The organism is Clostridium saccharoperbutylacetonicum N1-4(HMT), from assembly GCF_000340885.1.
GTDB classification, from domain to species: domain Bacteria; phylum Bacillota; class Clostridia; order Clostridiales; family Clostridiaceae; genus Clostridium; species Clostridium saccharoperbutylacetonicum.
In genome coordinates, this window is sequence record NC_020291.1 from 920,344 (window position 1) to 978,014 (window position 57,671).

General features: G+C 29.3%; 47 protein-coding genes and 1 riboswitch (2 of these 48 only partly in view). Of the genes, 36 read left to right on the forward strand and 11 right to left on the reverse strand.

The genetic code is table 11. The features are described from left to right. The 4 genes from thiD to thiE all read left to right on the forward strand — a co-directional run. Positions 1–805 carry the 3' portion of a bifunctional hydroxymethylpyrimidine kinase/phosphomethylpyrimidine kinase gene (thiD, locus tag CSPA_RS04110; RefSeq protein ID WP_015390943.1) on the forward strand. Its footprint begins 20 nt before the window's first position, so 805 of the gene's 825 nt are visible here — the last part of the coding sequence; its start codon lies beyond the left edge, outside the window; its stop codon occupies positions 803–805. A gap of 81 nt (positions 806–886) precedes the next feature. Further along, the gene (gene thiC, locus CSPA_RS04115; protein WP_015390944.1) at positions 887–2,197 is read left to right on the forward strand and encodes a phosphomethylpyrimidine synthase ThiC; all 1,311 of its coding nucleotides are present in this window, start codon (positions 887–889) and stop codon (positions 2,195–2,197) included. A 214-nt stretch (positions 2,198–2,411) separates the two neighbouring features. Then, positions 2,412–3,242 carry a hydroxyethylthiazole kinase gene (gene thiM / locus CSPA_RS04120; RefSeq protein ID WP_015390945.1) on the forward strand — a complete coding sequence of 277 codons (831 nt, stop codon included), beginning with the start codon at positions 2,412–2,414 and terminating at the stop codon, positions 3,240–3,242. A 33-nt stretch (positions 3,243–3,275) separates the two neighbouring features. Then, positions 3,276–3,914: a thiamine phosphate synthase gene (thiE, locus tag CSPA_RS04125; RefSeq protein WP_015390946.1), complete on the forward strand. Its 639-nt coding sequence runs from the start codon at positions 3,276–3,278 to the stop codon at positions 3,912–3,914. 189 nt (positions 3,915–4,103) lie between these two features. Here thiE and CSPA_RS04130 read toward each other — a convergent pair whose 3' ends face one another. After that, complete coding sequence (locus CSPA_RS04130) at positions 4,104–4,727, reverse strand: hypothetical protein (RefSeq protein ID WP_015390947.1); 624 nt, start codon at positions 4,725–4,727, stop codon at positions 4,104–4,106. Positions 4,728–4,927: 200 nt separating this feature from the next. On the opposite strand from CSPA_RS04130, the gene CSPA_RS04135 reads away from it, so the two are divergent. The 10 genes from CSPA_RS04135 to CSPA_RS04180 all read left to right on the forward strand — a co-directional run bounded on the left by CSPA_RS04135 (position 4,928) and on the right by CSPA_RS04180 (position 21,426). Beyond that, on the forward strand, positions 4,928–6,154 hold the full coding sequence (locus CSPA_RS04135; RefSeq protein WP_015390948.1) for an FprA family A-type flavoprotein: 1,227 nt from the start codon (positions 4,928–4,930) through the stop codon (positions 6,152–6,154). A 123-nt stretch (positions 6,155–6,277) separates the two neighbouring features. Continuing rightward, positions 6,278–7,162: a 50S ribosomal protein L11 methyltransferase gene (locus CSPA_RS04140; RefSeq protein ID WP_015390949.1), complete on the forward strand. Its 885-nt coding sequence runs from the start codon at positions 6,278–6,280 to the stop codon at positions 7,160–7,162. A gap of 268 nt (positions 7,163–7,430) precedes the next feature. Further along, positions 7,431–9,959, forward strand: coding sequence for an FAD-dependent oxidoreductase (locus CSPA_RS04145; RefSeq protein ID WP_015390950.1), 2,529 nt, complete (start codon positions 7,431–7,433; stop codon positions 9,957–9,959). 508 nt (positions 9,960–10,467) lie between these two features. After that, positions 10,468–11,307, forward strand: a complete 840-nt coding sequence (locus tag CSPA_RS04150; RefSeq protein ID WP_015390952.1) for a sugar phosphate isomerase/epimerase family protein — start codon at positions 10,468–10,470, stop codon at positions 11,305–11,307. A 457-nt stretch (positions 11,308–11,764) separates the two neighbouring features. Next, complete coding sequence (locus CSPA_RS04155) at positions 11,765–13,063, forward strand: GntP family permease (RefSeq protein WP_015390953.1); 1,299 nt, start codon at positions 11,765–11,767, stop codon at positions 13,061–13,063. A 52-nt stretch (positions 13,064–13,115) separates the two neighbouring features. Then, positions 13,116–14,258, forward strand: a complete 1,143-nt coding sequence (locus CSPA_RS04160; protein WP_015390954.1) for a glycerate kinase family protein — start codon at positions 13,116–13,118, stop codon at positions 14,256–14,258. Positions 14,259–14,757: 499 nt separating this feature from the next. Then, positions 14,758–15,786: a CdaR family transcriptional regulator gene (locus CSPA_RS04165; RefSeq protein WP_015390955.1), complete on the forward strand. Its 1,029-nt coding sequence runs from the start codon at positions 14,758–14,760 to the stop codon at positions 15,784–15,786. Positions 15,787–16,006: 220 nt separating this feature from the next. After that, on the forward strand, positions 16,007–17,788 hold the full coding sequence (gene recQ, locus CSPA_RS04170; protein ID WP_015390956.1) for a DNA helicase RecQ: 1,782 nt from the start codon (positions 16,007–16,009) through the stop codon (positions 17,786–17,788). Positions 17,789–17,903: 115 nt separating this feature from the next. Further along, positions 17,904–20,654, forward strand: coding sequence for a calcium-translocating P-type ATPase, PMCA-type (locus CSPA_RS04175; RefSeq protein WP_015390957.1), 2,751 nt, complete (start codon positions 17,904–17,906; stop codon positions 20,652–20,654). A gap of 175 nt (positions 20,655–20,829) precedes the next feature. Then, entirely contained in the window at positions 20,830–21,426 is a 597-nt protein-coding gene (locus CSPA_RS04180; RefSeq protein WP_015390958.1) for an HD-GYP domain-containing protein, read from the forward strand. 61 nt (positions 21,427–21,487) lie between these two features. Here CSPA_RS04180 and CSPA_RS29675 read toward each other — a convergent pair whose 3' ends face one another. After that, positions 21,488–21,640: a hypothetical protein gene (locus tag CSPA_RS29675; protein WP_157228425.1), complete on the reverse strand. Its 153-nt coding sequence runs from the start codon at positions 21,638–21,640 to the stop codon at positions 21,488–21,490. 109 nt (positions 21,641–21,749) lie between these two features. Further along, on the reverse strand, positions 21,750–22,439 hold the full coding sequence (locus tag CSPA_RS04185; RefSeq protein ID WP_015390959.1) for a PHP domain-containing protein: 690 nt from the start codon (positions 22,437–22,439) through the stop codon (positions 21,750–21,752). Positions 22,440–22,730: 291 nt separating this feature from the next. Between CSPA_RS04185 and CSPA_RS04190 the strand changes: the two genes are divergently transcribed. The 7 genes from CSPA_RS04190 (at position 22,731) to CSPA_RS04220 (ending at position 33,432) form a co-directional block, all read left to right on the forward strand. Then, on the forward strand, positions 22,731–23,747 hold the full coding sequence (locus CSPA_RS04190) for a CAP domain-containing protein (RefSeq protein WP_015390960.1): 1,017 nt from the start codon (positions 22,731–22,733) through the stop codon (positions 23,745–23,747). A 209-nt stretch (positions 23,748–23,956) separates the two neighbouring features. Further along, positions 23,957–25,102 carry a pyridoxal-phosphate-dependent aminotransferase family protein gene (locus tag CSPA_RS04195; protein ID WP_015390961.1) on the forward strand — a complete coding sequence of 382 codons (1,146 nt, stop codon included), beginning with the start codon at positions 23,957–23,959 and terminating at the stop codon, positions 25,100–25,102. A gap of 30 nt (positions 25,103–25,132) precedes the next feature. Further along, positions 25,133–25,666 (forward strand): ECF transporter S component, encoded by a 534-nt coding sequence (locus CSPA_RS04200; RefSeq protein ID WP_015390962.1) that lies wholly within the window; start codon positions 25,133–25,135, stop codon positions 25,664–25,666. A gap of 318 nt (positions 25,667–25,984) precedes the next feature. Next, positions 25,985–28,522, forward strand: a complete 2,538-nt coding sequence (locus tag CSPA_RS04205) for a right-handed parallel beta-helix repeat-containing protein (protein ID WP_241427130.1) — start codon at positions 25,985–25,987, stop codon at positions 28,520–28,522. 168 nt (positions 28,523–28,690) lie between these two features. Next, on the forward strand, positions 28,691–29,371 hold the full coding sequence (locus CSPA_RS04210; RefSeq protein WP_015390964.1) for a Crp/Fnr family transcriptional regulator: 681 nt from the start codon (positions 28,691–28,693) through the stop codon (positions 29,369–29,371). Positions 29,372–29,624: 253 nt separating this feature from the next. Beyond that, positions 29,625–31,262 carry a hydroxylamine reductase gene (gene hcp / locus CSPA_RS04215; protein WP_015390965.1) on the forward strand — a complete coding sequence of 546 codons (1,638 nt, stop codon included), beginning with the start codon at positions 29,625–29,627 and terminating at the stop codon, positions 31,260–31,262. A gap of 331 nt (positions 31,263–31,593) precedes the next feature. After that, positions 31,594–33,432, forward strand: coding sequence for an APC family permease (locus tag CSPA_RS04220; protein ID WP_015390966.1), 1,839 nt, complete (start codon positions 31,594–31,596; stop codon positions 33,430–33,432). A 536-nt stretch (positions 33,433–33,968) separates the two neighbouring features. Here CSPA_RS04220 and CSPA_RS04225 read toward each other — a convergent pair. After that, positions 33,969–35,468 carry an amino acid permease gene (locus CSPA_RS04225; protein ID WP_015390967.1) on the reverse strand — a complete coding sequence of 500 codons (1,500 nt, stop codon included), beginning with the start codon at positions 35,466–35,468 and terminating at the stop codon, positions 33,969–33,971. 156 nt (positions 35,469–35,624) lie between these two features. Beyond that, positions 35,625–35,801: riboswitch (Lysine riboswitch) on the reverse strand. Between the two features lie 315 nt (positions 35,802–36,116). Here CSPA_RS04225 and CSPA_RS04230 point away from each other — a divergent pair. From CSPA_RS04230 to CSPA_RS04240, 3 genes are all read left to right on the forward strand, one after another. Next, positions 36,117–36,950, forward strand: a complete 834-nt coding sequence (locus tag CSPA_RS04230) for a transporter substrate-binding domain-containing protein (RefSeq protein WP_015390968.1) — start codon at positions 36,117–36,119, stop codon at positions 36,948–36,950. Between the two features lie 85 nt (positions 36,951–37,035). Beyond that, entirely contained in the window at positions 37,036–37,842 is an 807-nt protein-coding gene (locus CSPA_RS04235) for an amino acid ABC transporter permease (protein ID WP_015390969.1), read from the forward strand. Next, positions 37,842–38,606, forward strand: coding sequence for an amino acid ABC transporter ATP-binding protein (locus CSPA_RS04240; protein WP_015390970.1), 765 nt, complete (start codon positions 37,842–37,844; stop codon positions 38,604–38,606). The genes CSPA_RS04235 and CSPA_RS04240 overlap by 1 nt, the downstream gene beginning before the upstream one ends. Before the next feature lie 134 nt (positions 38,607–38,740). On the opposite strand, the gene CSPA_RS04245 is transcribed toward CSPA_RS04240, so the two are convergent. From CSPA_RS04245 to CSPA_RS04260, 4 genes are all read right to left on the reverse strand, one after another. After that, positions 38,741–39,916 carry a metallophosphoesterase gene (locus CSPA_RS04245; protein WP_015390971.1) on the reverse strand — a complete coding sequence of 392 codons (1,176 nt, stop codon included), beginning with the start codon at positions 39,914–39,916 and terminating at the stop codon, positions 38,741–38,743. 228 nt (positions 39,917–40,144) lie between these two features. After that, the gene (locus tag CSPA_RS04250; RefSeq protein WP_015390972.1) at positions 40,145–40,948 is read right to left on the reverse strand and encodes a hypothetical protein; all 804 of its coding nucleotides are present in this window, start codon (positions 40,946–40,948) and stop codon (positions 40,145–40,147) included. Next, the gene (locus tag CSPA_RS04255; protein ID WP_026106449.1) at positions 40,942–41,646 is read right to left on the reverse strand and encodes an ABC transporter ATP-binding protein; all 705 of its coding nucleotides are present in this window, start codon (positions 41,644–41,646) and stop codon (positions 40,942–40,944) included. Before CSPA_RS04255 ends, CSPA_RS04250 begins: the two co-directional genes overlap by 7 nt. A gap of 74 nt (positions 41,647–41,720) precedes the next feature. Next, positions 41,721–42,089: a GntR family transcriptional regulator gene (locus CSPA_RS04260; RefSeq protein WP_015390974.1), complete on the reverse strand. Its 369-nt coding sequence runs from the start codon at positions 42,087–42,089 to the stop codon at positions 41,721–41,723. Positions 42,090–42,335: 246 nt separating this feature from the next. Between CSPA_RS04260 and CSPA_RS04265 the strand changes: the two genes are divergently transcribed. From CSPA_RS04265 to CSPA_RS04320, 12 genes are all read left to right on the forward strand, one after another. Continuing rightward, the gene (locus tag CSPA_RS04265; RefSeq protein ID WP_015390975.1) at positions 42,336–43,382 is read left to right on the forward strand and encodes a PocR ligand-binding domain-containing protein; all 1,047 of its coding nucleotides are present in this window, start codon (positions 42,336–42,338) and stop codon (positions 43,380–43,382) included. Positions 43,383–43,544: 162 nt separating this feature from the next. Then, complete coding sequence (gene nadA / locus CSPA_RS04270) at positions 43,545–44,465, forward strand: quinolinate synthase NadA (RefSeq protein WP_015390976.1); 921 nt, start codon at positions 43,545–43,547, stop codon at positions 44,463–44,465. A 19-nt stretch (positions 44,466–44,484) separates the two neighbouring features. Then, positions 44,485–45,792: an L-aspartate oxidase gene (locus CSPA_RS04275; RefSeq protein ID WP_015390977.1), complete on the forward strand. Its 1,308-nt coding sequence runs from the start codon at positions 44,485–44,487 to the stop codon at positions 45,790–45,792. Beyond that, complete coding sequence (nadC, locus tag CSPA_RS04280; protein WP_026106448.1) at positions 45,770–46,606, forward strand: carboxylating nicotinate-nucleotide diphosphorylase; 837 nt, start codon at positions 45,770–45,772, stop codon at positions 46,604–46,606. Before CSPA_RS04275 ends, nadC begins: the two co-directional genes overlap by 23 nt. 155 nt (positions 46,607–46,761) lie before the next feature. Next, on the forward strand, positions 46,762–47,499 hold the full coding sequence (locus tag CSPA_RS04285; protein WP_015390979.1) for an ATP-binding protein: 738 nt from the start codon (positions 46,762–46,764) through the stop codon (positions 47,497–47,499). A gap of 198 nt (positions 47,500–47,697) precedes the next feature. After that, the gene (locus CSPA_RS04290; RefSeq protein WP_015390980.1) at positions 47,698–48,132 is read left to right on the forward strand and encodes a universal stress protein; all 435 of its coding nucleotides are present in this window, start codon (positions 47,698–47,700) and stop codon (positions 48,130–48,132) included. Between the two features lie 325 nt (positions 48,133–48,457). Next, on the forward strand, positions 48,458–48,697 hold the full coding sequence (locus CSPA_RS04295; RefSeq protein ID WP_015390981.1) for a TIGR04540 family protein: 240 nt from the start codon (positions 48,458–48,460) through the stop codon (positions 48,695–48,697). A gap of 36 nt (positions 48,698–48,733) precedes the next feature. Continuing rightward, positions 48,734–49,753, forward strand: coding sequence for a tryptophan--tRNA ligase (gene trpS / locus CSPA_RS04300; RefSeq protein WP_015390982.1), 1,020 nt, complete (start codon positions 48,734–48,736; stop codon positions 49,751–49,753). A 35-nt stretch (positions 49,754–49,788) separates the two neighbouring features. Beyond that, a complete protein-coding gene (locus CSPA_RS04305) occupies positions 49,789–50,241 on the forward strand; it encodes a DUF3284 domain-containing protein (RefSeq protein WP_015390983.1) in 453 nt (150 codons plus the stop codon). Between the two features lie 289 nt (positions 50,242–50,530). Beyond that, positions 50,531–53,134, forward strand: a complete 2,604-nt coding sequence (polA, locus tag CSPA_RS04310; protein ID WP_015390984.1) for a DNA polymerase I — start codon at positions 50,531–50,533, stop codon at positions 53,132–53,134. Positions 53,135–53,169: 35 nt separating this feature from the next. Then, positions 53,170–53,769, forward strand: a complete 600-nt coding sequence (gene coaE, locus CSPA_RS04315) for a dephospho-CoA kinase (protein WP_015390985.1) — start codon at positions 53,170–53,172, stop codon at positions 53,767–53,769. 45 nt (positions 53,770–53,814) lie between these two features. Beyond that, complete coding sequence (locus CSPA_RS04320) at positions 53,815–54,450, forward strand: lytic transglycosylase domain-containing protein (RefSeq protein WP_015390986.1); 636 nt, start codon at positions 53,815–53,817, stop codon at positions 54,448–54,450. Between the two features lie 200 nt (positions 54,451–54,650). On the opposite strand, the gene CSPA_RS04325 is transcribed toward CSPA_RS04320, so the two are convergent. The 3 genes from CSPA_RS04325 to CSPA_RS04335 form a co-directional block, all read right to left on the reverse strand. Next, positions 54,651–54,878 carry an acyl carrier protein gene (locus CSPA_RS04325; RefSeq protein ID WP_015390987.1) on the reverse strand — a complete coding sequence of 76 codons (228 nt, stop codon included), beginning with the start codon at positions 54,876–54,878 and terminating at the stop codon, positions 54,651–54,653. 117 nt (positions 54,879–54,995) lie between these two features. Then, complete coding sequence (locus tag CSPA_RS04330; RefSeq protein WP_015390988.1) at positions 54,996–56,507, reverse strand: amino acid adenylation domain-containing protein; 1,512 nt, start codon at positions 56,505–56,507, stop codon at positions 54,996–54,998. A 27-nt stretch (positions 56,508–56,534) separates the two neighbouring features. After that, positions 56,535–57,671 carry the 3' portion of a hypothetical protein gene (locus CSPA_RS04335; RefSeq protein WP_015390989.1) on the reverse strand. It continues 213 nt past the right edge of the window, so 1,137 of the gene's 1,350 nt are visible here — the last part of the coding sequence; its start codon lies beyond the right edge, outside the window; it ends in the stop codon at positions 56,535–56,537.

The window sequence follows — 57,671 nt, forward strand, 5'->3', positions numbered from 1 at the left end:
AGCAGGTTCAGATACTTGTGGAGGAGCAGGAATTCAAGCTGATTTAAAATCTTTTTCAGCTAATGGAGTTTATGGAATGAGTGTTATTACAGCTGTAACGGCTCAAAATACAATGGGGGTTTTTGGAATTCAAGACATAAATCCAGAAATGATAGAATCCCAAATAGATGTTATTTTTGAGGACATAAGAGTTGATGCTGTAAAGATAGGCATGGTTTCAAAGATTGAATCAATTAAAGCTATTTCAAAAGCCTTGAGGAAAATTGAAAAATTACCGCCAATAGTATTAGATCCTGTTATGATTTCTAAAAGTGGATTCAATTTGCTATCAAAGGATGCTAAAGACACTTTGGTTAAAGAATTATTTCCTTTGGCTGTTTTAATAACTCCAAATTTACCAGAAGCAGAAGAAATTTTAGGGCTAAAAATAAATAATATAGAAGAAATGAAGGAAGCAGCTTTAAAGCTAAAGGAACTTGGACCACAAGCAGTCTTAGTTAAAGGTGGACATTTAGAAAATGAAGCTACTGATTTATTATTTGATGGAGAAAGTTTTGTATTTTTACCACAAGAAAGAATAAATACAATTCACACTCATGGAACTGGCTGCACATTATCCTCAGCTATAGCAGCAAATTTAGCAAAGGGTATGACTATGGAGGAGGCTGTCAAAGAAGGTAAAAGATATATAACAGTAGCTATAGAGCATGGTTTTGAACTTGGGAAAGGTGTTGGGCCTACTAATCATTTTTATGAACTTTATACACTTTTAGAAAAAGCACAAAGCGAAAACAAGAATTCATAAAAAATTTATTGCTTTGTTAAAGTAAGAGTTGGTTTAGGTAATAGTTTAAATATTAAAATGAGATTTAAGGAGAGTTGAAAAATGAATTATAAAACACAAATGGAAGCTGCTAAAAAAGGTATGCTAACTAAAGAAATGAAGGTAGTTGCTGATAAAGAAAATATTTCAGAAGAAAAATTAATGAAGCTTATAGCAGAAGGCAGAATTGTAATTCCAGCTAATATTAATCATAAATCACTTAGCCCAGAAGGAATTGGGGATGGTCTTAGAACAAAAATAAATGTTAACCTTGGTATTTCAGGAGACTCAGTTGATTATTGCAGAGAAATGGAAAAAGTAAAAATGGCAATAGAATTTGGAGCAGAAGCAATAATGGATTTGAGTAATTATGGGAAGACTCAAGAATTTAGAGAAAAGCTCATTGAATATTCTCCAGCAATGATAGGAACAGTACCAATGTACGATGCAATTGGATACCTTGAAAAAGATTTAATGGATATAAAGGCTAAGGATTTTCTTGATGTAGTTTTAGCACATGCAAAGGCAGGAGTTGATTTTGTTACCATTCATGCTGGGATAAATAAGAGAACTGTCTCACTATTTAAGGAAGATAAGAGAAGATTAAATATTGTTTCTCGTGGGGGGTCCTTGTTATTTGCATGGATGGAGATGACAGGTAATGAAAATCCATTTTATGAATATTATGATGAGTTATTAGAAATCCTAAGAGAATATGATGTGACAATAAGTTTAGGAGATGCAATGAGACCAGGGTGTCTTGATGATTCAACAGATGCTGGGCAAATCACAGAACTTATAGAATTAGGCTTGTTAACAAAGAGGGCTTGGGAAAAGGATGTCCAAGTTATGATTGAAGGACCTGGACATATGGCTATGAATGAAATTGCAGCAAATATGCAAATTGAAAAGAGATTATGTCATGGAGCACCATTTTATGTATTAGGGCCTCTTGTTACAGATATTGCTCCAGGTTATGATCATATTACATCAGCAATTGGAGGTGCTATTGCAGCAACTCATGGTGCAAATTTCCTTTGCTATGTAACACCTGCGGAACATTTGAGACTACCAGATTTATCAGATGTTAGAGAAGGTATTATTGCATCAAAGATTGCAGCTCATGCAGCAGATATTGCTAATGGTATTCCAGGCTCAAGAGATAGAGATAATGATATGGCAGATGCACGTCAAAAGCTTGATTGGGAAGGTATGTTTAAGATTGCCATTGATGGAAAGAAAGCAAGGGAATACTTTGAAAGTATACCACCAGAAGATCAGCATAGTTGTTCTATGTGTGGAAAAATGTGTGCAGTACGAACTACTAATAAGATATTAAATGGAGAGGTAGTTCAGTTAAAAGTTGAGAGTTAAGAGGTATGAGTTAGGTAATTTAGTTAGGAGTTATGAGTTGAGCCTTGACGATAGAGTATTGCGGCAGTGATAATTTAACATTGAATTTTTTTATTATCATTGATAATTAATCATCAAATTTTTCGCATTGATCACTGATCATTGACAATTAATAAAATGGAGGTGAGTTTAGTAGGCAGGTGAAATTATAAGCTATTGTCCTACTAAAGTATTTATGGAAAATAAAATAGTTGAAGAAATAGGAAAGTTATTAGAAGAGGTTAAGAATAAGAAGCCGCTTGTACATAATATAACTAATTATGTTACAGTAAATGATTGTGCCAATATCTTACTTGCTTTAGGGGCATCGCCAATCATGGCGGATGATATAAGAGAAGCAGCAGATATTACAAGTATTTCTTCTGCACTTGTAATTAATATTGGTACTTTAAATGAAAGAACAATTGAAGCTATGATTGCTTCAGGTAAGAAAGCTAATGAATTAAATATTCCAGTTGTATTTGATCCAGTTGGAGCAGGTGCATCTGAATTTAGAAATGCAACTACCAAGAGAATATTAGAAGAAGTAAAAGTAAGTGTTTTACGTGGAAATATGTCTGAAGTTAAGTTTATAGCAGGCTTACAAGCAACTACTAAGGGCGTAGATGCGTCAGAAGCAGATATTAATGCTGCAAATGAAGAAGGGGTAATTATTGCTAAAAAATTAGCTCTTATGCTTAATTGTACAGTTGCAATAACAGGAGTAACTGATATTATTGCTGATGGAAAAAGGGGTGTAATTCTTGAGAATGGACATAAAATGCTTGCAAATGTAACAGGAACAGGATGCATGACAACTGCATTAGTAGGTGCATATTGTGGCGCAGGAACAGATTGTTTTTTAGCTGCAGTTTCTGGAATAATATCTATGGGGATAGCTGGAGAAATTGCATTTGAAAAGGCTGGCCAAGTAGGAACAGGAAGTTTCCATATTGCAATTATAGATGCTATAAGTAATTTAAACTCTGAAATAATTGGAAAGATGGCTAAAGCTAAAGAACTATAAAATAATAAGGACATATATGAGGAGGAAAAATTTATGAAGCCCCAAATAGATTATAGTATTTATCTTGTAACAGATAGAGATTTAATGAGTACAGAAACTTTGGAAGAAGCTGTAGAAAAAGCAATTATGGGAGGTTGTACCTTAGTTCAATTAAGGGAAAAAGATTGTTCCTCACTTGATTTTTATAATACAGCAGTTAAAGTTAAGGAAATCACTGATAAATATAAGGTGCCACTATTAATAAATGATAGATTAGACATTGCTCAAGCAGTTGATGCAGCAGGGGTACATGTAGGACAAAGTGATTTACCCTTGACAATTGTTAGAAAAATTCTAGGAGAAGACAAAATTATTGGTGTTTCAACAGGTAATTTAGAAGAAGCAATAAAAGCCCAAAATGAAGGTGCAGATTATTTAGGAGTTGGTGCAATGTATTCAACTGGAACTAAAAAAGATGCAAAGCATACAAGTATAGAGGAACTAAAGAAAATAAGAAATAAGGTATCTATACCTATAGTAGTGATTGGTGGAATAAATAAAGAAAGAGTTAAAGATTTTGAAGGAATAAGGATTGATGGACTTGCAATAGTATCTGCTATAATTGCTCAAAAAGATATTACGCAAGCAACAAAAGACATAAAAAATATGTTCACTAATAATAAAGTTTTATAGTGGTAATTTATTTATAAATACAAATATTAATAATTTTAGAGTGTAAATAAAATAAGAGCTAGAGAAAAGCAATTTAACATTGTATTTTTCTAACTCTTTATTTGCTTTGAAAAAGTGCAATAAATTTAAATTTTCGGGGTTTACCAAAAATATTTTAAGTAACTTGCATATCGAGTAATTATCTATGAATTATTTTATATTATTTCCAAGTGCTTTTAAATCGTCAAGCTTAAAAGTCTGTTCTTGTCCATTAACATTTACATAGCAAACAATATCTTGAATTTTAGCTAGTTTTGGATTACTAGAACCTGTTTTTTTATTATCATAATATTTCTTGCAAATATAATTTTTTACTACAGTCTTCTTTGGAGGAATTACTGAATCAAGAAGAAATAAATGTTCATCATGAGCAAGACCTGCTTGCGTAAATTTATCAGTAAAAGCTATATGATATGAAATTTTTGATATTTCAAGTGATGTATTATTTTTAATTTCAAATTCACTATAGTAGTAAGAATCATCTTCAGTAAAAGATTTTTCTGTTATAACAATAGGATCAGTTATAGCGCCACTTGTTACTTTGGGAATTTCCTCAACTTTATCAGATGCTTTTACATTTTTCTTTGTTTTTTCATAATTATTATATCCTAAAGCGATACCGCCAGAAAATGTCATAACAAAAATGCATATTAAAATGCCAGATAGAATTCTTAACCCTTTAATCCCTTTTACCATACTAATAAGCAAAATACAAAAAGAAATTATAGTGCCTAAAGTTCCAACAATAAATAATAGTTCATAGTTTTGAAACATAATGACTGCCTCCAACAAGTGAATAATTTAAATAAATTTCATATAATAGTATAACATAATACTATTATTAGTGGTATTAGTAATAAGAAACAAAGAACAATAAATCTAAAGGAAAATTTATATACAACCAAATTAATCAGAATACCAATTAATAAAAGAAAGTTGTATAATATAGATGAATTTACTAAGGAGGGTATACAATGAAGACACTAGAATTAAAAAAGAATTTATACTGGACAGGACTTTTAGATCCAGATTTAAGAAAATTTGATATTGTTATGGAGACAGAGTTTGGTACTTCGTATAATTCTTACTTATTTAAAACCAGTGAAAAGACTGTATTATTTGAAACTGGGAAAGTTACATTTTTTGAAGACTATTTGAAAGAATTAAAGGCACTTGTTGATATTAAGGATATTGATTATATTGTAGTAAGCCATACAGAACCAGATCATGCAGGTAGTATAGGATTACTTTTAGATATTAATCCAAATATTAAAATTGTTGCAACTCAGGTTGCTATAGGTTTTTTAAAGAATATTGTTAATAGAGAGTTTGAAAGTATTGAAGTAAAGGAAAATGATACCTTAGATTTAGGTGATAAAACTTTACGTTTCATGCCTCTTCCTAATCTTCATTGGCCTGATACTATGTATACATATATTGAAGAAGATAAAACATTAGTTACTTGTGATTCTTTTGGTTCTCACTATAGTTTCGATGGTGTATTATTAAGTAAATTAACTGATAATGAAGGATATTTAAGAGCTCTTAAATATTATTTTGATTGCATCATTGGTCCATTTAAAAACCCATTTATGGTAAAGGCTTTAGAGAGAATTAAAGATTTAGAAGTTGATATGATATGTACAGGACATGGTCCAGTATTAGATTGCAGAATAGATGAAGTGAAGGAATATTATTATAAATGGTCAACTGTAACTAATCCAAATCCTAGAAAAACAGTTATTATACCATATGTAAGTGCTTATGGATATACTAAAGAATTAGCTAATGAAATTTCTAAAGGGATCCAAGAAAGTGGAGAAATAGATGTAAGAACTTATGATATGGAAGAAGCAGATCAAGGAAAAGTGCTTGAAGAGCTTGAATTTGCAGATGGAATTCTTTTCGGTACTCCTACAATAGTAGGTGATGCATTAAAACCTATTTGGGATTTAACAACATCAATTTTTTCAAGAACTCATGGAGGAAAACTTGCAAGTGCATTTGGAAGTTATGGATGGAGTGGAGAAGCAGTTCCTAACATTATTCAAAGATTAAAACAGTTAAGAATGAAGGTTGTTGATGAAGGATTTCGTATTAAATTTAAACCAAGTGATGCTCAGTTAAAAGAAGCATATGGTTATGGATATAATTTTGGATGCCTTTTACAAAATAAAGAAAATCCAAATAAAGTTCAATAAAATATAAATACATTAGGGCTTAATTCATAAGCCTTAATTTTATGTTATAAATTATTTGAAGATATAAATAAAATAAAGCAGTGTACAAGCAAGTACACGAGATATTGAAATGAGGTGAAGGATATGTTCCAAATATCATTTTCTGTAAACTATTCTGAAATCGAAGTAATACTTGATAAACTTATAAGTATAGGGTTCTATTCTACTTATTATGATGCTCCCTATCAAGTAACTGTTGATTCTAATGGATATGGCTTTTATGAAAAAGAAAATGAAGTTATAGAATTAAAGGTTTATCCAGAATGTGAAAACTATGAGGAATGTGAAAAATGTATTGCTAAAATAAAAGAAGTATTAAATTTAGATAAAAAAATAAATTTAATAGAAATAAAAGATGACAACTGGCAGAAGCCATTTGAACCAGTAGATTTAAATAATGGATGGATAATTGCAGAACCAAATGAAATGATTGATGGAAAGAAAAATAAAATAAACTTTGAATCACAAGGGTCTTTTGGTACCGGGCTTCATGAAACTACGCAAGATTTTCTTAGGTATATATTAGAAGAAGATTTTTCAGGTTTGAGCATATTTGATTTAGGAACTGGTTCTGGAATATTAAGTATAGCAGCTGCATTAAAAAATGCAAAAAAAATAGTGGCATTAGATATACGAGATGTAACTAGTGAAGTATTATATAATGCCACCTTAAATAATATTAGTAATATAGAAGTTGTCGTTGCAGATGTTACATCTAAAGATTTAGGAAGTAAAGAGAAATTTGATGTAGTATTCATTAATATTGGTGGAGAAGAAACTTTAGCTTCAATGGAACTTATAAATAATGTTATAAAGGATAATGGAAGATTGTATGTATCTGGTTTAGTAGAATGGAGCAGTAATGTTGTTTATGAAGAATTAAAAGCTCAAGGATATGAATTAATAAAGAGCACAAAAACTAATGAATGGGTAACGATGATTTTAGAGAAAAAGTATAGGAATAAATAAGAAAAAGAAAAGCAGTTTAAAATGGTACCTATAAACAGGACACTTTAAAAAAAGTCTCCTGTTTTTTATATCTAAACCAGTATAAAATTTATTAAGTATAAGCTATTGATAGGCTTTTTATAGATAAATTATTTCTTAATTTCGAAGTGATTTTTTTGTAAAGAAATGTTTTAATAAATAACAATTATTAGTTGATATACTGTTAATAATTAATAAAATAGGATATAATATATTATATGGTTAAGTGCATCAAGGGAGGAATTAGTTTATGGAAATATTGGAATTGAAAAAGGATTTTTATTGGACAGGTGTATTAGACAAAGACTTAAAAGTATTTGATATTATTATGGAAACAGAATTTGGTAGTTCATATAATTCTTATTTACTTAAAACAAGTGATAAGACAGTTTTATTTGAAACAGCTAAAGCAAAGTTTTTTGATGGTTATTTAAATGCATTAGAGAAGTTGGTGGATATTAAAGATATTGATTATATTGTTGTGAATCATACTGAACCAGATCATGCTGGAAGTATAGAAAAGCTTATTGAGATAAATCCTAATATTAAAATTGTTGGAACACAAGTTGCAATTGGATTTTTAAAAAATATTGTAAATCGTGATTTTTATAGCATAACTGTAAAAGAAAATGATACTTTAAATGTAGGGGATAAAACTTTACGCTTTATGATGCTTCCAAATCTTCATTGGCCAGATACAATGTACACATACATAGAAGAAGATAAGACTTTATTGACTTGTGATTCTTTTGGATCTCATTATTGTTTTGATGAAATTTTATTAAGTAAAGTTACAGATAATGAAGGATATTTAAGAGCAACTAAATATTATTTTGATTGCATTATAGGACCTTTTAAAAATCCATTTATGGTAAAAGCTTTGAATAGAATTAAAGATTTAGAGATAGATATGATTTGTACAGGACATGGACCAGTTATAGATTGCAGAATTGATGAGATTATTGAGCTTTATAAAAAATGGTGTACTGTAGTGAATCCAAATACTAAGAAAACAGTTATTATTCCTTATGTAAGTGCTTATGGATACACTAAGGAATTAGCAGGTAAGATAACTGAAGGAATTAAAGCTAGTGGAGATATAGATGTAAGATCTTATGATTTAGTAGAAGATGATAAAGAAAAAGTTTTAGAAGAATTAACTTTTGCTGATGGTATTTTATTTGGAACACCTACTATTGTTGGTGAAGCTCTAGAACCAATTTGGGAATTAACTATAAAAATGTTTGCACGAACTCATGGAGGGAAACTTGCTAGTGCATTTGGAAGTTATGGTTGGAGTGGAGAAGGAGTTCCACATATCATGCAAAGATTAAAGCAGCTTAATATGAAGATCGTTGAAGGCTTACGTATTAAGTTTAAGCCAAGTGATAATGATTTAAGTGAAGCTTATGATTTTGGATATAATTTTGGATGTGTTTTACAAAATAAAGAAAACCCAGCTAAGAAGTCTGCAAAGAGAACTTTAGTAAAATGTTTAGTTTGTGGTGAAATATTTGATTCTAGTCTTGAAATTTGCCCAGTTTGTGGAGTTGGAAAAGAAAACTTCATAGAGGTTGATGATGATGAAAGTGATTATAAGAAAAACACTGATGAAATCTATTTAATTTTAGGAAATGGTGCGGCAGGTGTAAGTGCAGCTACCGCCATAAGGCAGAGAAATGAAACTTGTTCTATAGTTATGGTTTCAAATGAAAGTATATTAGGCTATAATCGCCCTATGTTAACTAAATCAATTATAGCTAAATTTAGACCAAAACAAATCTTAATGCATGATAAATATTGGTACAAAGAAAAAAATATAACTAATGTTCTTGATAAAGAAATAATTAAGCTTGATACAAAAGAAAAAGAAGTAATATTTAATGATGGAATTAAACTTAAATATGATAAATGTATATATGCATTAGGTTCTGAATGCTTTGTTCCACCAATAACAGGAATTGATAAAAAAGCTGTTATTGCAATACGTCGTGTTTCTGATGTTGATAAAATTATAGAAGTATTACCAAAGGTAAAAAATGTAGTTATAATTGGTGGAGGAGTTCTTGGGCTTGAAGCAGCTTGGGAATTAAGCAAAACAAAGTGTAAAGTTACTGTATTAGAAATTGCTGATACCTTAATGGGTACACAATTAGATCATGAAGGTGGAAAGTTCTTAGAAGAAGTAATAAAAGGAACTGGAATTGATATTAGATTAAATGTTAAGATTGATGAAATATTAGGGAAAAAATTAGCAACAGGAGTTAAAATTAATGGAAATGAAACTCTTGAGGCAGACCTTATTATTGTATCTTGTGGAATAGTGCCTAATTCGAAGATTGCTAAAGAAGCAGGAATCAATTCTCATAAATCCGTGCTTGTAAATGAAAAAATGGAAACTAATGTGGCAGATATCTATGCCTGTGGAGATTGTGCAGAATATGATGGAATAAATTATGGAACTTGGCCACAAGCTTTGGAAATGGGGAAAGTAGCTGGAGCAAATGCTGCAGGAGATTCTTTGAAATATGAAACAGTAGATGCAGCTTTAACTTTTAGTGGAATGAACACTTCAATATATGCAATTGGAGATAATGGAAAAAATCCATATCTAAAATATAAAACAGTAGAATTCAAAGATCCAATTAAGAAAATATATGAAAAATACTATTTCGCTAATAATCGTTTATGTGGAGCAATTTTAATTGGAGATACAAAAAAGATTGTTAAAGTAACACAAGATGTAAAAGAAAATAAATTATTTACTGACGTTTTTTAAAGTAATACCTGAAAAAATTAGAGCTTATTATGAGCTCTAATTTTTTTATTCTTTGAAATTTATAATTCAGTAAGATCTGTGGATAATATATAAAAAAGACTATCTAACTGAGTTGTGTATAAGAAAAGAATAAAAAACAAATCATATTCGCCTGCATAAAATGTTCTCATATGCAGCATAGCTGCCATTTCTAATGTGCAGATTTTTCTCACATGCGTTCGAAAAGGCAGATGCGCACCTATAAAAAGAGTGCGAAGCACAATACGGAACTTAATATTAAAAATCTCCGGATCCATAGTCGCCTACGATTTTTTTATATACATCATAGTTGAATGTTGAAAAGAATACTAAATTATGATACTTTTATTATGTAGAAATGTATTACAAAATTATAGTCTATTGCAGGGCGCAATTTTTTGTAAAGTTTGATTTAAAAATTGTTTATATTAAAAGTGAAACAGAAAAATGAACACGTGTGCAAAAAATGTGATTATAAAGGAGAATTGTTATGAGACTTGGAATGAGATGTCATGATGTAGTTCATACTAATCTTGAAGATTTAAGTGAAAGTATACAAAATAAGAATTTTAAAACTGTTCAGTTAGCACTAAGGAAAATTAATACGGGCTTCAATGCTAATAAAGCTCATATAACACCAGGAATGGCAAAGCATATAAGAGATATATTTGCTAAACATGATATAAGTATAGGTATATTAGGTTGCTATGTGAATATAGCTCATCCTGATAATGATGAACTTAAGGTATTATTAGATAGATTCAAAGAACATATAAGATTTGCGAGAGATTTTGGATGTAGTCTTGTGGGAACAGAAACTGGCGCTTTGAACAAAGAATATGTTTATGGACCAGAAAATAATACAGAAGAAGCTTTTTTAAGAACTTTAAATTCTGTAAGAATATTAGTAGAAGAAGCTGAGAAGTTTGGAGTAATTGTTGCTATTGAAGGAGTTGCAAATCATATAATCAATACTCCAGAAAGAATGAAGATGGTACTTAATAATATTCCATCTAATAATCTACAAGTAATTTTTGATCCAACAAATTATATGACTGTAGAAAATTATAAAGATCAAGATGAGATGATGAAAAAAAACTTTGAATTATTTGGAGATAGAATAGTTGCTATTCATGCAAAAGATTTTATATGTGAAGATAATGAAATTAAATTAGTTCCAATTGGAAAAGGTTTGTTAAATTATGAATTGTTACTATCACTAATAAAAGAAAATAATCCTTATATTGAGGTGTTTCTTGAAAGTACAAAACCAGAACATGTAGATGAAAGTGTTGATTACATTACTAAAATATATAATAGTGTGAAGTAAGAAAGAGTAAGTTTAAGAGAAAAATTAAATTACTAAGAATTGAATGACCACAAGAAGTTAAGTGACTGTTACATTAAGATAAAAAATAATATATTAAGTTGTTTTTATAACAAAATAATATATTATCTGATTTACTTGATATAACAGTTTCTGTTTTATTTGTATTCATAAATACATTTTAATTAAGACTTCCTTCAATGAACAATTATATTAATGCATATTAAGGATAAATTTGGTTAATAAATTAGAAAAAACATTAATTTTATGGGAAATAATTGATTCAATGTATAAAAAAATAAAATTATTTGTGCAAATGAACAAAAAAAAACGTTAAGTAAACAATATCAGATGAATAATAAATATATTATTATTTTATATGTTAGTAAACGTTAACGTTATTTAGCTATTGTAGCAAGTTATATAATTTTTTAATTTATTAAATTTAGGAGGAAGTAAAATGGCAATTATTCATTGGAGTGGAGCGGTTATTGGTTTAGCAATTGCAATAATATTAATTTTAAGAAAGGTAAATCCAGTATATGCACTTTTTGGCGGAGCTATAATAGGTGGACTAATTGGAGGAGCGAGCTTAGCTCAAACAACACAGGCGCTTATTGATGGTACTAGTAGCGTAATGGGGGCAGTAGTTAGAGTACTTGCAGCAGGAGTACTTGCAGGGATTTTGATTGAATCTGGTGCAGCAGAAAAAATTGCAGAAACTATAGTAGAAAAACTTGGTGAGAAAAAAGCATTGCTTGCAATAGCTTTAGCAACTATGGTTATTACAGCAGTAGGTGTATTTGTTACAGTTGCAGTTATTATAGTTGCACCAATAGCATTATCTGTAGCTAAAAAAGCAGGACTTACTAAATCTGCAATACTTTTAGCTATGATAGGTGGAGGTAAGTCTGGAAATATAATGTCACCTAATCCAAATACTATTGCAGTAGCAAAAGGGTTTGATGTAGACTTGGCACAAGTAATGATAAGAGGATTTATTCCAGCAATAGTAGGATTAGTAGTTACATATTTTGTTGCTACATTGCTAAATAAAAGAGGAGAAGCAATTAAAGAAATAACTATAAAAGAATCAGAAGCAGCAATAACAACTAATAAGGAAAAAACAAGTTTTGGCAAAGCAATGGTAGCACCAATAGTAGCTATAATATTGTTAGCAATTAGTCCTGTTGGAAGTATGCTTAATATACCAGCACTTGCGGCGATTAAAATTGATTCATTGATTATACTACCATTTGCAGGTATTATAGGGTTAATTGCAATGGGTAAATTTAATAAATTTATTCCTTACACAACTTCAGGTTTAAATAAAATGACAGGTACAGCAGTTATTTTAATTGGAGCAGGAGCAATAGCAGGTATAATTTCTAAATCTAATTTAAGTGATGCAGTAGTATACTGTATTCAAACAACAGGTATTTCAGGAGTATTTTTAGCACCAATATCAGGTATATTAATGGCAGGAGCTACAGCATCAACATCAACAGGAGCACTTGTAGCAGCTGGTAGTTTTGGGAAAGCAATATTAGCTATGGGAGTAGCTCCGTTAAATGCAGCTGTTATGGTTCATACAGGAGCAATAGTAATTGATCACTTACCACACGGAACATTCTTCCATACTACAGCAGATTGTGTAAAAATGGATATTAAGGAACGTATGAAGTTAATGCCACTTGAATCTCTAATTGGTGGAGCTACGTGTATTGTAGCAACAATTGTATATGGATTTTTAATGTAATTTCAATTATTAATTAGTTTTTAATATAAGCGAGAAATAAGGAGAGTTTAATATGGAAAAAGAATTAACTATTGTATTAGCACCAGACTCATTCAAGGAAAGTATGACAGCAAAAGAAGTATGTGAAGCAATAGAAAATGGTATAAAGAAAGTAAATGATAAGATTAATTGTATACATGTACCTATGGCTGATGGTGGAGAAGGAACTATGCAGTCATTAGTAGATGCGACTGATGGAAAGATATATTCTTTAAAAGTAGTTGGTCCTTTAGGAAATGAAGTGGAAGCAGAATATGGAATTTTAGGTGATGGTGAAATAGGAATATTAGAAATGGCTAGTGCAAGCGGAATACATTTAGTTTCTCCTGAAAAAAGGAATCCATTATTAACTACTACTTATGGTACAGGACAACTTATAAAAGCTTGCTTAGATCATGGCGTTAAAAAATTATTAATAGGTATTGGTGGAAGTGCAACGAATGACGGAGGAGCAGGCGTTATACAAGCACTTGGCGGAAAATTATTAGATAAACAAGGAACTGAATTAGGTTTTGGCGGAGGAGAACTTGGGAAATTAAATACTATTGATTTAAGTGAATTCGATGCTAGATTAAAAGATGTTACTATAGAAGTAGCTTGCGATGTTAATAATCCACTTTGTGGTGAAAAGGGAGCTTCAAATGTATTTGGTCCACAAAAAGGTGCTAATAAAGCAATGATAGATGTATTAGATGATAATTTAAGACATTATGCAGATGTAATAAAAAAGCAATTAGGAAAAGATGTAATTAATGAACCTGGTGCTGGAGCAGCAGGAGGACTTGGTGCAGGACTTATGGCTTTCTTAAATGGTACTTTAAAAAAAGGAATTGAAATGGTGATAGAGTACGCTAAACTTGAAGAAAAAGTTAAAGAAGCAGATATGGTTTGGACAGGCGAAGGAAGTATAGATTTCCAAACTCAATATGGTAAAACACCATTAGGGGTTGCAACAATTGCTAAGAAATACAATAAACCAGTAATTGCATTGGCAGGAAGAGTTGGAGAAGATATAGAAGTCTTATATGAAAAAGGTATAGATTCAATATTTGGTATAACTAAAGGGGCAACTTCTTTAGAAGAGGCATTAGTAAAAGGAAAAGAAAATATTGAAAAGACAGCTGAAAATATAATAAGACTAATTAATTTACTATAATTATATGTTAGGAAAAGAGTTGTTCAAATATTAAAGATATCCAAAGTGAGAATTAGAATTATGCAACAATTACCGAAATCAGATACATTTATCTTCCACAGGACTAGTGAAATTTTCGCTGGAAGGTTCTAAATGGCGGCATGTCATCATTTGAGCGTGTTCCAGATGTAAAATCTTGACAAGCTCAAATGAAACAAGCCACCATTAATAACCATCATCAGCTTAATTTCACATGCCTGCTTCCAGAAAAATGTATCTAATTTCTAGTGTAGTGTTACGATTATAATTTCTCAATGATGCATGTATATTCCATTTATAAGTTTGATTATTAATTTGGATATCTGTGAAGCTGTTCAAAGGAAATCAACAGTTATTGATTATTGACAATTAAGAGACCGGAAACTTATTAAGATTATTTAAGAGTGCGTTTGATTTTTAAACGCACTTTTAATTTATATTTGTTATAATATCAATAATATTAATGAGGATGTGAAGAATTATGAAATTATCAAAAACTATAGCACAAAAGATTGTTTTAGAAATGATGGATGTGATTCCTTACAATATAAATGTTATGGATGAAAATGGAGTAATTATAGGAAGTGGTGATATAAACCGCATTGGAAATATTCATGAAGGAGCCAAAAATGCTATAAATAATCAGCATATAAATGAAGTTTATGCTGAAGATGAGAAAATGAAACCAGGAGTAAATGAACCAATTATATTTAATGAAGAAGTAATAGGAGTCATAGGGATTACAGGACATCCAGATGAGGTAAGAAGATTTAGTAAATTAGTACGTGTAACAGCTGTTTTGTTGATTGAGCAAGCAAAAATTGACGAAGAGGTTCAAAATGAAAGATTAAATATGCAGAAGTTTTATCATGAATTAGCACATAGAAAAACTATATATGATGATAAATTTCACGAAAGAGCTAAAAGTTATGGACTTGATCTAACAAAAAAGTGCCAAGTTATTCTTGTAGAAGGAAATATAAATGAACATAAATTTAAAACTTTATGTCAGAAGTATTCACATTATAATGAGATTAATAATAGAATGGCTTTCTTTACAACATCTAATCGTATATATAAATCACTATTAGAGGATTTAAAAGGAAATAATGAAGTAAATAAGATTAGTATTGGTGGAATGGAGGTTATTGCAGCAATTTCATTGGAAAATGCTGAACTAGCAATGGAATTTGGAGCAAAGATAAAGCCAGCAAGCCTAGTCTATAATTATGAAGAATTGAAATTTATTATTCATTTAGCACATGCAAATAAGGTGGAATTAGTTTCGTTAATGTCCAATCTAGATAAAGCAGGAAATAAGTTAGAATTAATTCAAACTATAGAAGCATATATTGAGGAAAATGGAGATATTAGTAGTGTTGCCAATAAATTAAATATACATAGAAATACTTTAAATTATAGGTTGGAGAGAATTAACAACCTAACTGGTAAGAATCCTAAAAATTTGTTAGAACTATTTGAATTATTATGTGGATTAATTTGGAGATAAGTTTTAGATATTAAAATAAGAATTAAAACATTAAAGTATGGCAGTTAGTATTTTATATACTAGCTGTCTGTTTCATGTATTATTAATTAGATTTCAATGGTAAAAAGTTAGCTATTATATAGTGTGTTTAAAAATCTAAAAATCTGGTATATACTATTAATTAAATGATTAAGTGTAAATTTAAGGTTAATTTCAGTATTAGTTTAGAAAGGTAATTAGTATGGATAATAAGCAAAAGATTTTTTATGCTTTAAAAAAGTATTATGGTTTTGAGACTTTAAGAAGAGGTCAACTTGAAATAATGAATAGTATTTTAAATGGTATAGATACTTTTTGCCTTATGCCAACAGGTGCTGGAAAATCAATTTGTTATCAGATACCAGCAATAATACTTCAAGGTATAACAATTGTAATAGCACCATTGATTTCACTTATGAAAGACCAAGTAGATAATCTTATAGGTGCTGGAGTTAAAGCAACTTATATTAATAGCACACAAAGTATAGATACTATAAAAAAAATATTAATAGAAGCAGCAATGGGAGAATATAAAATACTATATATTTCTCCAGAACGCCTTGAATCTAAAATTTTCAAAGATATGATTAAAGATTTATATATTTCACAAATTGTAATAGATGAAGCTCATTGTGTATCACAATGGGGACATGATTTTAGACAGAGTTATTTAGAAATCTCTAATTTTTATGACAGTCTTAAATTTAAACCTACACTGTCAGCCTTTACAGCAACAGCAACTGAAGCTGTTAGGGAAGATTCAATAAAACTTTTAGGACTTAAAAATCCTTATGTATATAGGGGTGATATTAATAGAGAAAATTTAAATATTAATGTGCTTAAAGAAGTAGATAAGCTTGAGATATTAAAAGATATAATAAGGGAAAATGAAGGGGAAGCAGGAATAGTATATTGTGCTTCAAGGAAAGAAGTAGATGAACTTTATTATTATTTAAAAGATTTAGGCTATAATGTTGGAAAATATCATGGTGGACTTAAGGATGAAGAAAAAGAAAGATATCAAGAAAATTTCTTGTATGAAAATATAGATATAATTATAGCAACTAATGCCTTTGGAATGGGAATAGATAAGTCCAATATAAGGTTTGTTGTTCACTTTACACTTCCACAAAATATAGAATCTTATTATCAGGAAATAGGTAGAGGTGGACGTGATGGAGAAAAATGCAATTGTTATTTATTTTATTGTGAAGCGGATATAAGTAGAGTCGAATACATAATAAATAAAAGTTCGTCAATAAAAAGAAGAGAAATTCAACTTAGGCAATTTCAAGCTATGATTGATTATTGTAATTTAAAAGAATGTTATAGGAAATATATATTAAATTACTTTGGTAATGAACGTAAACTGAATTATTGTAATAATTGTAGCAACTGTTTAAATGATGATGAATTAAAAGATTTTACAAGAGAAAGTCAAATGATATTATCAACAGTTTTTAGAACTAAGGAAAAGTATGGAGTATCAGTTCTTGTTGATATTTTAAAGGGGTTTAAGGGCCCTAAAATAATTCAAAATAACTTAGATAAGCTTACTACATATGGAATAATGAAGGAATACGATAGTGGCTTTATAAAAGATTTAATTAAAAATTTACTAAGTGAAGGGTATGTTGATTTAAAAGAAGGAACATATTCCATGCTAAAACTAAATGCTAGATCAATGAAATTATTAAAGAGTCAAGAAAAATTAGTGTTGAAAATTCTAGATAAGAGGGAACCTCTTTTAAATAAGGAGCTCTTTGAAGCCTTAAAGAGATGGAGAAAAGAGAAAGCTTATAAAGAAAGAATAAAACCATACATAATTTTTTCAGATACTAGTTTAATTGCTATATCTAATAGTAAACCTAAAACAATAGAGGAATTATTAGAAATTAGAGGGGTAGGAATTAAGAAGATAGAAGCTTATGGTAAGGAATTATTAAATATAGTTCAGATAACTGATGAAAGAGAAGCTAAATAAATGTTATCTAAAGTGTTTATTTATATGTGCTCAATTTAATTTTATGTTAAAATAGTAAATGTTATGTTTAGATAAAGTTTAATTAATTAAAGAAAATTACAAAAGGAGTTAACCAATGAAATATTTTAATGAAAATATAGAGTCGGTTTTGGAAAATTTAGAAGTAAATTTAGAAAGCGGTTTAAATGACTCAGAAGTTAAAAAAAGAAATTTGAAGTATGGAAAAAATGAATTTACTAGTAAAGAACAAGGAAGTATACTTGAGGATATAAAAAATGCTTTATTGGAACCAATGATGGTCATTCTTTTAGTGGCAGCTTTAGTAAGTGGAATAATTGGAGAAATCTATGATTCAATTGGTATAGTATGTGCTGTAGCAATAGGAATAACTATTGGAATTATTACTGAAGGAAAATCTAAAAAAGCAGCTGAAGCGTTAGCTAAAATGACAGAAGATATTGTTGTAAAGGTACTTAGAAATAATTCAGTAATACAGGTTAATAAAAGTGAACTAGTACCAGGAGATATAGTTTATCTTGAAACAGGAGATATGATACCAGCAGATGGACGATTTGTTGAAACAATTGATTTGAAGGTAAGAGAAGATATGCTAACTGGAGAATCTGATGATGTAAAAAAAGATTCTAATGTTGTAGTCCAAATGGAAGAAATAGAGTCAAATGGGATTAAGAAGATGCAAGATCCAATTCCAGCGAAGCAGATAAATATGGGGTTTGGGGGAACATTAATTGCATATGGTAAAGCTACTATGGTTATAACCAGTATTGGAGATAACACTGAAGTGGGAAAAATAGCACAAGAGCTTCAAATAGATGAAGAAGAAACTCCACTTCAAAGAAAACTGGGTAATTTAGGAAAGATAATAACTAAAATATCTAGTGTTATAGCAGGAGTGTTATTTATATTCATGGTAACAAAAATGGTTTTAGCCGATAAGCTAAGCGTAGATATGTCAGGGATAATTGCATTTTTAGATTCAATAGATCCTATAAAAACTGCTTTTGTTGTATGCATAGCGTTAATAGTAGCAGCTGTACCAGAAGGGCTACCAACAATGATTAATATGACTTTAGCGATTACTATGCAGAAAATGGCAAAAATTAATGCATTGGTTACTAAAAAGGAAGCATGTGAAACTATAGGTTCAGTTAGTGTAATTTGTTCTGATAAAACAGGAACATTAACACAAAATAAAATGACGGTAGAAAGTCTTTACTTAAATGGAAAGTTTTTTGATGATAAAAATGAGATAGATGCTTATTTTATAAAAAATTGTCTTGTAAATTCAACTGCTCATATTAGTTCTGAAGATGGAATGTGGAATTATTTGGGAAATTCAACGGAATGTGCATTACTTTCGTATTTAGAAGAGTATGATTATAAAAAGGAAAGAAGAGAAACTGAGGTTATTCATCAAATACCATTTAATTCTAAGAATAAATTTATGGCAACGGTTATTAAAATAAAAGGTAAAGATGTGGTTCTTGTAAAAGGAGCGCCAGAAATAATATTATCTAATGCTTCAAAAGAAGTAATAGATAATAAATATATAGAATTGACAGAAGAAAGAAGAAATGAAATTAAAAATGAAATTCATAAATTTCAAGCTAAATCTATGAGAATCTTAGGGTTTGGATTTAGAGTCGCAGAAGAAATGGAAGCTGAAGCTGCAATTACTAATGAAGCCAGTATTTTAAAGCCAAAATTATCAAAAGGTGCAAATGATTTAATATTTAGCGGATTTGTAGCAATAAGAGATCCATTAAGACCAGATGTAACGCAAGCTATTTTAACAGCTAAAAAGGCTGGAGTTGAAACTAAAATGTTGACTGGAGATAATATAAATACAGCAATTGCAATAGGAAACGACCTTGGAATGCTTACTGATGGAAAAAGAGCAGTTGAGGCAACGTATATTGATACATTAAGTGATGAAGAATTGCAAAGAGAAATTAATAATATAGCAATTGTAGCTAGAAGTAAACCAGAAACAAAAATGAGAATTGTAGATATACTTCAAAGAAATGGTCAAGTAGTAGGAGTTACAGGTGATGGAATCAATGATGCGCCAGCTTTAACAAAAGCTGATGTAGGTATAGCAATGGGGATTTCAGGATCAGAAGTTTCAAAAAGTGCTGCAGATATAATTTTAACTGATGATAACTTTGCAACAATTATTCATGGAATAAAATGGGGAAGAGGAGTATATCAAAACTTCCAAAGGTTCATACAATTTCAGCTTACAGTAAATATAATTGCATTTTTAATTGCAATTATATCTCAGATTTTAAATTTTGAAATGCCATTTACAACAATTCAATTATTGTGGATAAATATAATAATGGATGGACCACCAGCTTTAGTTTTAGGATTAGAGCCAATTAGAAATAATGTATTTAATAAAAAACCTGTAGATAGAGATTCTAGTATAATTACAAGAACTATGATTACAAGCATAGTTTTAAATGCAGTATATGTTGCAGCAATTTTGTTTATACAAATGAAATACAATATTTTAGGTGCAGCTACAAACAGAATTGGTACTGCTAATGAAATGGAAACTGTTCTTTTTGGATTGTTTGCATTTAGTGCTTTATTTAATGCGTTTAATTGTAGGGAATTTGGGTTAGATAGTATAATTCCTAATTTTTTAAAAAATACTATAGCAATTAAAACAATAATTATTACAGGAATAGCTCAAATTATTTTCACACAAGTATTTACTACATTCTTTAATTCAGTAGCATTATCACCATTAATGTGGCTTAAAGTATTAGGTTTGGCATTTATGATAATAGTAATAAATGAAATAGTAAAATTTACTGTGAGAAAAATAAGAAAATAGTCAATTTATTATTGGAGGATAAATTATTTTTTGATTTATTCTCTATTTTTTTTGTATTATTAATATATTTTGAAAAGGGCGTTAAATTTGAATTAATTTTCATTATTAATTATTTCAACAATGCTAATAATATGGTAATATATGATATAGAAAAAAATATTTACGAGGTGTAAAAATGCTAGAAGAATATAATGATTATATGAATCATGACATCTTAAACACAATGGTAGCAACATTAGAAGCTAAGGATCTTTATACCTATAATCATTCAACTAGAGTAGCAGAAATGGCTTATGTTTTAGGAGAACTTTTAGGAATGAGTAAAGTAGAATTGGAGCTTATGTATATCGCTGGAGATCTTCATGATATTGGAAAAATTGGAATACCAGATATCATATTAAATAAGCCAGAAAGACTTGAATCAGATGAATGGCGGATGATGAAAAGACATTCAAATATTGGATACTCTATATTAAGTAAAGCAAGATACTTTGAAGAGGTTTCAAAAATAGTTTTGCATCATCATGAAAGATGGGATGGTAAAGGTTACCCTGATGGTTTAAAAGAAAATCAAATCCCATTAGAATCAAGGATACTAGCAGTCTGTGATTCAGTAGATGCAATGAAAAGCGATAGGCCGTACAGAAAATCAATAAGTGATGAAATATGTAAGGATGAAATAAGAAAAAATAAAGGGATAATGTATGATTCAGATATAGCAGAATGTATGCTTAAAAATTGGGATGTAGTAGTAATGAAGTGTTATAATTAATAAAATTAGCTATATATAGGTTATTCTATACAATAGCTAATTTTTTTTATTCTTTAGGAATTTATAATGCAGCAGAATCTTTTGATAATATATAAGAAATGCTATTTAAATTAGTTGTGTATAAGAAAAGAATAAAAAACAAATCATATTCGCCTGCATAAAATGTTCTTATATGCAGCATAGCTGCTCTTTCTAAGGTGCACATTTTTCTCACATACGTTCGAAAAGGCAGATGCGTAAAAAAAATCTCCGGCTCCACAGTCGCCTGCGATTTTTTTATTTTGCAGTAATATTTTATAATTCAAGAATAGGTATTTACTTTATTAATAGGGCAATTCGCATGTAATAAGAAAATTGCTTATTTCATTTTCATTGAGATAGACATCTCCAATTATTCCATGAGTTTTCTTATTAGTATCAAGACTATGAAAATCTGAACCAGCCGTATAAATCATATTTTTAGTATATGCCGTTTTTATGAAGTATTCAGTATCTTCATTTGTATTACTAAAATATTTTGCTTCAATACCATTAAAATTCATTTCTATAATATCATTGAAATTAGCTTTAGTTAAAATGACTGGATGTGCTAAAACAACTATTGCACCAAAAAATCTTAATATATCAATTCCTGTTTTCACATATAATTTATACTTTGAATCGTAAAATTTAATATCATTTTTAAATAACGATTTAATAGGTGAAATTGTATGATCTTTTATGTTTTTTAATATCTTAAGGAAAAGTTCATTTTTATAACTATCATCTTTAAAATAGCCTAATATATGAACCTTAGACCCTTTATACGAAGTAGAAAGTTCAATTCCAGGAATGACTTTAACACCAAATTTTTCTCCGACTAAAATAGCTTCATCGATACCAGCTGTAGTATTATGGTCAGTTAATGCAATAATATCTATATTTTTTTTCTTGCAAAGCATAACTATTTCTTGTGGAGTATGTTTACCATCTGAAAAGGTTGAGTGTATATGAAAATCACCTCTATGATACATCTTAATGCCTCTTGTAATATTATATGTATTTAATATATGATTATAAATCCCAATTGATATTGTTTTAAGAAAACTAAAAATTACTTATTTTATTGAATAATAAACCATATAAAACATTATATTCATGAGTAACCATAAATTTTACAACTAGTGAACTAGCTATAATGTGTTGAAGAATGTCGAAAATATGGTAAAATTAAAATATGGACAAGTTAAAGAGTTTGTATTTCTTTGAAAACGATTGTATAAGGCTATTTAAAGTTTGAAATATCAAAAAAGAGGGGAAAGCTAATGAAGAAAGCATTTTTAAAAAAGATAATTATCGCTGTTGTTTTAAGTATAACAAGTACTACCTTATTACCATTGGGAATATCAGCCGAATGGAGGCAAAATTATGATAAAACACTAAGTTACACGGATGGAAATTCAGTTGTTAAAGGATGGATGAAAATTTCAGGAGCCTGGTATTATTTTAATTTTGATGGGAAGATGAAAACAGATTGGGTTAGTGATAATGGAACTTGGTATTATATGAATAATTTAGGAATAATGCAAACTGGTTGGATAAAAAATGATGGCAAATGGTATTACTTAAATAAAACTGGAGCAATGGAAAGAGGCTGGATAAAAGATAAAGAGAAATGGTATTATCTAGATTCGAGTGGAGCGATGCAGATAGGTTGGATAAAAGACAATGGTAAATGGTATTATACTGATAATTCAGGAGCAATGCAAATTGGAAATATAAATATTGGTGGTAAAGTATATTATCTAAACGAATCTGGTGAGTTAAAAGAAAATAAATATTCAATTAACACATCAACCTCTATAAAATTAGGTAAAAACAAAGAAGAAGTATACGGAGGCAGTGAATTAGTTGATATAAGTGAATTACCAAGTCTGCCACAAAATTATTCTATAAGTATACAAGAAGCTGCTGAAAATAAAATACTTGAGTTAATGAATCAAAAAAGAAATGAAGCAGGATTACCATTGTTAGTATTGGACAATACATTGGTAAAGATAGCAAGGTATAAAAGTAATCATATGATACAAAATGATTATTTTGATCATACAACGCCTATCGGAGAAAAATGGACAAACTGGTTAGAAGCTATTAATTATAAATATACTACAACAGGAGAAAATATAGCATACAATAATTACGATCCATTTGAATTATTTGATCAATGGTGGAATTCTCCGGGCCATAGAGCAAATATGATGAATGCATCATATACTAAAGTTGGTATAGGTGTAATTAAAGGAAATGAAAAATATATGGGAACACAAACATTTTCAAATTAGTTAAATATTAAATTATTAAAAATGCTGTTAATTATAATTTTTTAGAATTAACAGCATTTTTTATATAGTTCTAATTTTTTGAGTTAGCAGACATGGAATAACAATGTATTCAATTTATAAATTAATATTGTATCCGTACAATTTACTGTTATAGATTTATATGATATTTTATTTATATTAAACATTTAATAAGAAAGGAGGGAGATTTGATGAATAATAAATTTGTATATGCACCAGGCCCTACGAGTGTGAGGGAAAATGTTAGATTAGAGAGAGCTAAAATAACTACAAATCCAGATGTTGATGAAGAATTTGTAGAGTTTTATAAAGACACCTGTGATAAGATAGGGCAGATAATACATACAAAGAATCCTGTTTATATATTAAGTGGAGAAGGCATATTAGGACTTGAAGCAGCCTGTGCATCTCTAACTGAGCCTGGAGACAGAGTTCTTGTTTTGGATAATGGAATTTATGGAAGAGGTTTTAAAGATTTTGTTGAAATCTATGGAGGAGAAGGGGTATATTTTTCAGATGATTACAACAAAAATATAGATGTAGAAAAATTAAGCGAATTCTTAGAAATAGATCATGATTTTAAATATGCAACAATAGTTCATTGTGATACACCAACAGGAGTTTTAAATGATTTATCTAAAATATGTCCAATGCTAAAGAAATATGGGATTATAACTGTAGTTGATTCTGTTTCAGCTATGGGAGGAGAAGAAATAAGAGTTGATGATTGGAAAATTGATATAGCATTAGGTGGATCACAAAAAGTATTTTCAGCTCCAGCGGGATTGACTATTGTTAGTATTAGTGAAAAAGCTAAAGAGTCAATGCTGGATAGAAAAAAGCCTATTGTAGGGTTTTATTGTAATCTAAATATATGGTCTAATTATTATAAAGATAAGTGGTTTCCTTATACTATGCCAATTAGTGATATTATGGGGTTAAGCATTGCTGTTGATAATATTTTAGAGGAAGGAAGCAATAATGTAATTAATAGACATTCAAGAATAGCCAATGCAACTAGAGAGGCGGTTAAGGAATATGGATTAGAATTATTTTTAAAAGATGGATATTCTAATACAGTAACAGCTGTTAAAATACCAGAAAATATAGGAGCATTGAAATTAAAAGAGCATATGTTAAGTAACTATAATACTTTAATAATAACATCTTTAAAACCATATGATGACACTATTTTAAGGATAGGACATATGGGAGAAAATGCATTTGAAGAAAAACTTACATATGCATTAAATATAATAGACAATGGATTAAAAGATTTGGGTTTTAGCAGTGAGCATAATTTGGTTGAATTATTTAATAAGCATATCAATGAATAATATATAATAATAGTAAGGTGGGGCAACATTATGGAAATAAATAAAACAAAAAGTAAATTTACGACAAAAGACATGGTAGAAACAGCATTATTAACAGCATTAGTGTTTGTAACAACATTTTTTGTTCAAATTCAATTACCAATAATGGCTAGTGGAGGATTAGTTCATTTAGGAAATGTAATGTTATTTACTACAGCAATTGTCTTTGGAAGACAAAAGGGTGCTATAGCAGGTGCTATAGGAATGGCACTTTTTGATTTATCTTCAGGATGGGCTGTTTGGGCACCATTTACATTCATTATTAGAGGTGTAATGGGGTATATAATAGGTACTATTTCTTGGGGAAGAGGAAGAGAAGGAAATAATTTTACATGGAATCTTATTTCAGTAATTATAGCTGGAGTATGGATGATAGCAGGATATTATATTTCTGAAGTTATTATTTATGGTAATTGGGTTGCACCAATAGCATCTATACCAGGGGATATTACTCAACTTGTAATTGGAGCAGTAATTGGATTGCCTTTTTCAAAAGTTCTTAAGAGATATTCTAATTACTTTTAAACACAATTAAAAAAGAAAAAAGTGTATAATATGGTGGGAAAGGATAATGTGAAAAGAAGGTAGAAATTTGTTCTACCTTCTTTTTTATATGATAATATTGTAGTATTATATTATTATGAGGGGAAAATGCAAAGAAAACAAAAAATTACACAATAGTTTAAATCAAATTTTTATGCTAATTAACTAATTATTAAATTATTTTCCAAATATTGTAGGATGAAATTTGAAATGACAGATGTGTTATGTATTTAGGGGAAGGGAGCATTAGGGGTGAGTGCAAAATTTCGGGGGATTAGCTTTATATTAATATTTATGTTTATGAGTCAGTGGCTGATATTTGATGAAGTACATGCTACTGTTGGTGATTCGTCATGGGTAACAATTGATGCAAGTGTTTTGAGCAGTGCATCTAAGGATTTAAATAATTATATTAATTATGAAATAACCAATAATAGTAAAACACAGTTTTATATAAAAAATGGAACATATAATTTGAGTGATTCAATAATCATAAATAAGCCAGGAATTAAGATTTATGGTGAATCAAATGCGGGAACAATTTTAAATCAAATTAATGCTGGCGCTAAAACTATTGCTATTTCGGAACATGATATTGAAATTTCAAATTTATATATAGATGGAAGCGTTGGAAAAGAAGTAATCCATGCACAAAATGGATTGAGTGTCCACGATGTTCTTATAAAAGATTGCAAAATCTATGGTTCTAATACAAATTCAGCTATTGCTTTTTATGGATTGGATGATGGAAATAGAAGCTATGGAAATTCTATACAAAATAATGAAATTCATTCTACGGTAATTAATTCAGCTACAAAACACGAAGCTATTAGTTATTATTTTCAGGAAGGTGGTATTATTACAGGTAATGATATTTATGGATCTGATTTGTATGCATATCATTGCTACAATTTAAATTTAAATAATAATAGTATTCAAAATTCTAATGAAGAACCTGGAATAAAAGTGAATTTATCTGCAGATAATATTACTATAAATAATAATAATATAAAAAATACAACAGAAGCAGGAATATCAATTGTTGTAGATAGTGGAGTAAATACTACATACAGTGGAATTAATGTGAAAAATAATACTATAGACACTACTCAATATATTGGTATTGAAATAAATAATGTATCTGGTGGAATTATATCAAATAATAAAGTGAATAAATCACATGATGTTGGTATAAATGTATCAAAATCAAATAATATTGTGATTGAGGATAATACGCTCGACAATTCCCAAAAGGGAGGAATTAAGGTTATATTATCCGGTAATAATGTTAAAGTAAGAAATAATACTATTTCTAATACACATGATTCTGGAATTGCAGTAGTTGGTGATTCAGCAGATAATAATACTTACACAGGTATTGAAGTAATGAATAATAGTGTAGACAATACTAATTATTTTGGGATAGAGATAAATAATTCTGATGGTGGAATAATAACAGGAAATAATATTAGTAACATTGATTATTATGGAGTATATCTTTTGAAATCAAAGAATTTAATAGTTGAAAACAATAGAATATTAAATTCTTATAAAAATTTATCGCATCCTTGGGCAGCTGGAACAGAGGCTTCTATTTACTTGGATTCAAAGGTTAGTAATTCAAGTATTGGTAATAACTATTTAAACAATACTAACACTTGTCCTAGTGGTATATTAATATCAAATAGCACTGATAATTCAAATAATATTGTTAATGGAAATCTTGTTCTTGGTAATTTTGTACAAGCTATAAATCCACCAATAAGTGATTCAAATGGAAATTCAATTGCTTATGTAAAACCTTCAAATCTTAATGCAACAGCCACAGATAATAGCATAAGATTAAGTTGGGATCCAGTTGGAAGTACAACTGATACAGCAATAAAATATGAAGTTGAGATTGATGGAAATTCAACGTGGATTAATGTGAATAATGTTACTACTTACTTACATAATGGTTTGAATAGAGGAGAAACTCATAGTTATAAGGTTAGAGTAAATAATTTTGGAGAATATAGCTATATAAGTCAAAAAACTGATGATTTCCTAGCACCAATTCTTACTGTTGGAGATTATACAGAAGATAGTATAGAAATACGATGGAATGCAGAAACTGGTCAAAACTATGAAGTTCAAGTTAATGGAAATACAACAACTACTGTTGTTGGGGCTATAAATTTTTATAAGAAACTTGGTTTATCAAGTGATACTACTTATAAATTTAAGGTGAGAATAGTTGGACAAAGCCAATGGAGTAATGAAGTGACTCAGAAGACTAAGGCACTTATACCAGTAATAGTGGTTCCTCCTACTACACCACCAGCAGTAATCACGACTCCGCCGGCAGTGATTACAACACCGCCAGCAGTTGTTACAACTCCATCGTCGGCTACAACAAAACGTAAGAAAAAACATAAGGCTTTTGTTGAAATAACAGTAGATGAGTATAAGAAAATACTTTACAAAGAAAATCTAATTTATGACTATGAGGAAAAGAAGCTGAAACGTATAATTGAGTACAGTTTCAAATACCAAAGTCATTACTATTTGAAAAAAATAAAAGATGGAAAAGTTATTGAAGATGAGGAGTTCAAGGTTGATTTAGTACCTGAAGACTTGTTCTCAGAACAGGAAATAAGAAATGCTTTGATAGGCAAAAATGATAACATTGATACCATTATAGTTAGAGATTTTTCTAATCCGCCAAACTCTAATGAAAAAAATGATTTATCACAATATTCTGAGGAGAAAGAATCTATCTTGACAATAAAGAATAACAACACAGAAGTTGAAACTATAGAAACCTATAGGAAGGATATCAAGAACTTAGAAAGATAAGGCATAAAGGTAAATTAATGTATACAAGGTAATAATAAAAACTATGGGAATAAAAACTCATAGTTTTTATTATTATATGAGATTGTTTTGAGTGATATAATAATGATATAATAAGAAAAAATTATTAATGAATAAATATAGCCAAAATAATTTTGGAGGAAAATACATATGGATGAGATGCTTAATAAATTAGAAGGAAACGAATTTTTCAAGAATCTTAGTTTTAATGAGATAGAAAAGCTTATTTCACATATTTCATATTCTTTAAAAAAATATCACAAAGGAGAAGTTATTGCCAATGAGGAAGATGAATGCAGCAGCTTAGGCTTTGTTTTGGATGGAGTAGTAGAAATTCAAAGAATATATTTGAGTGGAAAACAAATTGTTTTAAAAAGATTATCTAATGGGGATGTTTTTGGGGAAGCCTTAGTCTTTTCTAATAAGTCTAATTACCCAGCTACTATTATAGCAGTTAATGATTGTAAAATACTTTATATAAGTAAATCAGATATATTAAAATTATGTACTATAGATGAAAGAGTTTTGGGGAATTTTATGGCTACATTAAGCAATAAGATATTCATGCTAAATTCTAAAATAAAAAGTATTGCATTTAAAAGTATTAAGCATAGGGTGATTAATTATATTTTAGAACAAGCTACGGTGCAAAAAAGTGAAAGTATTAAATTGAAAGAAAGCAAAGAAGAAATCGCATCAACAATGGGTATCCCGAGACCTTCTTTGTCAAGAGAACTGATGAATCTAAGAGATTTAAATTATATTGAGTTTAGTAGAAACACAATTAATATTCTTGATATTGAAGGATTAGAAGCTGAATTATTTGATTAAATAGATATTTGAAAATTAACATATATATGTTGTAAAAAGAATTATTCAAAACTTAAAGATTTCCAAATTGATAATTGATAATTGAGTATTGAAAATTGATAATTGAAATATAGAAATAAAAATAGTGTGTAACAAATGGTACATACTATTTTTTTATGCAAATATAAAATAGAATTACAGGAAATGCTTAATAAGCCTTAATGAGTGCAAAATTTAAGCATATGATTAATTTATTTGTAAAGGAGAAATTAAGATGGATAATAAAATGTTTTGTTTTCAATGTCAAGAAGCAGCAGGATGTACAGGCTGTACTGTAAGAGGAGTATGTGGTAAGACTCCAGATTTAGCAAAAATGCAAGATTTATTAATATATACAACTAGAGGCTTATCAGAAGTTGCAACTAGAGCTAGAGAACAAGGAGTTACTGTATCTGGAGAAATTAATACTACAGTTACAATGAATCTTTTCACAACTATAACTAATGCTAACTTTGATAAAGAAGTATTTTATGGAAGAGTAAAAGAAACTTTAAGATTAAAAGAAGAATTATTAGCAAAATTAAATAATAAAGAAAACTTAAGTGGAGCTGCTTTATATACTGCTGAAACTAGAGAGGATATGGAAGTTAAAGCAGAAACAGTGGGAGTACTTGCTACTGAAAATGAAGATATTAGAAGTTTAAGAGAACTTATTACATATGGATTAAAAGGATTATCTGCATACATGAAACATGCTAATGCATTAGGATATGAAGATGAAAATATATGCGCATTTATGCAAAAAGCATTATCATTAACTGCTGATAACAATGTAACTATAGATGAATACATTGCATTAACTTTAGAAACAGGAAAAGTTGGTGTTGATGGAATGGCTTTACTAGATAAAGCTAATACAGAAAGTTATGGTAACCCAGAAGTAACAAAAGTTAATATTGGTGTTGGTACAAACCCAGGAATATTAATTTCAGGACATGACTTAAAAGATTTAGAACAATTATTAGTTCAAACAGAAGGAACAGGAGTAGATATTTATACTCACTCTGAAATGTTACCAGCTCACTATTATCCACAATTAAAGAAATATTCACATTTAGTAGGTAACTACGGAAATGCTTGGTGGAAACAACCAGAAGAATTTGAAAGCTTCAATGGACCAATACTTATGACAACAAACTGTATAGTTCCTCCAAAGGATAGCTATAAAGGAAGATTATACACTACTGGTGCATCAGGCTATGAAGGATGTACTCATATTTCAGCAGATGAAAATGGAAAGAAAGATTTCTCTGCAATTATAGAACAAGCTAAGAAATGTGCTGCTCCAACTCAAATTGAAGAAGGAGAAATCGTTGGTGGATTTGCTCATAATCAAGTATTAGCATTAGCTGATAAGGTAGTTGATGCTGTTAAAACAGGAGCAATAAAGAAATTCTTTGTAATGGCAGGTTGTGATGGTAGACAAAAGTCAAGATCATACTACACAGATTTTGCTGCAGCACTTCCAAAAGATACAGTTATATTAACTGCAGGTTGTGCAAAATATAAATATAACAAATTAGATTTAGGAGATATCGGTGGAATTCCTAGAGTTTTAGATGCAGGACAATGTAATGATTCTTATTCATTAGCAGTAATTGCATTAAAACTAAAAGAAGTATTTGAACTTGAAGATATAAACGAATTACCAATAGCATTTAATATTGCATGGTATGAACAAAAAGCAGTAATAGTTTTATTATCACTATTACACTTAGGAGTAAAGAATATTCACTTAGGACCAACACTTCCAGCATTCCTTTCACCAAATGTTGCTAATGTTTTAGTTGAAAACTTTGGAATTGGTGGAATTACAACTGTAGAAGACGATATTGAAATGTTTTTAAAATAAAAATTTAAATTAAATATACTGAACCTTTAACATATATTTTGATATAGTTAAAGGTTCGTGTTATATTGTTGGAGAAATATGGAAAAATAATTAAGTTAAACCGTGTCGAAAAAAATATAATGAAAAAGATGTCGTGAAAACGTATTGATAAAAAATAAATATATTTACATTATTAAAATATGGAGATATAATCAGTTGTATTGCAACATTATATAATAAAAGATTAAAGTCTTTTATTATATAATGTTGTATAATTTTTTAAAAAAATATATATTTTAGAAAATAAAAATTATTTCTGTAATATATTATTTTCTATAGTGGAGGAATAATTATGTTCAAAAAAATTCAATCATTCTTGATTGGAAGAGCTCTTAAGACGACTGAACTAGCAGAAGAGAAGTTCAATGTTCTTTGGGGATTACCAATATTGTCAAGTGATGCTATTTCATCAGTAGCTTATGCTAGTGAAGAAATATTATTGGTACTCATACCAGTGCTAGGAGCGCGTGCATACGGGTCAATGATAGAAATTGCAATTGCTATCACAGTTTTATTAGCTATAATTGTATTTTCTTATAGACAAATAATTGATAACTTTCCTCATGGGGGAGGGTCGTATATTGTTGCAAGTCAAAATATTGGAAAGATTCCAGGATTAGTGGCAGCATCATCACTGATAATAGATTATTTGCTAACAGTTGCAGTTAGTACTTGTGCAGGTGCAGCAGCAATAACATCTGCGATACCACAATTATTACCATATCAAGCAATAATAGCAGTTATTGTAATAGGTTTAATAACACTTGGCAATTTAAGAGGAATAAGAGATTCTTCTAAATTATTTGGTATACCAACATATTTATTTATTTTTTCGATTATAGTAATGATAATAACAGGAATATTTAAGGTTTTAGTATTAAAAGAAAATCCAATGCCAGTATATCCAATTAAGCAAGCTACTGGAGATTTAACAATATTACTATTTTTAAAAGCATTTTCTTCTGGATGTACAGCTCTAACTGGTATTGAAGCTGTAAGTGATGGAATACCAAATTTCAAAAATCCAGCTCAAAAAAATGCAAAAATAGTATTAGGTACATTGGCATGTATTGTTTTTGGAATATTTGGTGGAATATCATATCTTTCTACAATGTATAAAGCAGTGCCAGGGGAAGATATAACAGTAATAGCACAAATTGCTATGCAGGTTTTTGGACCAGGTAATATAATGTTCTTTGTTGTACAAGCTACTACTGCCGTTATTCTTACTCTTGCAGCTAATACTGCATTTTCAGATTTGCCTTTATTATTATCAATTTTGGCCAAAGACGGATATGTTCCAAGACAGCTTGGAAAAAGGGGAACGAGATTAAGCTTTTCAAATGGGATTGTATTATTATTTTTGCTTGCTTCATTGTTAGTTTATATTGCTAATGGTAGTACACATATATTACTATCATTATATGCAGTAGGTGTATTTATATCATTTACATTATCTCAATTTGGAATGCTTAAGAAATGGACTAAAAGTAAAGAAAAGGGCTGGAGACATAAAGCATTTATTAATGGATTAGGAGCAGCTGTTACAGCAGCAACTTGTATAATTATAGGTGTTGAAAAATTCACTCATGGTGCATGGATTGTACTGGTTTGTATACCAATACTTGTTACAGGAATGTTGAGAGTTAGAAGGCATTATACAAAAGTAAGAGAGAATTTAAAAATTGAAACAGGATTAGAAAGTTTAATTGTAAGGGAAGCAGTAACTAAGCATGTTATTGTGCCAGTTCAGACTATAAATAAATCATTTATTAAAAGTTTGAATTTTGCTTTAACCTTTGGAGATAACATAGAAGTTTATCATGTTAGTACAGATGAAGAAGCAACAAAAAAATTAATAGAAAAATACTCTAAATTAGGAATAGCAGCACAACTTGTAATAGAAAATGCGCCATATAGAAATGTTAATGAAAAATTACTTGCCTATGTAGAAGAAAAACATAGACAATTGAAAAAACATGAAGTAATCACAATAGTAATGCCTCAATTTATTATACATAAGTGGTGGCACCAAGCACTACATAATCAAACATCAATTTTGTTAAGAAGATCTATATTAAAGATGAGAAATGTAACAATAGTTACTGTACCATATATAATTAATGAATAGATTAATAAAATTGACAATTGTCAATTTGGAAAGAAATATAGATATCAAACGCAAGAATTAGACTTATGTGGTAACTTACCGAAATCCAATACATTTGTCTTCTGCAGGACTAGTGAAATTTTCACTGGAAGGTTCTAAACTGGAGCTTATCACCATTTTAGCGTGTTCCAGATGTAAAATCCCCAAGGAGAAAGTTCATGTTTCCAAATATAAAAGCTCCAGTGAGAAAGTTCGTGTTTCCAAATATAAAATTTGGACACTTACTTTTTGGACATTCACTTTTGGACATGCTAAAATGGAACAAGCTCCCATTAAGAACCTTCATCAGCTCAATTTCACATGCCTGCTCCAGAAAAAATGTATCGGATTTCTAGTGTAGTGTTACGATTATAATTTCTCGATAATGCATGCATATTCCATTTATAAGTTTGATTATTAAATTGGATATCTATACTCTTAGAACTTGATAATTGTTATATAAAGAAAAAGCGTAAGGTAACTTTACTAGAGTACCTTACGCTTTTTTAATTAATAAGTTAGTTTAGATCAAATGATGTGTTAGATAAAAGAGTTTCATCATTTACTTCCTTGCTAGAGTTATCAGAAGCAGAAGTATTATCATTATAAGATAAATCAACTTCGTCTAAAGGAATAACTTTAGTTTTATACTTAATTTTATACCATGCATATAAACCAACAAATAGAGGGATTCCTATATAAGAAGCAATTAACCCTTGCCAATCTACTCCGTCAGGTTTTATACATGAATAACCTTGTCCAACGATTATAATTATACACATTAATAATGCTAATATAGGACCAAAAGGATACCACATAGCTTTATATTTCAATGTACCTAAATCTTTACCTTGATGAATAAATGCTTTTCTAAATCTATAGTGACAAACAGCAATACCAACCCAAGCTATGAAGCCAGCAAGTCCAGATGCTGCAACAATCCATACATAAACTGTACTTTCAGCAAAAATTCCAGTTAAGAAACAAGCAGAAGCAACTATAGTTGTTAATATTAATGCATTTATTGGAACACCACGCTTATTAGTCTTAGCAAAAAGCTTTGGAGCCATACCTTCTTTAGCCATTGAAAAAAGCATTCTAGTTGAAGCATACATACCTGAATTACCAGCAGATAATACAGAAGTTAATATAATAGCATTCATTAAAGATGCAGCACCAGCTACACCAGCTCTCTCAAATACCATTGTGAATGGGCTTGTATCAACGCTTGCTTCAGTAAATGGTATTATTGCGCCTAAGATTATAATTGTTCCTAAATAAAATATTAATATTCTCCAAAATATAGATTTAATTGCCTTAGGAATTGTTTTTTCAGGATTTTCACTTTCACCTGCAGCAACACCTATAAGTTCAGTTCCTTGAAATGAAAAACCAGCAATTAAAAATATAGCAAAAATTGATTTTATACCGCCGTGGAAAGGACCATCTTCAACAACATAGTTATGAAATCCAATTTCACTTCCACCCATTATACCAACTATCATTAAAATACCGATAATTAAAAATACAATAACTGTAACAACTTTAATTCCTGCAAACCAGTATTCTGATTCACCATATGCTTTTGATGATAGAATATTTAAACCAACTATTATAATTAGAAACATTATACTCCAAACAAATCCACTAACATTTGGAAACCAGTATTTCATAATTAATGATCCAGCAACCATTTCTGCTGCAACTGTTATAGCCCAGTTATACCAGTAGTTCCAACCAAGTGCAAAGCCAAGAGCTGGATCTATAAATTTGGTAGCATAAGTACTGAAGGAACCAGAGATTGGCATATGTGTTGCCATTTCACCTAAACTAGTTATTAAAAAATATACCATAATTCCGATTAGACCATATGCGAGTAGTGCACCACCAGGTCCTGCTTGATTTAAAGTGTCTCCCATTGCAACGAAAATTCCTGTACCAATGGAACCGCCTAGAGCAATCATGTTTAAATGTCTTGCTTTTAGACCTCTTTTTAACTCGTTATTCTTTTCATCCATTATTCTATTTACTCTCCTTATAATAAAAATTTTATAAGTAAGCAACTAAGATAATACAAAGATTTAAACAATAAAAAAATGCCATGAAAGCACCTTCATGACATAAATACGAAAATTGCATATAAAAAAATAAATGCGTTATATCGTAATATTTCCATTGAAAATAGCTCTCCACAAAATAATTTGTGACAGTCTTATGCATATTCTACATAAGCCCAGCAAATAGTATTAAAGCAATTTACTATTTACTTCGGCGAAATTTCCTTTCGTATTACATCGGTTTGCTTGTAATAAAATAATATTACTCTTAAATTTCGCGCCTCTATCTTAGTTATCTAACTATTGATTTATATAATTATCTAATAAAATCAAAAATAAGTCAATGTTTTATAATATTTTAATATAAAAATTAAAAAAAGTGATTTTAGTTAATTTAACAGAAATGCTATTTTATTGATAGATTGTTAATGAAATTGGTGGAATGGTAATAAAATGTTTAAAAAATAAACGAAAAGCTTTTTAATTGACAATGATATAGGCGGAGGGTATAATTCAGTATAGAAATAATTGTTATTGACAATGTGGTCAGCTTTATTAAAGAGGTTGGCTTGTTTTTTTAGCAATTGAATATTGAAAGGGGACTATATTATGAAAAAAATAAGAAAAATAATTGCAGTAACTTTATGTGTTGCAACTATTTTAGCATTAAGTGGTTGTGGCGCTAAAAAGACAGGAGATGACAAAGTCCTACGTGTGGGAACAGAAGGGGCATCTGCACCATTTAACTGGACTCAAACTGATAATTCAAATAATGCAGTTCAGATTAATGGGACCAATGAATATGCAAATGGGTATGATTTAATGATTGCTCAAAAGATTGCAGATAAAATTGGGTATAAATTAGAAGTTCATAAAATGGACTTTGATGGATTAATTCCTGGTGTAAGCACTGGTAAAATAGACGTTGCAATTGCACAGATGAGTATTACAAAAGAACGTATGCAAAGTGTAGACTTTTCAGATCCATATTATAAAGCTAATATAGTAGCACTTACTAAGAAAGGAACTTCATATGAAAATGCTAAAAGTGTTGCTGATTTAAAGGGCGCTATTTGTACATCACAGTTAAGTACAGTTTGGTATGATATGTTAAAGCAAATTCCAGATGCTAAGATTCAACCTGCTATGGATACTGTACCTTCACTTATAGTTGCTTTGTCTTCAGGTAAAGTAAATGTTGTTACTATGGATAAGCCAACAGCAATGGCTGCAGTTTATTCAAATCCAGATTTAGTTATGATTACTCCAGAAGGAGACAAGGGATTTAAGGCTTCTGATGAAGATGTAAATATCGGTATTGCAATTAAAAAAGGAAATAAGGAATTGACAGATAAGATTAATAAGGCTATTTCAGAAATATCAGAAGATGATCGTAACAAAATGATGGAACAGGCTATAAAAAATCAACCATTATCAAAGTAGCAGTAAAATAATAAGGAGGTTTTTTGATTAGCCTCCTTTTTGTATTTTTACAGTAGTAAAATATTTTTGTGAGGTGGAAAATAGTATGACATCAAATTTACCAGAAGGTTTTTTTCAGTGGGTATGGTTTATATTACAGCAATATGGAGGATTGTTTCTACAAGGAGCATTATATACACTTTTAATTGCAATAATTGGTACTGTAGCAGGATGTATTATCGGTTTTTTTGTGGGAATTGTACGGACTATTGAAGTGAGCCCAGAGGATAATACAATAAAGAAAGCCCTATTAAAGTGTTTACATTTGATATTATCTGCTTATGTAGAATTCTTTAGAGGTACACCAATGATAGTGCAAGCTATGGTGATATATTATGGTGCTATGGAAGTCTTTAATATTGATATGTCTCCATTATCTGCAGGATTATTAGTTGTGTCTATTAATACAGGTGCATATATGGCAGAAACTGTGCGTGGTGGAATTGCTTCCATTGATATTGGGCAGACTGAAGGTGCAAAGGCAATTGGAATGACACATTTTCAAACCATGTTGTATATCGTGCTTCCACAAACATTGCGTAATATTATGCCACAAATAGGTAATAACTTAATTATAAATATTAAAGATACATCCGTATTAAATGTAATATCTGTAACAGAATTATTCTTTTCAGGTAAATCTGCAATTGGTACATATTACAAGTACTTTGAAGTGTTCTTTATAATATGTTTGATTTATTTTGTCATGAATCTTACTGTTTCTAGAATATTACGTTTTATAGAAAAGAAAATGGATGGTCCAGATAATTATAAGTTAGTTAAAAGTGATTATATGTCAGGAGAAATAACAGAAAATAGTTCTATTATAAAAGTGAAGGGAGGAAAACAATAATGGAAGCTTTAAAAAAATTTGATAATGTAACTCCTATCTTAGAAGTTAATCATTTAGGAAAAGCTTTTGGAAGTAATCAAGTGTTAAAAGACATTGATTTTAAAATTAAACAAGGCGATGTAGTTTGCATTATTGGTTCGTCAGGATCTGGTAAATCAACCCTTCTTAGGTGTATAAATATGTTGGAAACTCCTACTTCAGGGGAAATATTACATGATAAAGAAAATATATTAAATAAACGTAAGGAAATAACTAGTTATAGAGCAAAAGTTGGGATGGTATTTCAACAATTTAATCTTTTTAACAATATGAATGTAATTGAAAATTGTATGATTGGAGTTACCAAGGTATTAAAAAAGGATAAGGAATATGCAAAGAACATTTCATTGAAATATCTAGAAAAAGTAGGTATGGCACCTTACATTAATGCTAAGCCTCATCAACTTTCAGGAGGACAAAAACAGCGTGTAGCTATTGCTCGTGCATTAGCTATGGAACCAGAAGTGTTATTATTCGATGAGCCAACAAGTGCATTAGACCCTGAAATGGTTGGAGAAGTTTTAGCAGTTATGCGTGAACTTGCTAAAGAAGGTATGACAATGATTATAGTTACTCATGAAATGGCATTTGCTAGAGATGTTTCAACTAGGACAGTATTTATGGAAAAAGGGGTCATAATTGAAGATGATATACCACAAGTTATATTTAATAATCCAAAGCATACACGTACTCGTGAATTTTTATCAAGATTTATGGAACAATGATGGTTTTCATATCATTGATTGTACATGTATTTAAATAAGATAAAAAGCAATACTATCTATAAAAAATAAAAGAGCGTTATGCTCTTTTATTTTTTATAGATAATTTAATATTCAAATTTTTAATATAAATTTGGTTATGGTTTATTAAAGTTAATAGTTATCTTCACAATTTCACTATTGCTTCCAGTTCTTATAGGAGGTCCCCAAGTGCCGTAACCTGAACTGACAATTAAATTGAAGTTATCTTTTTTTAGAAGACCATAAGCATCTTCATATATTGCATTAATTATCAGATTACCAGGGAAGAGTTGTCCTTTATGTGTGTGACCTGAAAGTTGTAAATCTATATTTTCAGCCTCTGCTTCTTCTAATTTATCTGGTCTATGATTTAAGACTATCATAGGAAGAGATTTATCAGTATCTTTTAATATTTCATTAAGAGGAGCTGTATTATTATGTCCAGAATTTCCACCTTGTCCTTGATCACTTCGTCCAATTATGTAAAAACTATCAGCAATTTTTATCGATTGGTCCTGTAAGTATTTAATATTAGCATCTTCGAAATAGGTGATAGTATCTGTTAAATTACCAGCTCCATATTCATGATTTCCTGTAATGGCATAAACTCCATATTTTGATTTTATGTTTTTAAATTCATCTCTTGAGTATTCTTTTAATTCAGTAGTAGTACTATCATCAAATATATCTCCGCAAAATACTACAACGTCAGGCTTTAATGCATTTATTGAGTTAACCATTTGAGAAATTCCATTCTTTCTTACTCCTATACCAATGTGAACATCAGACAGCATAACTACATTTAAGGAATTAAGACTTCCAGCATTTTTGTTTATATTCACTTTGTAATTTGTTACAACTTTATGCTGACAATTCCAAGCACCAAATGTGAGGATAATTAAAATTGTTATAAATACTGAAATTCCATTACAATATATTTTTTTTAATCTTTTCTTTATTGTGATTTTAAAATTTATTTTTTTAATAATGAATTTTAATAAATCCACAAGAGGCAATATTAGAATTGAGTAGAAAAAGAACCCAAGATAAATTGCACCAATTATTTTTGAAGTCTCTGTGATAAAATTATCTGTTGATGAAATACCACGAAGTATATTGCTAAAAATGAAGGATAATGCAATACTCCAATAGATTATCCAATAGACTATATGTTTAATTCTATCATTAATATCTATTCCAATTCCTTCAATTGCAAATTTCACTTTTCTTCCAATGTAATATGAAAGCAGTACAAAGGCCATAAGTACTACTAAAACAATTAGAATTGTCATTATTATTTATTTCACCGCCCTATTATTATATCTGCGTATATGCTTTATATTTAATATACTTGTCCAATATCCATTCTAATTATTAATGTTCAATTATAAATTGTCAATTAGTCACTAAAGCTCAAAGGAGAAAGTTCATGTATATGCTGTTGATTTAGTAAAGCATTTATTAAAAATTATGCCTTCATTAAACAAAATTAATAATTAGTTCTAATGAAGGCAGTGAATTTATTCTAAATTTAATTTATTTTTTAATATATAGTTAGGTATTATAAAATAAGCAATTAAGAAAAGTAAATTATATAGAATGCCAAGCAATAACATCATATGAACTGGGTAAGGTGAATGTATATTATGCAATAGTGTACTTAAGTTTGTATATGAGGCAGCTGTTCCTAAAAGTTGTGTAATTATTCCAGAGATGATACTTAAAGCTATAAAAGCACAAAAGGATAACAATATTCTGTGTTTGCTAAATAAGTGCCCAATTGATATAGAAGAGTAAATCATAGCAATTGATGATGACATTGATAATAAAGCTAGAACAATAAATTCAACAATAAATGCAAATACATGTACTCCAATTTCAGCAGAAATTTCAGAAAAAGCTTTAGAAATTTCAGAGAAGAAGTCACCAAAAACAGTAGGATTAAATGCCATTATAATAATTGAAAGTATTGCAACTAAACCACCAATTATATTCCAAAAAACTGCAATTGAAAGCTTGCTTGCGATATTAGTTGTTGTACTTACAGGCAGTGTGTTCATTAAATATCCTTCATCTCCAAGTAAGTTCTTATAAAATCTTTGTATGATTATAAATAGAGTTACTATAACAACTGCAGCCATAGTACAGCCGTAGGCAAATATGCTTAAAATAAAAGGTAGTGCCCCCCAACCTTCGAGTTTTTCTGATAAACCAGTACCTATAAAGAATTTAATTATAGTAGCCAATACTAATAATGCAATGTAAAGTGGAATAAGGGTTCTACCAGTTGCTTTTATTTCATATTTCATTAATTTTCCTAACATCTAAAAACCTCCCTAAATAGAGCATCAACACTCTTTCCTTCATTTTCTCGAATTTCATCAACACTTTTGCTTAAGAATATTTTTCCATAAGATATAAATACAACATCATCTAATATTCTTTCTATATCTGAAATTAAATGTGTACAAATAATAATTGTAGCATTTTCATTGTAGTTAGATATTATTGTATTTAAAATGTAATCTCTAGCAGCAGGGTCAACACCAGCTATAGGTTCGTCTAGTAAGTAAAGATCTGCTTCTCTGCTCATGACTAAAATAAGTTGAACTTTTTCTTTAGTACCTTTTGACATAGTTTTTAGTTTATCGTTAGGATTAATATTTAATTTTTCAAGCATGCTATATGCTTTTTCTGAGTTAAAGTTATCATAAAAATCTTGGAAGAAATTTATTATATCAGAAACTTTCATCCAATCATTTAAATAAGTTCTTTCAGGAAGATATGATACAATTTTTTTTGTTTCAATTCCAGGCTTATTTCCAGCTATAAGGATTTCTCCGCTTGATGGAGTTAACAAGCCATTTGCAATTTTTATTAGTGTACTTTTTCCACTTCCATTAGGTCCTAAAAGACCAACAATTCTGCCACGATTAATTGTTAAATCTATACCTTTTAATGCTTCTTTATTAGAATATGTCTTTATTAAATTTCTACATTCTAAAATAGGGCTATTATCCATGCTGAAATTTTCATTAGAAATATTGGTATTAGCTTCATTAGAATCATGCAATATTTTATTGTAATCATTATTCATTATTTCATCTCCTTGGATATAATTGTAATAAGTTCTATTGTTTCTTGGTTTGTATAACCGATTTTTCTCATGTTATATAGAAATTTTTCAATTTGTTCTTGAGCCAAATTATTTCTAATATCTTTAATCATTTCAATATCCTCCGTTATAAATCTACCACTTGTTCTTTGACTAAATACTAATCCAGTACGCTCTAATTCTGTTAATGCTTTTTGCATTGTATTTGGATTAACAGCTGCGTCACCTGCCATATCTCTTACAGATGGTAATTTTTCACCAGCCTTATATATGCCTGAAACAATTCTGAGCTGAATTTGTTCCATAAGCTGCATATAAATTGGCCTATCATCACTAAAATTCCATGACATAATCTCACTCCTTAAATTATATAAATTGTATTATTGCATTATTGTACTAAGTTGTTAATACAATAATACAATTATTAAAAGATCATGTCAATACCTAATCTTTTATTTTAAGTGAAAATTTTAGCATATTTCATTTAAATATATTAAGATAGATTAATAAAACTCGATAATAAACTATGAGAATGTAGAGTGTATAAAGTTTTTTAGAATGTTTTTTATTATATGAATGAAAAGGGGTAGAGTGTTATGATAAGAATATTAGATGGCAATACGTTGGATATGGATGCATTGGAAATAAAGGATATAATTGATATTGATCTACTGCAAAAATTTCAAGATGATTTTGCTTTTGCAATGAATTGTGCCAGTGTAACTGTAGATAAAGATGGGACTCCAGTAACAAAACCAAGTTCTTATACAAGATTTTGTGATGGATTTATACATACAACTAAAAAAGGTGATGATAGATGTGCAGCATCTCATAAGAGAATGGGAGAAGAAGCTGCTAGAACAGGTAAACCATATATAGGACCATGTCACGCTGGGCTTGTTGATTTTGCTGCGCCAATTATTGTAGAAGGAAAATTAATTGGTACAGTTTTAGGAGGACAAATGGTGACTGAAAGTCCTAAAGAAAGTAATGTTCTTCAAATTGCTAGAGAAATTGATGTGGATGGAAATGGACTTGTAGGGGCTTCAAGAGAAGTTAGTGTAGTTGATTTAAAGCATATAGAAAAAGGAGCAAGCGTATTACATATTGTAGTAAATGCCTTAGCTAAAAATGGATTTAATGGTCTTGAATTAGACTTAATATCAAAAAAATTATCCAATAATTTTATGCAAGTATCTGCAACAATAGAAGAACTTTCAGCTTCAGCAAATAATATTTCATCACAACAAGAGGAATTAAATAGTGAAATTAGTCATGTCGGAGAAATAACAGAACAAATTAATAACATACTTGATGCAATAAAGAATATAGCAGCTCAAACTAAGATGTTAGGTCTTAATGCATCGATTGAAGCTGCCAAGGCAGGAGAAGTTGGAAAAGGATTTTCTGTTGTTGCAACAGAAATAAAAAATTTAGCAGAGACTTCAAAGGAAACAGCAAAAAGTATTTCTGATTTAACAAATAAAATAAAAGAATCAGTTGATGGAACTGTAAAAAATGCAAAGATAACTTTAGATACAACTAAGGAGCAATCTAGAGCAATGGAAGCCGTTTCAGCAACTATTCAAGATTCAGTATTTGTTGTAGATCAATTAAGTAATATGACAGAAAATTTAAAATAGAATAAGTTTAGTAAAAAGACTATCTCTAATTAATTTTGGAGATAGTTTTTTGTTTTTTACAGCAATAGTAATAATAATTTTCTCAATAAGTTGAAGATGAGATTTTGTATGATATAATTATGTGTATATACACGTGTAATAAATATTAAGAAGAGGTGTAAAATGACGAGTGATTTATCAGAAGAAATATTAAGATTAAAGAAAGAAAAAAATGCAATTATTTTGGCTCATTATTATCAACCAGGAATTATTCAAGAGTTGGCAGATTATGTTGGAGATTCTTATTACTTAAGTGAAGTTGCGAGAGATTGCAGTGAAGAGGTGGTAATGTTTTGTGGAGTAAGATTTATGGCAGAAAGTGCAAAAATATTATCACCTAATAAAAGAATTTTGATGCCTTGCCCTAGTGCTGGCTGTTCTATGGCAGATATGGCAAGTGGAAAAGCTTTATTAGAATTAAAAGAAAAATATCCAGAAGCATTTGTTGTATGCTATATTAATTCAACATATAACGTTAAAGCGCACTGTGATGTAGCAGTAACATCTTCAAGTGCGTTAAAAATATTAAAAAATATTCAGAGCAAGCAAATAATGTTTTTACCAGATAAAAATTTGGGAGAATATATTTCTGAATTTTTTCCAGAAAAAGAGTTTATCTTGTGGGATGGATTTTGTAGGTGTCATAATAAAATAAGCAAGAAAGATATATTAAAGGTAAAAGAGGAACATAAAGAAGCAAAAGTTTTAGTTCATCCAGAATGTCCAAAAGAAATTAGAGATATGGCTGATTATGTTGGAAGTACGAGTGGAATAATAGATTATGCAACCAAAGATAAAGGAAGTAAATTCATTATAGGAACCGAAGAAGGTATTTTACATGAACTTAAAAAGAAAAATCCCACTAAAAACTTTTTTATCCCAGGGGATAAGATATGCTGTCAAGACATGAAGATGACAACCCTTGAAAATCTCTATGATGCACTATTAAATATGAATAATGAAATAACTTTAGATGAGGAGATTAGATTAAAGGCTCTAAAATCCTTAGAAAATATGCATAAATTAGGTTCTGTAGAACCTTAAGAAAGTTAGGCGATTATAAGTGAATAGATTTGTTGATGTATTAATAGTTGGTTCAGGGGTATCAGGTCTTTATTGTGCATTAAATTTGAGAAGTGATTTAAATGTTTTAGTGGTATGCAAAGGCAAGATTGATTGCAGTAATACTTATTTAGCCCAAGGAGGAATATCTGTTGCAAGAGATGAAAAAGATATTCCGATATATATTGAAGATACTTTAAGGGCAGGAAAGTATAAAAATGATTTAGAAGCAGTTAAGGTTTTAGCTTTGGAATCTAGGGTGAATATAGATAAGTTAATAGAGATGGGAATTGAATTTGATAGAAATGAAGATGGAAGTTTAAATTACACAAAAGAGGGAGCACATTCTATAAATAGAATCGTTCATACAAAAGATAATACTGGGGAGAGTACAGCAAAGATTCTGATTAAAAATGTTAAACAAAAAGATAATATAAAGATTTATGAGGAAACTTTTTTTATAGATATTATAGAAAAGGAAGAACGCTGTATTGGAGCAGTACTTTTAAAAGAAAATGAGCAGATAAATGTTTATGCAAAAGCTGTGGTTCTTGCGACAGGTGGTATTGGTGGATTATATAATAACTCAACAAATCAAAGGATATTAACAGGAGATGGAATAGTAGCGGCTGTAAAGCATAATATATCATTAAAAGATGTAAATTATATTCAAATACATCCAACAGCATTTTATGAGGAAGAAACAAATCAAAGAAGATTTCTAATATCTGAGTCTTTAAGGGGAGAAGGAGGGATTCTTACAAATGTTAATGGAGAAAGGTTTGTTAATGAGCTGTTACCAAGAGATGTTGTTTCTCAAGCAGTATATGAACAAATGGCAGAAACTGAAACTCCATATGTAAATTTAGATATAAGATTCTTAGGCGAAGATTTTATAAAAAATAGATTTTCAACTATTTATAGAGAATGTTTAAAGAGAGGAACTGATATTACTAAAGAATATATTAAAGTTTCTCCGGCCCAACACTTTTTTATGGGTGGGATAAGAGTGGATTTGAATTCTAGAACTTCTATGAATAATTTATATGCAGTTGGTGAGACAAGCTGTACTGGAATACATGGTGCAAATAGACTTGCTAGTAATTCATTGCTTGAAGGGCTTGTATTTTCGAGAAGAGCTGCAAATTTTATTAACAATATTGTTGATAGCTTAGAGATTGAAGTCTCTATTGTGGATAAATTAAATAAATCAATAGAAAAAGTTTTAAGAGAAAATACAGAATTAGCTAAGGCAGTTATAAAAGAAAAGGGTGGAATATTAGATGATCAATTACTTAGTTGTAGATAAAATAATAAAGACTGCACTTTTAGAGGATATTCCTAATGAAGACATAACAACTAACTCAATTATCGATGAAAAAAGTATGGCTACTGTGGAATTATTATGTAAAGAAGAGGGCATAATTGCAGGACTAGATGTGTTCAAAAGAGTATTTGATATTTTAGGAAATGTAGAAATAAAATTTTGTAAACATGATGGTGAAAGTGTATATCCTAAAGAGAAGATTGGATTATTAAAAGGCAGCACTAGAAATTTATTAATGGGTGAGAGAATAGCACTAAATTTGCTTCAAAGAATGAGTGGGATAGCTACTTTAACTAATAAATTTGTTCAAGAAATAAAAGATACAAATACAAAATTATTAGATACAAGAAAAACAACACCAAATTTAAGAACTTTAGAAAAATATTCAGTAAAAGTTGGTGGAGGGTGTAATCACAGATTCAATTTGTCAGATGGAATTATGCTTAAGGATAATCATATCAGTGCTGCTGGAGGAATACAGAAGGCTGTCATGCTGGCAAGAGAAAATTCTTCATTTGTTAGAAAGATAGAAGTTGAAGTTGAAAATCTTGATATGGTAAAAGAAGCTATTGAAGCTAAGGCTGATATAATTATGCTTGACAACATGAAGCTAGACACAGCAAAAGAGGCTGTTAAGCTTATAAATAAAAGGGCTTTAATTGAGTTTTCAGGGAATGTAGAATTAGGTAATGTCAAAGAAATAGCTGATATAGGAGTAGATTACATATCAGTAGGAGCTTTAACTCATTCAGCTAAAATTCTTGATCTTAGCATGAAAAACTTAACTTTGTTATAAGACAGAATTAAAAAAGTATCATTATTGATGCTTTTTTTATTATTATTTAATTTGTTTCAAATGAAACGGAAAATATAATTAAATTCAAGTATACTAAAATCAATAAATCACTTAAATATAATAAAATATAAATGAGGTTTAGGAGGACGAGATTTATGATAAGAAGAGTAATTAAAATAGATGAAGAAAAATGTAATGGATGTGGACTTTGTGCAAATGCATGTCATGAAGGAGCAATAGGGATAATAGATGGAAAAGCTAAATTACTTCGTGATGATTATTGTGATGGGTTAGGAGACTGCCTTCCTTCATGTGCAGTTGGGGCTATTACATTTGAAGAACGTGAAGCGGTAGCTTATGACGAAGAAGCTGTTAAAATAAATATGGAAAAGAGAAGAATGGAGGTAAAAAACATGGAAGCAAATAACAATGGAAAAATTCATCTTGGATGTCCAGGAATGCAGGGAAAAGTAATTAATCGTGAGAAAGTGGAAGTTAAAAAGGATGTTAGTAGTAATGGAGAGGTAACATCTCAATTAAATCAATGGCCAGTACAAATTAAACTTGTGTCACCAAATGCAGCATATTTAAATAATGCAAATTTACTTATTGCAGCTGACTGTACAGCATATGCATATGGAGATTTTCATAATAAATTTATTAGAAATAGAATTACATTAATAGGCTGTCCAAAACTTGATGAAGGAGATTATTCAGAAAAGCTTACAGCAATTTTAAAAATGAATGATATCAAGAGTGTCACTGTAGTGAGAATGGAAGTTCCTTGTTGTGGAGGAATTGAAAATGCCGTTAAGAATGCATTAAAAGCTTGTGATAAGATGATTCCATGGCAGGTAGTAACTATTTCAACCAATGGAGAAATCATAGAATAGCAGATGAATATAAAATTAAGGTATGACTGTAGCATCAAATTATGATGAGCTGGTTGTACCTTATTAACGTATCATATCTTAATATATTTAATTATAAATTATAATTGAGAAATCTTTTATATTAAATTTAGAGAAAAGAGGATATTACTCCCATTATGTAGAATACTATATAATATAAAACTGGAAGGGGGAGTATATATGAATAAGAGGAAAGTATTAATACCTATAGATGGAACTGAAAGAAGCATGCATTCTTTAGATTTCGTAAAAGAAATATTTCCCAATGATTCAATTGAAATCATGTTAATGAATGTTAAAGAATTAGTATTAATTAATGAGATGATAGTTGCAGATGAAATAAAATTTGCACAAGAATTAGGTGAAGAAATATTAGAAGCAGCTAAAGAAAAAATGAAAGATTATAGTAAAGTTGATACGTATTTTACTTTTGGATATCCAGGAGATGAAATTATAAAAAAAGCTCAAGAAGAAAATATTGGTGTAATCGTTATGACGAAATCAACCAAAAGAGGTTTAAATAGAATTATTGGTTCAGTAACAACAAGTGTTGTGAAGAGAGCTAAATGTATTGTAATGATAGTTCCAAATGATTTTACAATTAGTCTTAATTAAATGTGAGAATTATAATTTTAAAATGGATTTTAAAGGCTATCTTAAAAGTGGAATTAAGATAGTCTTTTATCTATGGTATATGGAATTTTACTTTATATAATGATATAATAAAACGAAACTATTTTACTATAATTGTAGAAAATAGGAACAATAAAATATTAAAATTTTTCATAGGTGCAGCTTTATTATGAGTTATGTACTCTATTAAAAATTAGTTAAGTATATCTATGGTGTAGAATTTTTATTCCTATATCAATTGAATTGATAATAGGTAATAGAATTGCTAGACATAAGATAAATTATATTCAGTATTAAGGAGTTAGAGATGAGAGCAGTTTATAGAAACCCAAGAGAATTAGCAACATGTTTAAAGGATATTGTAGATACATACAATGATGATTTAATTTCATATGAAAAGATGGAAGAAAGAATCATGAAGATTGTAGATGCAAACAGAGATTCGATTTATAAAGAAAAAGCTATGTCAGTAAAAATCGCTAATGTCTTAGGGGACGAAAGAGTAGAAGTTATCAATAAAGTAGTTGAAAGTAAAGCAGGACAATAGTATTAATTTGCTTTACAGTTTAGGAGTGGAGTTTTAATGGGCAAAAAAATAATACTAACAGGAGATAGACCAACAGGAAAGTTACATATAGGACATTATATAGGTTCTTTGAAAAATAGAGTTGCACTTCAAGAATCAGGATTATATGAAAGCTTTATAATGATTGCAGATCAACAAGCCTTGACAGATAATGCGAGAAATCCTGAAAAAATAAGAAATAGTTTAACTGAAGTAGCATTAGATTATTTAGCAGTTGGAATTGATCCAAGCAAATCTATTATATTTGTGCAGTCACAAATACCAGAATTAAATGAACTTACAATGCATTATTTAAATTTGGTTACTTTATCAAGATTAGAAAGAAATCCAACCGTTAAAGCTGAAATAAAACAAAAGAATTTTGAAAATAGCATTCCAGCAGGATTTCTTATTTATCCAGTAAGCCAAGCGGCTGATATTACAGCTTTTAAAGCTGATACAGTTCCAGTTGGAGAAGATCAATTACCTATGATTGAACAAACCAGAGAAATTGTTAGAAGTTTTAATTCTCTATATGGAGAAGTTTTAGTTGAGCCTGAAGCTGTGCTTCCAAGTTCAAATGCTGGAAGATTACCAGGTACTGATGGTAAAGCAAAAATGAGTAAATCAATAGGAAATTGTATATACTTATCTGATGATGCAGATACTATAAAGAAGAAAGTTATGTCAATGTATACAGATCCTAATCATATAAGGGTTGAAGATCCAGGGCAAGTAGAAGGAAATACTGTATTTACGTATTTAGATGTTTTTGCTACTGATAAAAATGCTGTAGAAGAAATGAAAGAACATTACAAGCGCGGTGGTCTTGGGGATGTTAAAGTAAAAAAATATTTAAATGAAGTTCTTCAAGCTGAATTGGAGCCAATAAGAAATAGAAGATTAGAAGTTGAAAAGGATCTTGATTATGTATATAAGATGTTAAAGGATGGTAGTGATAAAGCTAGAGCAGTAGCAGCTAATACATTAAAAGAGGTCCGAGAAGCAATAGGTATAGAATATTTTGCAGGAAAATAAAATAGTAAATTAGTTTCATTTGAGGGGGAAACAGAATGAAAGCAGCAGGGATATTAAATTATCCATTAGAAGATGTATTTCATATTTTCATTAAGAATGCAAAGAAGGATTTCTCGGATTTTAATGAAGAAGATGCTAAAGGTTGTAAAATACAAAAAAATATTACTTCTGGTGGTGATAAACCAATAGAATGTACAATTGAAATAACAGATTATATCAAAAATGAAAAATATCAAATTACAACTTCAACAAACTATGCATCGTGTGTATCAACATATTATTTTAAAGGTCAAAAAGATGGCACAACTAAATTAGAATTTGAAGAAAATCAAACAACAGAAAAGTTTTTTGGTTATTTATCCTTATGGGTTCAAAGATATATGGCGAGGCGTAACTTTAAGGCAAAATATAATAATATAATTGATGGCCTTAGTAATGAATTGAAGACATATACTGAAAACGTAAAAAGAAGTACACCTAAAAAATAAAATAGTGAAAATGTATAGTACAGTGCTGTTTCAAAATATAATATTTTGAAACAACACTGTATTATGTTTTGATATGAATTTTAATAGACAAAGAATTTCTGATTAGAATATATAGGAATACTAATGGAGATTTTGGAAATAATAGTATTGAAATTCCAAGCTTTGTTGATAAAATTTAAATTTCATCTTATATATACTTTAAGTTACACAATATAGTATAATGAGGGTAAAAGTTTGAATTAAATAAACACATATAATAAATTATTAAAAATATTTTAGGAGGATTTCAATGAAAAAATTATTAATATTAGATTCCAATTCGCTTATGAATAGGGCTTTTTATGCCTTACCTCCTCTTACAAATAGTGACGGAATAAATACTAATGCCATTTATGGTTTTATAAATATGTTATTTAAAATAAAGGATGAAATTAATCCAGATTCTATAATAGCTACCTTTGATTTAAAGGCTCCAACCTTTAGACATAAGGAATATGCAGAATATAAAGCTGGTAGAAATAAGATGCCGCCTGAACTTGCAGAGCAATTTCCGATTATTAAAGACTTATTTAAACTTATGGGAATAAAGATTTTTGAAATAGAAGGTTTTGAGGCAGATGACTTAATTGGTACAGTATCTAAGTTTGCAGAAAACAATGCTACAGAAGTGGCAATAGTCACAGGAGATAAGGATGCACTTCAATTGGCATCTGATAGTACTAAAGTTATTATAACTAAAAAAGGTGTTAGTGAAACAGCAGTTTATGATAGTAAGACTTTTATAGATGAATTTGAAGTGACTCCAACTCAATTCATAGATGTTAAAGGACTTATGGGCGATAAATCTGACAATATTCCAGGGGTTCCTGGAGTAGGAGAGAAAACCGCGTTTAAACTAATTAAAGAATATGGTTCTGTTGAAGAAGTCATGAAAAATATTGATAATATTCCAGGTAAAAAACTTAAGGAAAATTTAGAAAACAATGTTGAACAAGCAATATTTTCCAAAAAACTTGCTACTATAATGAGAGAGGTTCCAATTGAATTAACATTAGACGATATTAATTCAATGGAAAAGGAAAACATAGCAGAAATAAAGAAAATGCTTATAAAACTTGAAATGAAATCAATTTTAGCAAAGTTTAAAGATGATACGGTCTCAGAAGAATCAACGGTTGAAATAAAAAAGATACATAATATAAAAGAAATGAAGGAATTATTTTTAGAAAAGAAAAATAGAATTTATATAGATTATACTTTAAGTGATGCCTCTATATATTCTAAGTTAGAACTTGAATATTTGGTTTTGGGTGAAGATAATAAAGGTATTATTATATACTTTAAAGATATAATTTCTGAAAATAAAGATGAAGCATTAAAGGTTTTAAGAACGTTAATGGAAGATGAAAATATTAAGAAAGTTATTCACGATGGAAAAAACTTTGTTACTTATTTAAATAAGAATAAAATTGAAATTAAAGGTTTTGATTTTGATACAGCAATAGCAGCTTATTTAATAGACTCATCTAAAAATAAATATGAAATTTTAGAACTTGTTAATCGTTACATTGGTGATAATCCAAATACCGAAGATGAGAACCTAAAAGGAATTCTTTCTAGTTACTTGCCAGAAATTTATGAGGAATTAAAAGAAACTCTTCATAAAGAAAATATGGATAAACTTTATTATGAAGTTGAGCATCCGCTTATTTATGTACTTTCATCTATGGAGAGCATTGGATTTAATATAAATAAAGGCATGCTAGATGAATTACAGATTAAGTTTAAGAAAGAAATAGAAGAAACTCAAAACGAAATATACAAATTGTCTGAAGAAGAATTTAATATAAGTTCTCCAAAGCAATTAGGAAAAATACTTTTTGAAAAATTGGATTTACCAGTGCTCAAGAAGACTAAGACAGGATATTCAACTAATCAAGAGGTTCTAGAAAAGTTAATTGATAAACATGAAATAATTCCAAAGATAATGTATTATAGGCAGATTACTAAAATTAACTCAACCTATGTTGAAGGATTAAAAAATGTAATTGATGAAGATGGACGTATTCATTCAAACTTCAATCAAACTGTAACTACAACAGGAAGATTATCAAGTACAGAACCTAATTTGCAGAATATCCCAATAAAATATGAAATGGGTCGTGAAATAAGAAAAGTTTTTATACCTATGGAAGAAACTGATATACTTGTTTCATGCGACTATTCTCAAATTGAGTTGAGAGTTTTGGCACACATTGCTGGAGATGAAAATATGATAGATGCATTTGAACATCATAGTGATATTCATACAAAGACAGCTTCAGAGGTTTTCAAAGTACCAATAGATGAGGTGACTTCTCTTATGAGAAGTAGAGCAAAAGCTGTTAACTTTGGAATAGTATATGGAATAAGTGCATTTAGTTTGGCAGAAGATTTAAAGATATCTAAAAAAGAAGCAGAAGAATATATGTCAATTTACTTAGAAAGATATCCGAAGATAAAAGAATATCTGGAAAATGTAGTTAAAGAAGCTCAAGAAAAAGGATATGTACTTACAATTTTAAATAGAAGAAGATTTATTCCAGAAATAAAAGCTTCAAATAAAATAGTAAAAGCTTTAGGAGATAGATTGGCAATGAATGCGCCAATTCAAGGAAGTGCTGCAGATATAATTAAGTTAGCAATGGTTAATGTTTATAATAAGTTAAATGAAAAGAATTTAAAGAGTGAATTGATTCTTCAAGTTCATGATGAACTTATATTAAATGTTAAAAAAGAAGAATTTGAAGAGGTTAAAAAGTTAGTTGCAGAAGAAATGGAAAATGCTATTAAACTAAAAGTAGCTCTAGATGTAGATGTGAATTTTGGAAAAACATGGTATGATGCAAAATAATAAATTATGCATTAAAAAGGAGTTTATATACAAAAATGATTAAGATAGGTTTAACAGGTGGGATCGGCACAGGAAAAAGTACCGTTTGTAGTATTTTAAAGAGTGAAGGCTTTAAAATTATTGATGCAGATATGATATCTAAGGAAGTTTTAGAAAAAAATCATCAGATTTTAGAGCAAGTTCGTTCACAATTTGGATCAGGTTTTTTTGATTGGAGAGGAGAATTTAGAAGAAGAGAATTTGGAAATCACATATTTAGATTTCCAAAGGAAAGAGTAAAATATGAAAATATAATTATGCCATACATTAAGAAGGAATTAGAAAATCAGATTAAATTATATGAAAAAAAAGGTGAAAAGATAGTAATAATAGATGCTCCAACCTTAATTGAGAATAATATGCAGGGTGAGATGGATTATATTATTTTAGTGTGTGTAGATAATTCAGTACAAATTCAAAGAGTTATGAATAGAGATAAATTAAGTAAATCTGAGGTTGTAACTAGAATAAATGCTCAAATGTCTATGGAAGCTAAGAAGGAATTTGCAAATATTATTATTGATAACAACGGAGAAGAAATTGCAACACAAAAGCAAGTTTATGATTTGATAGATTTTATAAAATTAATAAGTTAAACTCTTTGTTAATTTCTAAAGTACGCCTAAATTAAGGAGAAGATAATGAGTTTTGGAAGAAAGATTCTACGTAAATTAATATGGTTTATTGTAATTTTTGTAGCAATTATTGTAGGATGCAGGTATCTCATAAAAGAGAACTTTTTTCCATATAAATATAAAGAATATGTAGATAAATATAGTTCTCAATATGAGCTGGATCCATTGTTTGTTCTGGCTGTAATAAAAACTGAAAGTAATTTTGATGATGATGCACGTTCTCATAAAAATGCTGTAGGACTCATGCAAATTACTGTTGAAACTGGAGAATGGGCAGCTAAGGAAATGGGATACAGCAAATTTTCCAAAGAAGATTTATATAATGAAGAATATAATATAAAAATGGGATGCTGGTATCTAAAAAAATTAAACGATAGTTTTGATAAGAATTTAGATTTGACAATTGCAGCTTATAATGCAGGACCAACAAATGTGAAAGCCTGGCTTGATAATGAAAAGTATTCTTCAAATGGAAAGTGTATAGATTATATACCTTTTGGAGAGACTAAGAAATATGTAGATAAAGTAAATACCTACTATAATATATACAAATATTTATATAAGGAAAACGCAAGTTTCTTTGATATAAATAAAGCAGCTAATTTAATTAAAAGTTTGATTAGTGTTCATTTTTTAAGTTAATCAATTATTTTATTTATTATATTGATTATTTTATCTAAATTTCCGATATAATATAAATAAGAAAAGCTTAGTAACTGCGAATTACTAAGCTTTTTTTAGAACATTTCTGGCATTAGTCCTTTTAGAGTATAGAATTTTTTTAGAAGTTATGAGCACTTAATCTTGGTTTGATTGAACGTTATTTTTTATTTTTATAATACTTATTTTTCCTGTAAGCGCTGTATCATATTCAAAATTGCATCTACACTATTAAAATTTTCAGGAACTATTTCAATGGCAGGAATTTTAATATCATATTCCTCACCAATCAAGTTGACAATTTCAACAATATCAAATGAATCTAAAATTCCATCATCTACTAGAGAAGCACATTCTCTAAAATCAATATCGTCTCTAACACCTTTTAATAATTCAATTAAATTTTCCATAACAATTCTCCTTTATTATAATAATTTATATTATGTTGTTATAACAAAATCATAGTAAATAACCTGCATAACAAGTTATTTACTTAAATATAAAAATTAATTTCAATGTATGCATGGTTATTTTATATAGTCATTCTTTAATTTTACTCGATCAATTTTATCGTTCGCATTAAGTGGCATGCTTTCCTTCTTGTGATAAATATTTGGTATCATATAGCAAGGTAACTTTTGCTTTAAAAGCTGAGATAATTTTTTTAACTCTAAATTTCCTGTGTATACAGCAATAATTTGATCACTTTCCTTATTATATAGACAACAACACATATCAACACCATCTAATGCACCAATTGCATTTTCTATTTCTCCTAATTCTATTCGGTTTCCCATGTGCTTAATTTGGAAATCTTTTCGTGATACATATATCATCTCTCCATTTTCATTTAAATAAACTAAATCACCTGTACAATAAACTTTTTCAGGATAACTATTATTTAATGGATTTTGAATAAAGACTTCTTTTGTTTTTTCTGGGTTATTATAATATCCACAGGATAAAAAAGAACCACGAATTAGCAATTCACCAATCTTGCCATATTCTTCAACTGCTTTTCCATTCTCATCAAGAATCACTGCATCTACATTGTCGCATGGGGTTCCTATTGGAATAGGTTCATCATCTTTAAATTCTCTATCTACTATATAATAAATTCCAATGTCAGTAATTTCAGTAGGTCCAAATAAGTTTGCATAAATTGCGTCAGGAACATGTTTACGCCAAATATTAAGTTGTTTAGTAGGCATTGTTTCACCTGCAAACAAAATTTTCTTCAAATTTTGTGGATTTACGACCTCTAATGCACCAAAATTAGCTACTATGCTTAATGCCGAAGGTACCCAGTATATTGTGTTTATATCTTTTCCATTTAAAAACTCCAATAATTTTATTGGAAATGAAAAGAGCAGTTTAGGTATAATATGAAGTGTTGCACCACTTCGAATTGTTGCAAATATATCTAATACAGACATGCTAAAATAAAATGGCGTTTGATTTCCGAATATAGTGTTTTCATTTAAATCAAAGGTTTTAACTACCCAACCAGAGTAGTCAATTACGGAACGATGACATACAATAACTCCTTTTGGTATTCCTGTTGATCCACTTGTAAAAAGAATATATAAAGGATCAGTGTCAATCATTTTTCTTCTAACAATCGCAAGCTTTTCTTTATCTTGAGGAGTTTTGCAAATTTCATCATAAGATATTTTTATACAATCTGTTTCCATAAGGGAAAGGAATTTCGCTGTTTTATCATCATAAATTACAGCCGCAGGCTCAAGTGTTTTTAAGATTATGTTAATACGTTCAATTGGCATTTGTGAATCAATTGGTACATAAAAGCATCCTCCATATGCCGCTCCCATAAAAACTGCAATATTTCGTGAATTTTTTTCCATATAAACAACAACTGCTTTATGCGTACTGATTTTTTCTATTAAATAGCTTCCAATACTTCGAGCTGAATCTGCCAATTCACTATAAGTAAGTTCATATTGGTTATCGGAAAAGGCAACTTTATTTGGAAATGTTTGCTCTGAATTTTCTAAGTATGCTAAAATACTTTTTTCCATATCATTTCCTCCAAATTCTATAAAATATTATTTTGAAATGTCTTCTTCATAGTAACGAACATTATTATTATCATTAGAACCTGCTGTTTTGGCATTTACACGTATCTTGTATTTCTTATATGTTGTAGAATCAAAAACAAACGTTGGACTTTTATCATAATTTCGTATTATCTGCTCCTTACCATTTTGTAAGTCTGTCAACACAAATTGATATTCTGGAGTTACCTTAGTTCCATGAATAGAATCCGCTGTTAATGCTATTTTACTGTCTTTCTTTGTAAAACTGAACCATGTAATTGAAACATAGTTTTCGGCTGTATTATATTCTTCAGGCTTATAAAAATATTTATTCATATCTTCGCCATTTTGCCTTAGTTTCAAGAAGTTTGCCAAAGACTCAGAAAAAGCTTCAGCTCCCTTGCTGTTAAGATGCTCAGCATCACTAAAGTAATCTTCCTTTGATTTAAATAACTCTGGTTTAATTAAATTATAATCATAATATTCAATATTTAAATTCTTGGCAATTTTAGCTATTTCATTATTAAAGTCAAAATAATTCTTTACTCTTAGAACTTGATATACAGGAGCAGGTGTAGTCAAGAGGATTAATTCGCAATTATTTGCTTTGCATAAGTCAGATATTTTTTTCAAGTAGTCCACATCCATTTTTTGTATATCACTTATATTTCTAATGTCATGAGAACCTTTCACATTATCATAATTAATAGTTCCTTTTGAATCAGTTGGATTAACTTTTACAGCTCCTTTTCCTATATAACCACTTTTATTATTTGCTAAAGCTTCTACTTGTCCAGCTTCTGGATAATTGATATAAGTCGGAGTTAATTTTCCATAAATATTTTTTATTAAATTTTGTATAGAGTCTACATGATATCCACGCCACGGAAACAGTCTGTCTAAATAAGAACCATCTTGAGCTGAGGAAGCAAAATAATATTGTACTTCATTAAAAAATGAATTCATATATGGTGCCGTTGAAAGATATACCAAGGATTTTTCTGCCTTAGATGTAAAATTATTCTGTTCTGCGGTTAAAATGACTAATTTAGGCTTTTGATAATTAAATAATTCCTTTAAGGAATAGTAAGTACCAACAAACATTTGTGAAGGAAATGCATAATCGAAGGTTTTTAAGCCTAGTTC

Coding starts and splice junctions, on each gene's coding strand:
- hcp (WP_015390965.1), top strand. CDS start 29,625: ATGGATAATAAAATGTTTTGTTTTCAATGTCAAGAAGCAGCAGGATGT.
- CSPA_RS04175 (WP_015390957.1), top strand. CDS start 17,904: ATGAAATATTTTAATGAAAATATAGAGTCGGTTTTGGAAAATTTAGAA.
- polA (WP_015390984.1), top strand. CDS start 50,531: ATGAAAAAATTATTAATATTAGATTCCAATTCGCTTATGAATAGGGCT.
- CSPA_RS04180 (WP_015390958.1), top strand. CDS start 20,830: ATGCTAGAAGAATATAATGATTATATGAATCATGACATCTTAAACACA.
- CSPA_RS04165 (WP_015390955.1), top strand. CDS start 14,758: ATGAAATTATCAAAAACTATAGCACAAAAGATTGTTTTAGAAATGATG.
- CSPA_RS04225 (WP_015390967.1), bottom strand. CDS start 35,468: ATGGATGAAAAGAATAACGAGTTAAAAAGAGGTCTAAAAGCAAGACAT.
- CSPA_RS04130 (WP_015390947.1), bottom strand. CDS start 4,727: ATGTTTCAAAACTATGAACTATTATTTATTGTTGGAACTTTAGGCACT.
- CSPA_RS04290 (WP_015390980.1), top strand. CDS start 47,698: ATGAATAAGAGGAAAGTATTAATACCTATAGATGGAACTGAAAGAAGC.
- CSPA_RS04325 (WP_015390987.1), bottom strand. CDS start 54,878: ATGGAAAATTTAATTGAATTATTAAAAGGTGTTAGAGACGATATTGAT.
- thiE (WP_015390946.1), top strand. CDS start 3,276: ATGAAGCCCCAAATAGATTATAGTATTTATCTTGTAACAGATAGAGAT.
- CSPA_RS04245 (WP_015390971.1), bottom strand. CDS start 39,916: ATGACAATTCTAATTGTTTTAGTAGTACTTATGGCCTTTGTACTGCTT.
- CSPA_RS04265 (WP_015390975.1), top strand. CDS start 42,336: ATGATAAGAATATTAGATGGCAATACGTTGGATATGGATGCATTGGAA.
- CSPA_RS04240 (WP_015390970.1), top strand. CDS start 37,842: ATGGAAGCTTTAAAAAAATTTGATAATGTAACTCCTATCTTAGAAGTT.
- CSPA_RS04150 (WP_015390952.1), top strand. CDS start 10,468: ATGAGACTTGGAATGAGATGTCATGATGTAGTTCATACTAATCTTGAA.
- CSPA_RS04140 (WP_015390949.1), top strand. CDS start 6,278: ATGTTCCAAATATCATTTTCTGTAAACTATTCTGAAATCGAAGTAATA.
- CSPA_RS04255 (WP_026106449.1), bottom strand. CDS start 41,646: ATGGATAATAGCCCTATTTTAGAATGTAGAAATTTAATAAAGACATAT.
- CSPA_RS04190 (WP_015390960.1), top strand. CDS start 22,731: ATGAAGAAAGCATTTTTAAAAAAGATAATTATCGCTGTTGTTTTAAGT.
- CSPA_RS04285 (WP_015390979.1), top strand. CDS start 46,762: ATGATAAGAAGAGTAATTAAAATAGATGAAGAAAAATGTAATGGATGT.
- thiC (WP_015390944.1), top strand. CDS start 887: ATGAATTATAAAACACAAATGGAAGCTGCTAAAAAAGGTATGCTAACT.
- CSPA_RS04135 (WP_015390948.1), top strand. CDS start 4,928: ATGAAGACACTAGAATTAAAAAAGAATTTATACTGGACAGGACTTTTA.
- trpS (WP_015390982.1), top strand. CDS start 48,734: ATGGGCAAAAAAATAATACTAACAGGAGATAGACCAACAGGAAAGTTA.
- recQ (WP_015390956.1), top strand. CDS start 16,007: ATGGATAATAAGCAAAAGATTTTTTATGCTTTAAAAAAGTATTATGGT.
- CSPA_RS04220 (WP_015390966.1), top strand. CDS start 31,594: ATGTTCAAAAAAATTCAATCATTCTTGATTGGAAGAGCTCTTAAGACG.
- coaE (WP_015390985.1), top strand. CDS start 53,170: ATGATTAAGATAGGTTTAACAGGTGGGATCGGCACAGGAAAAAGTACC.
- CSPA_RS04230 (WP_015390968.1), top strand. CDS start 36,117: ATGAAAAAAATAAGAAAAATAATTGCAGTAACTTTATGTGTTGCAACT.
- CSPA_RS04210 (WP_015390964.1), top strand. CDS start 28,691: ATGGATGAGATGCTTAATAAATTAGAAGGAAACGAATTTTTCAAGAAT.
- nadA (WP_015390976.1), top strand. CDS start 43,545: ATGACGAGTGATTTATCAGAAGAAATATTAAGATTAAAGAAAGAAAAA.
- CSPA_RS04155 (WP_015390953.1), top strand. CDS start 11,765: ATGGCAATTATTCATTGGAGTGGAGCGGTTATTGGTTTAGCAATTGCA.
- CSPA_RS04160 (WP_015390954.1), top strand. CDS start 13,116: ATGGAAAAAGAATTAACTATTGTATTAGCACCAGACTCATTCAAGGAA.
- CSPA_RS04305 (WP_015390983.1), top strand. CDS start 49,789: ATGAAAGCAGCAGGGATATTAAATTATCCATTAGAAGATGTATTTCAT.
- CSPA_RS04200 (WP_015390962.1), top strand. CDS start 25,133: ATGGAAATAAATAAAACAAAAAGTAAATTTACGACAAAAGACATGGTA.
- CSPA_RS04330 (WP_015390988.1), bottom strand. CDS start 56,507: ATGGAAAAAAGTATTTTAGCATACTTAGAAAATTCAGAGCAAACATTT.
- CSPA_RS04145 (WP_015390950.1), top strand. CDS start 7,431: ATGGAAATATTGGAATTGAAAAAGGATTTTTATTGGACAGGTGTATTA.
- CSPA_RS04250 (WP_015390972.1), bottom strand. CDS start 40,948: ATGTTAGGAAAATTAATGAAATATGAAATAAAAGCAACTGGTAGAACC.
- CSPA_RS04195 (WP_015390961.1), top strand. CDS start 23,957: ATGAATAATAAATTTGTATATGCACCAGGCCCTACGAGTGTGAGGGAA.
- CSPA_RS04260 (WP_015390974.1), bottom strand. CDS start 42,089: ATGTCATGGAATTTTAGTGATGATAGGCCAATTTATATGCAGCTTATG.
- CSPA_RS04295 (WP_015390981.1), top strand. CDS start 48,458: ATGAGAGCAGTTTATAGAAACCCAAGAGAATTAGCAACATGTTTAAAG.
- CSPA_RS04320 (WP_015390986.1), top strand. CDS start 53,815: ATGAGTTTTGGAAGAAAGATTCTACGTAAATTAATATGGTTTATTGTA.
- thiM (WP_015390945.1), top strand. CDS start 2,412: ATGGAAAATAAAATAGTTGAAGAAATAGGAAAGTTATTAGAAGAGGTT.
- CSPA_RS04235 (WP_015390969.1), top strand. CDS start 37,036: ATGACATCAAATTTACCAGAAGGTTTTTTTCAGTGGGTATGGTTTATA.
- CSPA_RS04185 (WP_015390959.1), bottom strand. CDS start 22,439: ATGTATCATAGAGGTGATTTTCATATACACTCAACCTTTTCAGATGGT.
- CSPA_RS04205 (WP_241427130.1), top strand. CDS start 25,985: ATGAGTCAGTGGCTGATATTTGATGAAGTACATGCTACTGTTGGTGAT.